At 65.7% G+C, this 57671-nt stretch carries 38 protein-coding genes (2 of these 38 cut by a window edge); 21 read left to right on the top strand and 17 right to left on the bottom strand.

Translation table 11 applies throughout. From position 1 onward, the window contains the following. The 3 genes from LK459_RS07875 to LK459_RS07865 all read left to right on the top strand — a co-directional run. Positions 1-759 carry the 3' portion of a lysophospholipid acyltransferase family protein gene (locus LK459_RS07875; protein ID WP_007238284.1) on the top strand. 72 nt of this gene lie to the left of the window's left edge, so 759 of the gene's 831 nt are visible here — the last part of the coding sequence; the start codon falls outside the window, past its left edge; it ends in the stop codon at positions 757-759. Continuing rightward, positions 752-1627 carry a Cof-type HAD-IIB family hydrolase gene (locus LK459_RS07870; RefSeq protein WP_007238283.1) on the top strand — a complete coding sequence of 292 codons (876 nt, stop codon included), beginning with the start codon at positions 752-754 and terminating at the stop codon, positions 1625-1627. Before LK459_RS07875 ends, LK459_RS07870 begins: the two co-directional genes overlap by 8 nt. Before the next feature lie 204 nt (positions 1628-1831). Further along, positions 1832-3139, top strand: coding sequence for a cytochrome P450 (locus tag LK459_RS07865; protein WP_227922595.1), 1308 nt, complete (start codon positions 1832-1834; stop codon positions 3137-3139). 32 nt (positions 3140-3171) lie between these two features. Here the strand turns inward: LK459_RS07865 and LK459_RS07860 are convergent, their stop codons facing one another. Both LK459_RS07860 and LK459_RS07855 read right to left on the bottom strand, forming a co-directional pair. Next, positions 3172-4335, bottom strand: a complete 1164-nt coding sequence (locus LK459_RS07860; protein ID WP_227922593.1) for an acyl-CoA dehydrogenase family protein — start codon at positions 4333-4335, stop codon at positions 3172-3174. A 164-nt stretch (positions 4336-4499) separates the two neighbouring features. Continuing rightward, positions 4500-5237, bottom strand: coding sequence for a peroxidase-related enzyme (locus LK459_RS07855; protein WP_227922591.1), 738 nt, complete (start codon positions 5235-5237; stop codon positions 4500-4502). A 304-nt stretch (positions 5238-5541) separates the two neighbouring features. Here LK459_RS07855 and LK459_RS07850 point away from each other — a divergent pair, with 304 nt between their 5' ends. Further along, complete coding sequence (locus LK459_RS07850) at positions 5542-7116, top strand: SpoIID/LytB domain-containing protein (protein WP_227922590.1); 1575 nt, start codon at positions 5542-5544, stop codon at positions 7114-7116. Between the two features lie 22 nt (positions 7117-7138). Here LK459_RS07850 and LK459_RS07845 read toward each other — a convergent pair whose 3' ends face one another. After that, positions 7139-7861, bottom strand: coding sequence for a GAF and ANTAR domain-containing protein (locus LK459_RS07845; protein ID WP_227922586.1), 723 nt, complete (start codon positions 7859-7861; stop codon positions 7139-7141). Positions 7862-7904: 43 nt separating this feature from the next. Beyond that, positions 7905-8732 carry a PIG-L deacetylase family protein gene (locus tag LK459_RS07840; RefSeq protein WP_227922583.1) on the bottom strand — a complete coding sequence of 276 codons (828 nt, stop codon included), beginning with the start codon at positions 8730-8732 and terminating at the stop codon, positions 7905-7907. A 262-nt stretch (positions 8733-8994) separates the two neighbouring features. On the opposite strand from LK459_RS07840, the gene glf reads away from it, so the two are divergent. The 13 genes from glf to LK459_RS07775 all read left to right on the top strand — a co-directional run bounded on the left by glf (position 8995) and on the right by LK459_RS07775 (position 31787). Continuing rightward, the gene (gene glf / locus LK459_RS07835) at positions 8995-10209 is read left to right on the top strand and encodes a UDP-galactopyranose mutase (protein ID WP_227922581.1); all 1215 of its coding nucleotides are present in this window, start codon (positions 8995-8997) and stop codon (positions 10207-10209) included. Then, the gene (locus tag LK459_RS07830) at positions 10210-12180 is read left to right on the top strand and encodes a glycosyltransferase (protein ID WP_227922580.1); all 1971 of its coding nucleotides are present in this window, start codon (positions 10210-10212) and stop codon (positions 12178-12180) included. After that, complete coding sequence (locus LK459_RS07825; RefSeq protein ID WP_227922576.1) at positions 12161-12943, top strand: phosphatase PAP2 family protein; 783 nt, start codon at positions 12161-12163, stop codon at positions 12941-12943. The genes LK459_RS07830 and LK459_RS07825 overlap by 20 nt, the downstream gene beginning before the upstream one ends. After that, positions 12940-13857 carry a decaprenyl-phosphate phosphoribosyltransferase gene (locus tag LK459_RS07820; protein ID WP_007238271.1) on the top strand — a complete coding sequence of 306 codons (918 nt, stop codon included), beginning with the start codon at positions 12940-12942 and terminating at the stop codon, positions 13855-13857. Before LK459_RS07825 ends, LK459_RS07820 begins: the two co-directional genes overlap by 4 nt. Next, the gene (zomB, locus tag LK459_RS07815; protein ID WP_227922575.1) at positions 13847-16189 is read left to right on the top strand and encodes a flagellar motor control protein ZomB; all 2343 of its coding nucleotides are present in this window, start codon (positions 13847-13849) and stop codon (positions 16187-16189) included. The genes LK459_RS07820 and zomB overlap by 11 nt, the downstream gene beginning before the upstream one ends. A gap of 424 nt (positions 16190-16613) precedes the next feature. After that, positions 16614-17657 carry an alpha/beta hydrolase gene (locus LK459_RS07810; protein ID WP_407648748.1) on the top strand — a complete coding sequence of 348 codons (1044 nt, stop codon included), beginning with the start codon at positions 16614-16616 and terminating at the stop codon, positions 17655-17657. 322 nt (positions 17658-17979) lie between these two features. After that, positions 17980-19428 (top strand): alpha/beta hydrolase-fold protein, encoded by a 1449-nt coding sequence (locus LK459_RS07805; RefSeq protein WP_227922571.1) that lies wholly within the window; start codon positions 17980-17982, stop codon positions 19426-19428. Between the two features lie 202 nt (positions 19429-19630). Next, positions 19631-20182, top strand: a complete 552-nt coding sequence (locus tag LK459_RS07800; protein ID WP_227922570.1) for a DUF732 domain-containing protein — start codon at positions 19631-19633, stop codon at positions 20180-20182. 2 nt (positions 20183-20184) lie between these two features. Next, complete coding sequence (locus LK459_RS07795) at positions 20185-21192, top strand: cutinase family protein (protein ID WP_007238266.1); 1008 nt, start codon at positions 20185-20187, stop codon at positions 21190-21192. A 227-nt stretch (positions 21193-21419) separates the two neighbouring features. Next, on the top strand, positions 21420-22406 hold the full coding sequence (locus tag LK459_RS07790; protein WP_007238265.1) for an LLM class F420-dependent oxidoreductase: 987 nt from the start codon (positions 21420-21422) through the stop codon (positions 22404-22406). 273 nt (positions 22407-22679) lie between these two features. Further along, positions 22680-24602, top strand: a complete 1923-nt coding sequence (gene fadD32, locus LK459_RS07785; RefSeq protein WP_007238264.1) for a long-chain-fatty-acid--AMP ligase FadD32 — start codon at positions 22680-22682, stop codon at positions 24600-24602. Positions 24603-24716: 114 nt separating this feature from the next. Then, positions 24717-30182 (top strand): polyketide synthase Pks13, encoded by a 5466-nt coding sequence (gene pks13, locus LK459_RS07780; protein ID WP_227922568.1) that lies wholly within the window; start codon positions 24717-24719, stop codon positions 30180-30182. A 54-nt stretch (positions 30183-30236) separates the two neighbouring features. Then, positions 30237-31787, top strand: a complete 1551-nt coding sequence (locus tag LK459_RS07775; RefSeq protein WP_007238262.1) for an acyl-CoA carboxylase subunit beta — start codon at positions 30237-30239, stop codon at positions 31785-31787. 48 nt (positions 31788-31835) lie between these two features. Here LK459_RS07775 and LK459_RS07770 read toward each other — a convergent pair whose 3' ends face one another. From LK459_RS07770 to LK459_RS07745, 6 genes are all read right to left on the bottom strand, one after another. Then, a complete protein-coding gene (locus tag LK459_RS07770; protein WP_227922566.1) occupies positions 31836-33059 on the bottom strand; it encodes a DICT sensory domain-containing protein in 1224 nt (407 codons plus the stop codon). Between the two features lie 63 nt (positions 33060-33122). Continuing rightward, entirely contained in the window at positions 33123-33464 is a 342-nt protein-coding gene (locus LK459_RS07765) for a hypothetical protein (protein WP_227922564.1), read from the bottom strand. 318 nt (positions 33465-33782) lie between these two features. Continuing rightward, a complete protein-coding gene (locus tag LK459_RS07760) occupies positions 33783-34679 on the bottom strand; it encodes a VIT1/CCC1 transporter family protein (RefSeq protein WP_227923622.1) in 897 nt (298 codons plus the stop codon). 70 nt (positions 34680-34749) lie between these two features. Beyond that, positions 34750-38058 carry an arabinosyltransferase domain-containing protein gene (locus LK459_RS07755; protein ID WP_227923621.1) on the bottom strand — a complete coding sequence of 1103 codons (3309 nt, stop codon included), beginning with the start codon at positions 38056-38058 and terminating at the stop codon, positions 34750-34752. A gap of 40 nt (positions 38059-38098) precedes the next feature. After that, positions 38099-41461, bottom strand: coding sequence for an arabinosyltransferase domain-containing protein (locus tag LK459_RS07750; protein ID WP_407648746.1), 3363 nt, complete (start codon positions 41459-41461; stop codon positions 38099-38101). Positions 41462-41522: 61 nt separating this feature from the next. Further along, entirely contained in the window at positions 41523-44921 is a 3399-nt protein-coding gene (locus tag LK459_RS07745) for an arabinosyltransferase domain-containing protein (protein ID WP_227922562.1), read from the bottom strand. Positions 44922-45040: 119 nt separating this feature from the next. Between LK459_RS07745 and aroQ the strand changes: the two genes are divergently transcribed. Continuing rightward, positions 45041-45502 (top strand): type II 3-dehydroquinate dehydratase, encoded by a 462-nt coding sequence (gene aroQ, locus LK459_RS07740; protein ID WP_007238254.1) that lies wholly within the window; start codon positions 45041-45043, stop codon positions 45500-45502. Next, positions 45502-46380: an SAM-dependent methyltransferase gene (locus LK459_RS07735; protein WP_227922561.1), complete on the top strand. Its 879-nt coding sequence runs from the start codon at positions 45502-45504 to the stop codon at positions 46378-46380. Before aroQ ends, LK459_RS07735 begins: the two co-directional genes overlap by 1 nt. Before the next feature lie 182 nt (positions 46381-46562). Here the strand turns inward: LK459_RS07735 and LK459_RS07730 are convergent, their stop codons facing one another. The 4 genes from LK459_RS07730 to LK459_RS07715 form a co-directional block, all read right to left on the bottom strand. Next, positions 46563-47315: an MBL fold metallo-hydrolase gene (locus LK459_RS07730; RefSeq protein ID WP_227922559.1), complete on the bottom strand. Its 753-nt coding sequence runs from the start codon at positions 47313-47315 to the stop codon at positions 46563-46565. Continuing rightward, a complete protein-coding gene (locus tag LK459_RS07725; RefSeq protein ID WP_227922558.1) occupies positions 47312-49309 on the bottom strand; it encodes a galactan 5-O-arabinofuranosyltransferase in 1998 nt (665 codons plus the stop codon). The genes LK459_RS07730 and LK459_RS07725 overlap by 4 nt, the downstream gene beginning before the upstream one ends. A gap of 93 nt (positions 49310-49402) precedes the next feature. Beyond that, positions 49403-51094: an HNH endonuclease signature motif containing protein gene (locus LK459_RS07720; protein WP_227922556.1), complete on the bottom strand. Its 1692-nt coding sequence runs from the start codon at positions 51092-51094 to the stop codon at positions 49403-49405. A 277-nt stretch (positions 51095-51371) separates the two neighbouring features. Then, positions 51372-51926, bottom strand: a complete 555-nt coding sequence (locus LK459_RS07715; RefSeq protein WP_227922555.1) for a TetR/AcrR family transcriptional regulator — start codon at positions 51924-51926, stop codon at positions 51372-51374. A 36-nt stretch (positions 51927-51962) separates the two neighbouring features. On the opposite strand from LK459_RS07715, the gene LK459_RS07710 reads away from it, so the two are divergent. Then, positions 51963-52655 (top strand): lysophospholipid acyltransferase family protein, encoded by a 693-nt coding sequence (locus LK459_RS07710; RefSeq protein WP_227922553.1) that lies wholly within the window; start codon positions 51963-51965, stop codon positions 52653-52655. A gap of 79 nt (positions 52656-52734) precedes the next feature. Here LK459_RS07710 and LK459_RS07705 read toward each other — a convergent pair whose 3' ends face one another. The 3 genes from LK459_RS07705 to LK459_RS07695 all read right to left on the bottom strand — a co-directional run bounded on the left by LK459_RS07705 (position 52735) and on the right by LK459_RS07695 (position 56732). After that, on the bottom strand, positions 52735-53496 hold the full coding sequence (locus tag LK459_RS07705; RefSeq protein ID WP_227922552.1) for a decaprenylphospho-beta-D-erythro-pentofuranosid-2-ulose 2-reductase: 762 nt from the start codon (positions 53494-53496) through the stop codon (positions 52735-52737). 112 nt (positions 53497-53608) lie between these two features. Beyond that, on the bottom strand, positions 53609-55054 hold the full coding sequence (locus LK459_RS07700) for an FAD-binding oxidoreductase (protein WP_007241043.1): 1446 nt from the start codon (positions 55052-55054) through the stop codon (positions 53609-53611). Positions 55055-55163: 109 nt separating this feature from the next. Beyond that, positions 55164-56732 carry a phytoene desaturase family protein gene (locus LK459_RS07695; protein ID WP_227922546.1) on the bottom strand — a complete coding sequence of 523 codons (1569 nt, stop codon included), beginning with the start codon at positions 56730-56732 and terminating at the stop codon, positions 55164-55166. Positions 56733-56985: 253 nt separating this feature from the next. On the opposite strand from LK459_RS07695, the gene LK459_RS07690 reads away from it, so the two are divergent. After that, positions 56986-57671 carry the 5' portion of an aldo/keto reductase gene (locus LK459_RS07690; protein WP_227922545.1) on the top strand. It continues 145 nt past the right edge of the window, so 686 of the gene's 831 nt are visible here — the first part of the coding sequence; the start codon lies at positions 56986-56988; its stop codon lies off the right edge, out of view.

The following is a 57671-nucleotide window of genomic DNA, read 5'->3' as shown; positions in this document are numbered from 1 at the left end:
CCGGTCTTCCGCATCCTCGAGTTGATTGCAGCGGGCATCATCCGCGGCCAGAAGATGGACCTTCGACTCGATGGCCTCGACAACATCCCTGCCGACGGAGGTGCCGTGCTCGTGATCAACCACACGAGCTACGTCGACTTCCTACCGGCGGCCTATGGCGTGTACCGTGCGGGCCGTCGCACGCGTTTCATGATCAAGTCCGAGATGATGGACATCAGGATCATGCGCTTCCTCATCACCCACACGGGGACCGTGCCCGTCGACCGGTCGCAGGGTTCGGCTGCCTATCGGGCTGCGGTGTCGTCGCTACGCAACGGAGAGATCGTCGCGGTGTATCCGGAGGCGACGATCAGCAGGAGCTTCGAACTGAAGGAGTTCAAAACCGGTGCGGTCCGTATGGCAGCGGAAGCGGGGGTGCCATTGATCCCCAGCATCGTGTGGGGAGCGCAGCGGCAGTGGACCAAAGGCGGCAAACGTGACATCGGACGCAGTGGCATACCGGTCGCTGTCAGATTCGGTACGCCGATGCCTGTCGCGGCAGACGCCGATCCGGAGCAGGCCACGACCCGGTTGAGAGACGCGATGCGCGAGCTACTGACACGCGTGCAAGACGAGTACGGTCCTCATCCGCGGGGTGAGTTCTGGGTGCCGCACCGACTGGGCGGTTCGGCGCCGACTCCCGAGGAGGCGGCCGTCATCGAGAAAGAAGAAGCAGAGCGCAAGGCTGCGGCCCGCGCACGAAAGGCCAACGGTGAGTGACGCATCCGCAGTGACGAACGGCGAAACGCCCATCGGATTCGACGGGCAGCCGACCCTGATCGCCAGCGATGTCGACGGGACCCTGATCGACGATCAGAACACGGTGTCGCCCTTCACAATCGATGTTCTCGGGGCTGCATGTTCTGCCGGTGCCGAGTTCGTCCTGGCGACCGGGCGTCCACCACGCTGGATCGCGGAGATCACCGACCAGTTCCCGGGATCCGCGGTGAACGTGCGGTACGCCGTGTGCGCCAACGGCGCGATCATCTACGACGTCGCGCACGATCGGATCGTGCACTCGTCGCTGCTCCAGACCGATCAACTCGCCGTGCTGCGTGAAGTCATCGCCCGTCGGCTACCGGACGCCGGTGTGGCGGGCGAGCGCGTCGGATCGTCGGAGTTCGACGCTGCGACACCGCCGTTCGTCGCGACCGCAGGGTATCGACATGCGTGGCTCAACCCGGATCACGTCGAGGTCGGTGACGATGAGGTCTACTCCGAGCCGGTGGTAAAACTCCTTGTCAGGCAGCCTGATCTGACGAGTGGTGACATGGCGCAGCGTCTGCGTGCGGAGGTCCGAGGGTTGGCGCAGGTCACCTTCTCCACCGACAACGGACTCATCGAACTGTCCGTACCCGACACGCACAAGGCATCGGGCTTGCAGAAACTCATCGACCTCGCAGGGCTTTCCGGCGAGCGCACAGTGACTTTCGGCGACATGCCGAATGACGTCGAGATGCTCACCTGGGCCGGGCACGGAGTCGCGATGGGCCATGCACATCCCGCAGCCATTGCTGCTGCCGACGAGGTCACAGTCGGAAACAACGAGGACGGCGTCGCGCGGGTGCTGGCGCGGTGGTTCGCCTGAGGAGAGTTTGTCGCACACGTTCGCTGTATCGCGGAGTGTCCGTCGAACGGCGTACGCCAGCAATTTAGGTGTCCGCATTACCCTTTTAGCGCGAATGATCTGGACGTTAGAGTGGCAGTGCCCGGTACCTCTCGCTATTGGAAGTCCGCCATGGATCATGTTGGCGCCCCGCTTTCGACCCTGCCACCTCCGGCTGCGCTCAATATGCCCCGTCTGAATCAGTTCCGACTGCTCAGTGATCTCAACGCCGCGTCGGAGGTGTGTCGCGAACGCGCGCCGGTGGTCGAGATGAAGTTCGTGCCCGCCAGGATCTATCCGCCCGCAGTGTTCGTCACGTCCCCGCAGGGGGCGCGTGATGTGCTCGGGGCAGGTCCCGGCGTCATGGACAAGCGCGCGCCGATCTTTGTCGAGGGGCGAAAGTGGATGGGCGAAAACATGTTCAACCTTCCCGATGATGAGTGGCTACCCCGGCGAAGAACGGTACAACCGCTGTTCACCAAGCAGAGCGTGCGAGAGTTTGCATGCCACATGACTTCTGCCGTGTCGGCGGTTGAACACCAGTGGGTCGACGCCGACGTGATCGACCTCGACCGCGAATGTCGGCAGATCACGATCAATGCTCTCAGTCGCGCAGTGCTCGGCACTCATTTCGAGGCCACCCCCGAGATCGAACGCGATATACGGACGATATTGAGCCGGGCCACCGCTCGTGCGGTGCGACCCGTCAACGCGCCGATGTGGTCGCCTTCGTCCGCACAGCGCCGTGCAAAGAAAGCGCGTGATCGGCTGCGAGCCTTGGCCTCAGGCATCGTGTCGCAGTGTGTGGCCGATGGCGGGGTCGACGCACCCCTTGTTCGCCGATTGCTCAGTGAAACTGACGCTCAGACCGGCCAACCGCTCGACGCCGCTGCCGTTGCCGACGAACTACTCGTCTACCTCGTAGCCGGTCATGACACCACCGCGACCAACCTGACGTACGCACTGTGGCAGCTCGGAAGGAATCCTCTACTACAGGAAGCTGTACGTTCCGAGGTCTCTCTCGCCTGTGCTGACGAGGTGAGTGTCGAGGATATTCCGGCATTGCAGTTGACCGCCCGGGTGCTGCACGAGGCATTGCGTTTGTGCCCACCCGCCTCTCTCGTGTCCAGACTGGCAATGGAGGATGTGGAGGTCGATGGCCATCGTGTGGCCGCCGGATCGAACTGTGTGGTCGGGGTCTTCGCGATTCAGCGAGATCCGAAGTTGTGGGATCAGCCAACCACATTCGACCCTGATCGCTTCACTGGAGACTGGCACAGATCGATCGACCGATGGCAGTACCTCCCTTTCGGAGCGGGACGCCGCTCGTGCATCGGTGGCCATTTCGCCATGCTGGAGGCGACGATTGTCTTGGCGTCGATCGTGCGATCGTTTGACATCAGCTCCGTCGGAGACGACTTCCCGATGGCTGTGCCGTTCACCAACGTTGCGGCCGCGCCGATTCCGGCCCGGTTGAGACGGTTGCCGGACTAGCGACACCGTGCGTGCTCACCCGACCCGCGGTGTCAGCTCAGTCCGAGTGCGTACGCTCCGATGAAGGCGCGGACGGCGTCGGAGTTCGGCGGGTGAAAACTGCCCGCGCGGACGTCACGGTAGAGCCGTTCCAACTCGTTACGACGATGCAGCGCACCGGCTCCCGCGATCTCGAGCGCAAGGTCGGTGACCTGGCGTGCGACGCGGGTGCTGTTCTCCTTCGCTGCGAACAGGCGGAGGAGGGCACGGTCACCGAGATCCTCTCCCGCGGTGAGTGATTTGGTGAGGTCGTCGAGTGCTCCGGTCACGGCTTCGAGCGCCAGCTCTGCCTCCGCAACGTGATATTGCGTGAACGGCTTGTGTGCCACCGTCTCACCGTCGAGGCTGAGTGCACTCCTGGACGTCGCCGACGCTATGGCGAGATCCAGTGCACGACGCGCTATTCCGGCGTAGATGTTGCCGAGCGCGGGTAGTACCCAGGGGAAGATACCCGCGATGTATCCCGTTGGCTGCTGACCGAGGTCGACGATGCCGACCGTGCGTTCGTGTGGCACGAACACATCGTCGAGCAGGGTGTCGTGACTGGCCGTGGCTCGAACGCCGAGGGTGTCCCAGGTTTCGACCGTCGTGACGCCGGATTCGCCGCGCGGGACAAAGGTGTGCACGATCTTCGGGTGTTGCGGGTCGGAGTCGTCGCGGGCGTGCACTCCGAGCCAATCCCAGGCAGGGGACAGTGAGGTGAAGATCTTCCGGCCGCTGATGCGGTAGCCGCCTTCGACCGGTGTCGCGATCGTCGTCGAATCGTCGATGACGAGGTCGTTGCCGGGTTCGCCGTGTCCTGCCGCGATGACCTTGCCCGCCGCGACTTCGTCGGCAAGCCAGGAGACCTTCGAATTGCCCTGTGCGAGCTGATCTGTGATCGGGCCGACCCAGTACAGGTGCATGTTGATCCCGAGTGCTGTGGACGGCGCGAATGTCGCGAGTCGACGTTGCTCGGCGTTGAGTTGGTGCAGTGACAAGCCGAGCCCGCCGCGTTCGACGGGCAGTGCCGCGCGCAGGTAACCGAGTTCGGAGAGGTCGGCGAGGTCGTCGGCGAAGAAGGTGTTGTCGCGATCGTGGGCGACGGCGCGCTCACGGAAACGCTCGAGGGTGTCCTCCGGGATCACCCAGGTGTCGACGGGCTGGATGGTTGTCATGGCTGCTCCTTCGGTGTGCGTTGGTGCTGTCGGCGAGAGATCCGGTGCCCTCGGCGTCGGGTGAGGTGCTGTCGGCGTGAAATGCGGTGCCCTCGGCGTCGGGGGTGGTGCTGTCGGCGCGAAATGCGGTGCCCTTGGCGTCGGGTGCGGTGCTGTCGGCGCGGTCAGTCGAAGAACTGGTCGTCGGGACGCACTTGCAGCGCGATGCTGAAGCGATTGGCAGCCGCGAACGCTGCGACGACCTCGATGGCCTCGTAGATGGCGGCGTCGTCGAGTCCCAGGTTGCGCAGCCTGTCCAGGTCGTCGTCGGAGAATTCATTCGGGCGAGCCGAGAGGGTGGCGGCGAAGTCGGCGAGAACCCGCTGGCGTGGGGTGAGTTCGCGGACCTCGCGGTAGTCGACGGCGATCCTCGTACCGAGTTTCTTGTCTCCGAGAGCCTCGCCGAGGCTGACCGCGTGGTTGAGGCGGCAGTAGGAGCAGCCGTTCTCGGCGGAGCTCACCGTGGCGATCAACTCACGGTCGGGATAGGGGAGCAGCCCCGAACTGGGATCGAGCAGTCCGAGGATGTAGGCGTTGAAACGCGCCGCGTGGGCTCCGCCCAGGGCGAATGCGCGCACCCAATTGGGTATGTAGCCCACTTGCCGCTCGATGGAACGGATCTGCCGTTGGAGATCGTCGGGCAGTGCATCGATCTCCGGCACCGTGAGGCGCGAGATCTGGGTGCGGGGAGAAGCGTCGAGCGTGTCGGTCATCAGCTGTTCCTTGTCGTGTGGGCGGATCGCGAAACGTGCGGTGCTGTGGGTGTGAACCGTGGTGCCGTCGGCGTGAAACCGGGTGCCGTCGGCGTCGAATCCGTCGGTGTCGGTGTCGGTGTCGGTGTCGGTGTCGGGCGGGTGTTCCACTGCGGTGCGTCGAACGCTAGGGAACGGCGTCCGCTGCCGACAGGTTAAGAACACCTGCGATCACAACCAGGGCACGCACAGTCGACCGCTTGGAGCGCCCAGTCGGCAGCAGGGAGCGCCCAGTCGGCGGCAGGGAGCGCACAGTCGGCGGCGCGGGGCGCGGGATTCGTGACGGGGTTGTTATGCCCTGAGGTTGGTATTCGGGAGAAGAATCACTATGGTCACATAAGTCCCATCAGTAACATCTGTAACAGGCCTCATCGAGGAGTGTCTGCCCAACTGCGCGCTGGAGGTGCGGACAGCCGTGAACATCCGACTGTCGAATCCGTTCGTCTCCCGGGCGCGGCCAGGGAGTCGACGTCGTCGAACATCGTCCCTGGTCGTGTGTGCGGTGGCGCCTGCGCTGCTGGTCGGAGGGGCGTTCGCCGGCGACGGTCTCTCGCACCGCTCCGAGATCGGCCTCGTTGCCGAGTCATCGGTGACCCTGATCGGTCACGGACACGGGCATGGCCGCGGCATGGGGCAGTGGGGCGCGTACGGATACGCGAAGAAGGGCTGGTCGGCCGCGAAGATCCTGCAGCACTTCTACGGTGGGACGACGCTCGGCAAGACCGACAAGCCCGATATCACCGTCGGATTGAGCCAGCAGTCGGCGGTGAACGTCCGGGCTGACGCAGGTGCCCGGGTGGGCACTGTGCAGGTGAGCCCTGGCCAAGCGGTCAGCATCTCCGGTGGCACCGCGACCATCACCAACGGCTGCGGCGGCGGTGTCGTGCGGACGGTGCCTGCGACATTCGTCGATCCCGCGAACCCGGCTCCCGGGCGCACGGGCAACGAGCTCCTCAAGTTCTGCGGCTCCAATGCCGCGTATCGCGGTTCGCTGGGCTTCGACGGCGGGCGCGTCGTGAACAAGCTCAACATCGACGACTACGTCAAGGGCGTGATCGCCAAGGAGAGCATCCCGGGCTGGGGCGACGCGGGCGGCATGGAAGCACTCAAGGCGCAGGCTGTCGTCGCGCGTAGCTACGCGTTGGCGGCCATCGCCGGAGGCAAGAAGATCGACGACACGCAGAACTCGCAGATGTATGGCGGGGTCGCGGGTGAGGACCCACGAACCAATCGTGCCGCCGACGAGACGGCTGGGCAGATACTGCGTCAGAACGGACAACCCGCCTTCACGGAGTTCTCCGCGTCGACCGGTGGGTACACCGCGGGCGGACGTTTTCCCGCCGTCATCGACGAGGGTGATTCGATTGCGCCCGAACACAACTGGACCGCAGACGTGAGTGCGTCGAGTATCGCATCGGCCTTCGGTGTCGGTGCGCTCCGCAGCTTCGAGGTGATCGAGGCCAACGGACTCGGCCCGGAAAACGGACGTGCGCTGCGCGTGCGGGTATCGGGGTCGGGTGGCACGGTTGAGGCGACAGGTGAAGACGTCCGGACCAAACTGCAACTCAAGTCGTCGTGGTTCTCGGTGAAGGGGCAGACGAGTAAGCCGAAGATCGTGACACCGCCGACGTCGCCCGGTGGTGGTGCCGGACTCGGCTCGGCCGACCTCGGTTCGCTGATCCCGGACTCGCTGACCGGCCTTGCCGACAACCTGGTGCCCGGATCGTCGAAGTTGCTGGGAATCGCGACCGACGCCATGAACGGGAAATTCGGCGACCTCGGCGGCGTGACCGGTCCGCTCGGTCAGGCCATCGGCGTTCCCACGCTCACGCCCGATGGCGCCGGAGTCACACAGCTGTTCCAGAAGGGCATGATGTTCTTCAGTCAGCAGACCGGTGCGCACGTGCTTGCAGGAAAGGGCCTGTCCGATTTTCAGGAGCGCGGCGGAGTACCCGTGCTCGGATTCCCGCGCGCCGATCGGCTGAGGTGACCTCAGCAGGTATGCGCGAGTGTCACTCGGGTCCGGCGTCGACGACCTGGCGAGCGATGTCGACGAGCTTGGTGTTGGAGTCCTGGGACAGGCGTGCGAGCAGGCTGAACGCCTGATCGGCGCCGAGCCCGTAGCGCTCCATCAGCATTCCCTTGGCCTGGCCGATCAGGTCACGCGAGCTCAGTGCCGTCCGGAGTTGCTCCTTCTCGCGGACCGCGGAGAACACCGTCGCGGTATGGGCGGCGAACAGCTGGCCGAGCGCGCGCGTTTCGTCGTCGAAGGCGTTAGGTGTGGTGCTGTGCAAGTTGAGGGCACCGCGCTCCTCACCAGCGATGTACAGGCAGAAGCAGGCCATCGATCCGATCCCGAGGTCGGCTGCCGCGGTGCAGAACTTCGGCCACCTCTCCTCGTGACGCATGTCGTCGATCCAGATCGTCGTGTCGTCTGTCGCCGACCGGATGCAGGGACCCTCGCCGAGTTCCTGCTGCAACGCGTCCGACGCCGCGGCGATCTCACCGATCATCACCGGCGTCTCCACCTGGCCGTGGGACACGAGTGTGACGCTGGCGTAGTCGGAGCCGATCGTCTCGGCGGCAGCCTTCGTGAACAGGCGCAGCAGCATGTCGCTGTCGCTGCTCTCCGTCTGCAATTGCGCGACGAGGCGAGCGACCTCGGAACTCTTACGGGCGATGTCGGAGCCCGTCCACGTGGTCTGCGAACTCGCCTCGGAGGTGACGTCAGTCAATGCCGCATTCCTTCCAGCCGCACTTCACTTCGAGAAGTGGTCCTCAGCCGAAAACATACTCCGTGCCCCGCAGCAGGTGAGAGGTGATGGAGGTGCCGAGGACCGGTTGTGGACTGTCGCTCGGGCCGCGTGGGCGTTTCTGGTCGGCGAACGAGCGCGCTGCAGCATTCTTCACGGCCATCACGGTCGACGAGACCGGGACCGTCTGCACTCGGTGCCAGGGAATGGTCTCGTCGCCCGGGTGAGCCCAGTACCACAGCCAGATCGGATACATCCACAGTTGGAGTCCACGGGGCTTGGCCACTCGCATCGCGGACCGACCGACAGCCTCGTGATCGGCCTCCCCGTCGTGGTCCCACACCGCCAGCACGCCGTTGCGGACGTCGGGACTCTCATCGAGGGTGTCGCGGATCATCGCGTCGAGGCAATCGGGGTGCTGTGCCAGCGTTCCCGAATGCAGACCGCCCCACCGAGGGAGATCGAGGCCCAACAGCACCGACGCGGTGTCGAGTTCGAGGTGGCGGCGGTTGGCCAACTGCTCGGGGGACCCCGGATGCGCGGCGTGACCGTCGGAGACACAGATCGTCACCACGTCGATGCCCTGCGACGCTGCAGCGTGTACGAGGCCGCCGGCGCCGAGGATCTCATCGTCAGGATGAGCGGCCACGACGACCAGACGATCGATGTCGAACATCACCTCCGGCCAGGCCTGACCGGACAACCAGGCCAGCCACTCCGGCTCGGCGGTGCCGAACGACGTCGGAACCGTACGCGAACTCGGTGCGGGGAAGAAGCGCGTCATCGGCGTCCTGGGGGGAATCGGGACGTCGGAGTTCTGGATGGGGACGGGGGTGGCGCTGGGTGGGGTCATTGGCGGACTCCTGCCGGGAGTTGCGCAATCTTCGCTGTACAGGGGCGTGCACGGTGGCGTTGCAAATGTCGTCGTACAGGTGGCGTTGCACAAGATTCAGCGAGCCGATCTCTACAGCCCAATACTCGGAGTATACGGCCCTTGGCCAGCCTTGATCGGGCGGTCGCTGCAGATCACAGTCCCGCATGCCCATCGAGGGTCGTGGCGCGACGACCCGCGTGTGTCGAAGAGCTCGTCGCTGTGTCCGTTACCCTGAACACCCGTGGCCACCAATAGCAACGTCGCGTCGAACCCTGCCGTCGATCTGATCGTCGTCGGGTCCGGGTTCTTCGGCCTGACCATCGCCGAGCGTGCAGCGACACAACTCGGCAAGCGCGTCCTGGTGGTCGAGCGCAGGTCACACATCGGCGGCAACGCCTACTCCGAACCCGAACCCGAGACCGGCATCGAGGTGCACAAGTACGGAGCACACTTGTTCCACACGTCGAACAAGAAGGTGTGGGACTACGTCAACCGGTTCACCGACTTCACGGGCTACCAGCATCGGGTCTTCGCGATGCACGGCGGCCAGGCGTACCAGTTCCCCATGGGACTAGGACTGGTCTCGCAGTTCTTCGGTAGGTACTACAGCCCCGACGAGGCGCGCGAACTCATAGCCGAGCAGTCCAGCGAGATCGACACCAAGGACGCCAAGAACCTCGAGGAGAAGGCGATCAGCCTGATCGGTCGACCGCTCTACGAGGCGTTCATCAAGGCCTACACGGCCAAACAGTGGCAGACCGACCCGAAGAACCTGCCCGCGTCGAACATCACGCGGCTGCCGGTCCGCTACACCTTCGACAACCGCTACTTCAACGACACCTACGAGGGACTGCCGGTCGAGGGCTACACCGCGTGGCTGGAGAACATGGCTGCCGACGAGCGCATCGAGGTGCGCCTCGACACCGACTGGTTCGCTGTGCGTGACGAGATTCGCGCCGCCAACCCCGATGCCCCTGTCGTCTACACCGGTCCGCTCGACCGGTACTTCGACTACTCGGCGGGGCGCCTCGGCTGGCGCACCCTGGACTTCGAGACCGAGGTCCTGCCCACGGGAGACTTCCAGGGAACCCCGGTGATGAACTACAACGACGCCGACGTCCCCTTCACGCGTATCCACGAGTTCCGGCACTTCCATCCCGAGCGGAAGAACTACCCGACGGACAAGACCGTCATCATGCGCGAGTTCAGCCGATTCGCGAACGACGACGACGAGCCGTACTACCCCATCAACACCCCGGAGGACCGCGACAAGCTCGCTGCCTACCGAGAACTGGCCAAGACCGAGACCGCGTCTGCCAAGGTGCTGTTCGGCGGTCGGCTCGGCACCTATCAATACCTGGACATGCACATGGCGATCGCAAGTGCGCTCACCATGTACGAGAACACGCTGGCGCCGCACCTGACCGACGGTGCGCCGCTGGCGGAGGCGGAGTAGATGAGCGTGACTGTTTCGAACGAGACGACCGAGCTCGGCGCGACCCCGGTGACCGATACGGCGCAGGCGCCGACCGAACCCGACTCGAAGGCCGTCGAACTGCTGCAGCGGGTGATCTTCCCGCGTCCGGGTGAGCCCATCGACGTGCGCTCGCTCTATCAGGTGGAATCGGACAACAACACACGTCGCGCCCACGCCCCGACGCGGACGTCGGTGCTGCTCGCCGCCGAGTCCGAGGTGAGCTTCGAGACGTACTTCAACGCGTTCGCGGCGTCGTATTGGCGACGCTGGTCGGTCCTGAAGTCGGTGGTGCTGCGCGTCGAGGTCCGTGGTACGTGCCGCGTCGACCTGTACCGCTCGAAGGTCGACGGCTCGCGCATCGGCATCGGTGGTGATCTGGTGCCCACCGACGAAAACGGTTATGGCGTCCTCGAATTCGAACTCGACCTGGGGCCATTCGAGGACGGCGGCTGGATCTGGTTCGACGTCACCACCGATACCGACACCGAGATCGTCTCGGCGGGGTGGTATTCGGCAGTAGCGGCCGCGACCGGCCCGGAGACCAAGCGCGTCACCGTCGGCATCCCGACCTTCAACCGGCCGACCGACGCGGTCAATGCACTCTCGGCGCTCACGTCGGATCCGTTGGTGGACGGGGTGATCGACGCGGTGCTGATGCCCGACCAGGGTACGCGCAACGTCGTCGACGAGCCGGGCTACGACGAGGCCGCCGCCGCGCTGGGCGACCGGCTGCACATCTTCGACCAGGGAAACCTCGGCGGTTCCGGTGGCTACGCACGCATCATGTACGAGGCGCTGCGGCTCACCGACAGCCCGTACATCCTGTACATGGACGACGACATCGCGATCGAGCCCGATTCCATCCTGCGCGCTCTGGCGATGTCACGATTTGCCAAGACCCCCATGCTCGTCGGCGGGCAGATGCTCAATCTGCAGGACCGCAGTCACCTGCATTCGATGGGTGAGGTGATCAACCACCACACGTTCATGTGGACGGCCGCCCCGTTCGTCGACTACGACCACGATTTCGCGAGATACCCTCTCCGCGACCGGGAGAACTCCAAGAACCTGCACCGACGCATCGACGTCGAGGGCAACGGTTGGTGGATGTGCATGATCCCGCGCGAGTGCGCGGAGCAGATCGGTCTGCCGATGCCGTTGTTTATCAAGTGGGACGACTGGGAGTACGCGCTGCGCGCCGCCAAGGCCGGATATCCGACCGCCACCATCCCGGGTATCGCGATCTGGCACATGGCCTGGAGTGACAAGGACGACGCCATCGACTGGCAGGCCTACTTCCATCTGCGCAATCGACTGGTGGTCGCGGCTGTCCACCACGACGGACCGATCAAGGGCATTCTGCAGTCGATGGTCAAGGCGACTGCAAAACATCTTCTGAGCCTTGAATATTCGACGGTGGCGATTCAGAACGAAGCGATCCGCGATTTCCTCGCCGGACCCGACCACATCCGCGACCTACTGCCGACCGCGCTCCCCAAGATCGCGGAGATGCGCAAGCAGTACCCCGACGCGGTCGTGTTGCCCTCGGCGACCGAACTGCCCCGAACCAGCGGCGAGGCAACGCATCTCGGTGTCAACGTGCCGACCAACCCGGTGAGCAAGCTCAAGGCGCTCGCGGCGTCGGTGGTCAACAACCTGCGCCCGGCCGACCCTCGTCATCACGAGGTGCCGCAAGCCAATTACCCGCCCATCGAGGCCCGCTGGTTCTCGCTGGGCCGAGTCGACGGCGTCACGGTGACCACCGCGGACGGCCGGGGAGTGGTCTATCGGCAACGCGATCGCGACAAGATGATCGCGCTCGCACGCGAATCGGCCGCGCTGGTGCGCGAACTCAACGAGAGGTTCCCCGAGATGGCACAGCGCTACCGTGCCGCTCATCAGGAACTGACCAGTAAGGAGAGCTGGGCGGGTGTCTTCGGAATTGAGTGACCCAGGCGAAGCCAGTAGCGCGGAGTCGGGCAGCACGGGGGAACCGACCGGCGCTGCACCAGGTGATCGTGAGGTCGCCGAGCGTGACGCGTTGGACAGTCGCGAGGTCGACGCGTTGATCGCGATCCAGGACGCGCTCTACGACCGACCGGGAGTACTTCCCGCGGCACGCGCTCTCTCGCATTTCGGCGAGCACTCCCTCGGCTGGCTGGCGATCTCGGGAATCGGCTACGTTGTGGCCCGCCGTCGTGGTGACTCGGTCGCGACGCGACGTTGGGTCGAGGCAGGTGTCGGCGCATTCGGAACGCACGCCGCGTCGGTGATCATCAAACGCATCGTCCGCAGGCCCCGCCCGCACGATCCGAGGATTCGTATCGGTGTCTCGACGCCGAGCAAGCTGAGCTTCCCGTCGTCGCATGCGACGTCGACCACTGCCGCCGCGATCCTGATCGGTCGGGCCGCCGGATTGCCGCCCTACCTGCTACCCGCGGTTCTGGTGCCACCTATGCTCACGTCGCGACTTGTGCTCGGAGTGCATTACCCGAGCGATGTCGCCGCGGGAGCTGCGCTCGGGGCACTGGGTGCGGGGGCCGTCGTCGGCGGTGACACACTTCTCGAGCGTGCATCGCGAACGGTTGCCGGGCATCCGCGCGCCACTCGCACCGCGCGTGTGGCGGCCCGAGCCGGCGCGCTTGCGCTCCTGCCCGGGCAGACCGCACGCACAGCGGCCGCGTGGGTGATCAGGAACCGAGGAGAGGCATGAGCGAGGAGCCCATCGAGCACGACAAGAAGGTCGGCCCACCCAAGAACAGGGTCGACGGGCTGATCAAGGCGTTGCGCCCACGACAGTGGGTCAAGAACGTCCTGGTCCTCGCGGCGCCTCTGGCCGCGGGCAGCATCACCGACGTCCACGTGCTCGGCCGCGCGGCCATCGCCTTCGTGGCCTTCTGCCTCGCAGCGTCGTGCATCTATCTGATCAACGACGCCATCGACGTCGATTCCGATCGCAATCACCCGACCAAGCGGTACCGCCCGATCGCGGCAGGCGTCGTGCCGGTCAAGCTGGCGTACGTGCTGGCCGTGGTGCTCGGCATCGCGTCGCTGTTGATCGCGTACTCGGCGAACTGGCAGACCGCGGTGGTCATCGCCGTCTATCTGGTGATTCAGCTCGGCTACTGCTTCGGGCTCAAGAATCAGCCCGTCATCGACATCTGCATAGTCTCGTCGGGCTTCCTGTTGCGCGCGATCGCCGGTGGTACCGCGACCGACATCAAGCTCTCGCAGTGGTTCTTGCTGGTCATGGCGTTCGGATCGCTGTTCATGGCTGCGGGCAAGCGCTACGCCGAACTGGTGCTCGCCGAGCGCACCGGCGCCAAGATCCGGAAGTCGCTGCAGTACTACACCACCAGCTATCTGCGCTTCGTGTGGACGCTCTCGGCAACGCTCGTCGTCGCGTTCTACGGGTTGTGGGCATTCGACAAGAATTCCGGACACGACACCAACGTCTGGTATGCCATCTCGATGGTTCCGTTCACCATCGCGATTCTGCGGTACGCAGTGGTCGTGGACGGCGGTACCGCCGGCGAGCCGGAAGAGATCGCCTTCGGCGACCGCATTCTGCAGATCCTGGCTCTGGCCTGGATCGTCTGCGTGGGTGTCGCGGTCTATGCCGTCTGACGTTCGCGACGAGCCCGCTCGCGCGGGTAGGCACAGACTTCGCGAGATCCCCACCGCACACATCACCGACCACGACGTCGCCGGCATCCGCCCAGCCGACAGAACTGCGCGGGATCTCGGCACGGACGACACCACGGTCATCGGTGCTGTCGACATGGACGACACCATGGTCATCGATGCCCTGGACGGGGAATCCGATGCCGTCGGCGCCGAATCGGGTGCCCTCGACGCGGAATCGGGTGCCGTGGCCGGGGGACCGGGTGCTGTCGGCGACGGGCCGCCCCCGGGCGGTGGCCGTCGGCGATTTCTGTCGTCGTGGGGCCCCCGCGAGTGGACCGCGTCGATCAGCTTCCTGATCGGTGCCGTCGCGGTCACGACCTTCTTCGCCATCGGTGCCTGGCAACGCAGGTGGATCGCCGACGACGGTCTGATCGTGCTGCGCACCCTGCGCAATCTGTTCGCAGGCAACGGCCCGGTGTTCAACGCGGGCGAGCGTGTCGAGGCCAACACCTCGACGGCGTGGACGTATCTGCTGTGGTTCTGGGCGTGGGTCACCGACGGTCAGCTGGAGTACGTCGCGCTCTGGGTGGCGTTGGTGTTGTCGGTGTCGGCGATCCCGATCGCGATGTACGGCACGGCTCGTCTACTCGGTCCGCGCATCAGTGGTCCGGCCGCGAGCGGGATCACGCTGCTGTTGCCGCTCGGCGCGATCGTGTACATCGCGATCCCGCCCGCTCGCGATTTCGCGACGAGTGGTCTGGAGAACGGACTGTGCATCTTCTGGGTCGCGGTGCTGTGGTGCCTGCTGATCGCGTGGAGTCGACGACGGCCGGACAGTGCTACTCGTGCCGAGACCGTAGAGCGTCCCGGCACGAGGTATCGAGGGACGGCGGCAACGCTGTTCCTCGCCTTCTGGGCGGGGCTCGCCCCGCTGATCCGTCCCGAACTGACCGTGATCGGTGGCATCGCGCTCGTGCTCGTGTTCCTGGCGCCGCTGTCGTGGCGGATGCGCGTCGGCGTCGTACTCTGCGCCGCGGTGCTGCCGGTCGGCTACCAGATATTCCGGATGGGGTACTACGCGCTGCTCGTGCCGAACCCGGCCGTCGCAAAAGATGCGAGCGGCTCCAAATGGCATCAGGGCTTCATCTATCTCGGTAACCTCTTCGGGCCGTACACGCTCGTGCTTCCCGTCATCATGGCGATCCTCGCGGGAGTGCTGGTGACCGTCGGCGTGCGGGCGACCAGGCGTCGACAGGCCGACGTCGCCACGAAAACCGGTTCGGCTGATGCGACCGGCCGCCCGACCGTCCGCGAGCGCTTGGCCGGATGGTCCCGTGGACTCCAGACCCCGACGACCGTCACGGTCGCGGTCGTTCTCGGAGGGCTCGTGGTCGGCGTCTACTGGCTGCGCCAGGGCGGCGATTTCATGCACGGCCGAGTACTCCTCACGCCGCTGTTCACGCTTCTGCTGCCGGTCATGGTCGTACCGCTGTCGGTGCCCGCTCTCGCCGACATGCGCGCAGCAGTCGGCCGCGGCGTCGACGCCGCCCGAGATCGCGACCGACGTCGTCGGGCGTGGGTCCAACTCGGTGGCGCGGTCGTGATGGCCGCACTGTGGGTCACCACACTCGTCTGGGCGATCGTCTGCCACGAGAAGGTCCTGCCCAACGCTGGCATCGACATCGGTCGCAGCGGGATCGTCGACGAACGTCGGTTCTATGTGACCAACATGGGCAACGAGAACCCTGTCACCGCTGCCGATTACCTCGACTATCCGCGCATGCGGGCGATGGTCGAGCGGATCGACGAGTACAGGACCCAGGGCGGCGTGATCCTCCCGTCGAACAACTACGACGAGTGGTACGTGGCCAAGCTGCCCGACAACACTCCGCAGGACAAGCGCAAGGCGACCGTGTACTTCCTCAACCTGGGGATGACGAGCATGAACGCGCCGCTCGATGTCCGAGTGATCGATCAGATGGGCCTCGCGTACCCGATCGCCGCGCACACCGAGCGTCTCGAGGACGGCCGGATCGGACACGACAAGAATCTCCCCGCGGAGTGGGTCGTCGCGGAGGCCGGCGCCTATCCCAGGTGGCCGGTGCTGCCGGGCTTCCTCGACGAGGACGTCGTCGCCCAGGCGCGCGAGGCGCTCACCTGTCAGCAGACCGTGGACAGGATCGAGTCGTACAAGGACACCTGGTCGATGGAGAGATTCAAGAAGAATCTCTCCGAGTCGTTCGGCTTCACCGACTATCGGATTCAACGCAATCCGGAGTACGAGCTGCAGCGCTGCGGTCTACCGATTCCGCCCCGACTCCACCCGAGATGAGCGTCACAGTTGCGCGCATCGTCGAGCGACTTCTGTGCAGCTCACGCGTCTGATCCCGTGTGCGGGATACAGGCGATTTGTCCTGTTATGTATCGGATAGGTAACGTCCAACCCTGATAAAGCGATGAGAGATGAGACCGGCGGTAGAGGTCGATCGGCTCCGCGTCGACGTCGAGAGACGTGAGATGTGGTGGCGGTCACACTGATTGTCAGTGTGTTCGCCTATGCAATAGGCTCCCGAATCGTTGTGCATTGCATACGAGCGGTGTGCTCCACGCACCGTGTGCGATGTGTCGCGCATGAGGTGGATGGTTGTTGCTTCGGGGAACCCGCGCCGATTGGTTGATATCGCGCACGTAACGATCTGGTGCCTGGTGTGTCCTGTGGGACGCATGGGGACTGGTAACAGAGGAGAGTTTGGTCGATGGGAGTAGCGGTGAGGTCGGGATCATCCGTATCCGGAACGCGCGGCAGATTCCGGCTTCGTAGCCGGTTGGTGGCGGTGACCGTCGCGTTGATGACTGTGGCGGGCCTGGCGTCGGTCATCAGCGGTGCAGGTACTGCGGATGCACGCGTCAACGGCACGCCTGCGGGCAAGAGCGAGTGGTGGATCGATGCCTGTGGCATGCCCACCAATGGCGCCTTCGGCAACAAGTCGATGGCCCCGGGCAAGGTCAAGGTGCGTTCGTGGTTCAAGCCGGGCAACACCCGCACCGTCGTCCTGCTCGACGGCATGCGTGCCCAGTACGACTTCTCGGGCTGGGAGATCAACACCAACGTCCAGGAGCTCGTCAATCAAGGCGTGAACGTGGTCGAGCCGATCGGCGGACCCGCCAGCTTCTACACCGACTGGAACGCGCCCAGTAACTTCAACGGCCAGCAGCGCCGGTACATGTGGGAGTGCGTGATCCAGAACCGTCTGGTTCCGGCTCTGCGCAGCAAGGGCTTCAAGGGCAAGGGCGGCAAGTTCGCCATCATGGGCATCTCGTCCGGCGGTAACGCCGCCCTCGTGCTGGCTGCCAAGCGTCCCGACCTGTACTACGCGGCCGGCTCGCTGTCGGGTTACGACTTCCTGAGCGCTCCCGGCATGCACACGATGCTCCGTCTGGCCATGCTCGACGTCGATCCCAAGCCGTGGAACGTCGACGCGATGTGGGGACCGCCGTGGGATCAGCGTTGGTACGACAACGATCCGTTCATGCTGATCAACCGGATGCATCACCTCAAGGTGTTCACCGGGTCGGGCAACGGACTCTTCGGCCGCTACAACGCGCTTCCGAACGTCTTCGACGACCTGTTCAAGGGGTCGACGCTCGAGGTGCTGGCACTGGCGCAGCGCAAGGCCTTCGAGGTCGCGGCGTTCACCCAGGGCATCAACCTCATGACCTACGACGCCAACGGCACCCACGCGTGGGGCTACTGGCAGGACATGGTGTGGAACGCCTACCAGCGAGGCTTCTTCCGCTGATCTGATCAGCGCAGGCACGTGCACGCGACCCCGACCGGTATTCCGGTCGGGGTCGCGTCGTCTGCACTGTGATCCGTATCAGATCCCATACGCATCACAAGTCACAGAAATCTCACCCGCCTCAGCGCGTCGCGCGTGGAATCGGCGTCGGAGAGGGTAAGAAACACCTGAGGCTAAACGTGGCTAGTGGGACTTGTGTGATCTCTGGTGTGAATGTGAACAAGCCGGAGACCCTTGCCCACGGTGTGAAGGAAGTGGGAGACGGATGCGTCCAGCGGTAAGTGATGACCGGCCGGCACGGGGCGGGCATCGTGGACATCGGATGGTTCGGGTTGCTGCGACGGTGGTGGCGACCGTTGCGGTGACCGCCGGCCTGACAGTCGCAGGGCAGGCGGTTGCGCCCGCCGATCCGCCCGCAGCACCCCCGGCGCAGCCGTCAGCGCCTGCCCAACCCGGCCCGCCTGCCCAACCCGCGCCGCCCGCACCCGAGGCGCCTGCGCAGCAGCCGCCTGCGGCCGCGCCCTCCCCAGCCGCAGCACCAGCACAGCCTGCGCGGGTGACCAAGGTCTTCTGGTACACCGACCGTCGGGTCGCACTATGGGTGCACTCTCCCGCGATGAACACCGACATCCAGGTGCAGATCCTGCTCGCGCGTGACTGGTGGGCACACCCGGACGCCAAGTTCCCGCAACTCACGATGCTCGACGGCTTGCGGGCCCAGGACGACCAGAGCGGTTGGGTGATCAACACCAACATCGTCGACTTCTACAAGGACAAGAACGTCAACGTCATCCTGCCGATCGGTGGGGAGTCGAGTTTCTACACCGACTGGAAGCAACCCGATCGCGGCAAGACCTACAAGTGGGAGACGTTCCTCATCCACGAGCTGCCCCCGATCATCGAGGGCGACTGGCGTTCGACGGACGTGCGTGGCATCGAGGGGCTGTCGATGGGCGGTACCGGAGCGATGATGCTCGCCGCCCGCAACCCGGGCTTCTACAAGTTCGCGGCGTCGTTCTCGGGCATCCTGCAGTTGACGTCGACCGGTATGCCGCAGGCGATCCAGTTCGCACAGCGCGACGGCGGCGGCTACAACTCGATGAACATGTTCGGGCCGCCGAGCGATCCCGCGTGGAAGGAACACGATCCGTTCCTCATCGCCGACAAGCTGCGGGGCACCAGACTCTACGTCTCGTCGGGCAACGGACTCGTCGGGCCGCACGACAAGCCGTCGGACATCCCACTGCTCGCCACGAACTACTCCGGCGTCGGCCTGGAGCTGCTCAGCCGCGTGACCTCGCAGCAGTTCGCGATCAAACTGAACGAACTCGGTATACCGGGGCAGGCGGTGTACCGGCCGTCGGGAACGCACACGTGGGCCTACTGGGAATTCGAGATGGCACAGGCGTGGCCCCAGGCCGCTGCGGCGCTCGGACTCGGCGGCGACAAGGTCGCGTGCCGTCCGTCCGCCCCGTTCAAGAAGGTCGCCGACGCGAACAAGCTGGGGGGCTGCCTGACTCCCGAGTACGCGGTGCCCGGCGGGCGTGCACAGGACTTCGCGCAGGGCCGTGTGATCACCGGACCGAAGGGGCCCAAGGCGGTCACCGGCGCGATCGGCGGCGCGTACGCGTCGATCGGTGGGCCGGGCGGCAAACTCGGACTGCCGACCAGTGACGAACTGCCCACCCGCGACGGCAAGGGACGGTTCAACACGTTCGAGCGCGGCAAGATCTCGTGGACGGCCAAGGGCGGGACGGTCATCGGTAAGTGATCACCGCACGCAGCACCCGGCGCCCAGTCTGGTCGATTGTTCGACACATACTCGGTGCCGGGTGTGCCCGCGCTGAGATCTCGCTGAGGAATCAACGCATTCCCGCAGGTGGCGCCCACGCGGTGGTCGGCGCGGGTCGGACGGCGGAGTAGCCTTGCGTCGGTGCTGAAATGGCCGGGTCGGGTGTGATGAGGAAGTGATGATGAGGAAGTTCTTCGGGTTGGGTGTGATCATGGCGGGAGTTGCTCTCGCGGGTGGGCTGTCTGCCTGCTCGGACGACTCGACGGCCAGCGCGCCGATCACGAGCGATCCCGTCACCACCACGTCGATGTACTCCTCGCCCGCGTCGTCCTCTGCGAAGGCGTCGGAGACCGAGAAGACGGAGTCGTCGGCCGCTGCCGCACCAGGCGGTACGAAGGTCTCCGGTTCGACGACGTTGCCTGCGACAGCACCGAACACGACCACCAAGGTGCCGGAGAACTTCCCCGGCCCGGGCGGCGAGCAGGTGAGCGACAAGGGCAAGAAGTATCTGCAGGCGCTCAAGGACCAGAACATCAGCTTCGCCGGTGACTCCGACAACTCCGTCGCGCTCAACAGCGCCGAATACGTCTGCGCTCAGCAGGCCAAGGGAGCCGATCCGACGACGGTGAAGGCCTTTGTGACCGCGATGATCGGTCCGAGTTCGAAGAACGCCGCCGAGGCGAATTCCAGGGCCGACAAGGTCATCAAAGCCGCACGTGACAACTACTGCTAGGCGTGAGCGCCAAGCGTAGTGGCGCCGGTCGTCGTAAGGGTCGTCGACTTGGCCGGATCGCACTGTTCCTAGCCCTTCTCGCCCTCGTCGCGATCGTGCTGATCGTGATCCTGGTGATCACTCTGCTCAAGCCCGGACCGCCGAACATTCCCGGCGGTCAGGGGCCGTCGACGAGCGCCCCGTCGGGAGAACGACCGCAAGCGCAGTCCGCGGACTGCCCCGACGTGCTCACACTCGTCATCCCCGGTACCTGGGAATCGTCCGCCGACGACGACCCCATGAATCCGACGGCCAACAAGGCGTCGCTGATGCGGCGTGTGTCGACGGCGCTGCAGGATCAGTACCCGACGTCGCGCACCGAGGTCTACACGGTGCCCTACATCGCGCAGTTCCGTAACCCGACGAACCTCAGCGATCGCCAGGCCGACTACAACGTCTCACGTCAACAGGGTTACGACCGTGCCGCGGCCAAGCTGCGCGACACCAACAAGAAGTGTCCACTGACGAGGTACGTGATCATGGGCTTCTCGCAGGGTGCCGTCATCGGCGGCGACCTCGCGAGCAACATCGGCAATGGTCGTGGGCCGATCGACGCCTCCGATCAGGACCTCGTGCTCGGTGTCGGACTGATCGCCGACGGCCGCCGTGAGAAGGGGCAGCAGAACGACATCGGTCCCGATCCCGATGGCGTCGGCGCCGAGGTCGCACTCGGCGGAATGGGCAAGCTCGTGCCGGGCATCACGATGACCGGGTCACGCAGCGGTGGATTCGGAGAACTGCGCGATCGGGTTCAATCCATTTGTGCTCCAGGCGATCTCATCTGTGATTCGCCCACAGTCGCCAACCCGGTCGGCGCCGTCGGGCAGCTCGCCGGTGCCATCAACAACCCCGTGCACGCGATGTATGCCACCAAGCGGTACTGGCAGCTCGACGGGAGCAGTGCGACGCAGTGGATGTACGGGTGGTCGAACAAGGTCATCGCCGACGCCCCCCATCCGGCGCACAACTGATCAGCCCCCGCTCGTCGCCGGTGTGCCCCGCGCACCGGGTGACCGCCCGCGCGCGGCATCGGGCTCGTCTCTCCGCTAGGTCATTTGTCCCGCTCGGAGCGGTCGCGGCCGTGTTTGGGTAGCACCGTCGACCTGCATTACCGTGGTGCGGTCGGGCACACCGCCCATCAGACCAACCGGCATCACCACCGGTGACCGCAGCGATGCGTGAGGAGAAGCAGGCGACGATGAGTGACCCCGGGGGACTGCGCAAGTTCCGATTCGGAGCCGGTGGCGAGGGCAACAAGGACGAGGGCGGAGCCCGCAAGTTCGTGAAGTTGGCCCAGACTGCCGAGGAGTACGGCTACGACACGTTCGCCGTGCCCGATCACCTCGGCAACCAGGTCGGTCCCCTCGCCGCACTCGGTGCGTTGAGTCAGGCGACGAGCACCATCCGCCTGGGCACCTCGGTGCTCGCCAACGGGTTCCGTCATCCGGCGATCCTGGCCAAGGAGGCCAACACGATCGACGTGCTGAGCAAGGGGCGACTCGAGCTCGGAATCGGTGCTGGCTGGATGAAAGAGGAGTTCGACAAGGCGGGTATCGAGTTCGAGACGCCCGGCGTGCGCATTCGCAAACTCGACGAGTCGCTGACCATCCTGGACAAGTTGATGCGCGGCGAAACCGTCGACTTCGACGGCGAGTTCTATCAGATCCACGGCCTCGAGGGCAGCCCGCGACCGCGCCAGGGGCCGCGGCCGCCGATCGCCGTCGGTGGTGGTGGACCGAAGATGCTCGCCCTGGCCGCCAAACACGCCGACATCATCTCGGTCGCCCCGGGAACGACCCCCGACGGCAAGATGAAGCTGTCGGACATGACGATCGAGAAGACCGCTGCGCGCGTCGACCGGATCCGTCAGGCGGCGGGCGACCGTTTCGCCGACATCGAGCTGAACTGGACCATCGCGGTCATCGTCATCACCGACGACCGCGAGGCCACTGCGGAGATGGCGCTCAAGGCGCTCGCGCAGGGGTACCCGCCGAACATCGCGCACGACACCGAGTTCACCGTCGAGGACGTGCTGACGTCGCCCTACATCGCCATCGGGTCGTTCGAGGAGATCGCCGATCAGATCCGCGAGGTGCGTCGCCGCACGACGATGTCGTACGTGGGAGTCTTCCCGACGCAGATGGACGCTTTTGCGCCTGTTCTGGCCCAATTGAAGGGGGAGTAGGATTGTCGACGGCCCATTTCGCCTCAGTCGAAATGGGCTGACGTGAATTCGCCCGTGTATGACCCCGGCATATGTCGGAATTCCGGCGTCATGAAGGCGCAATTCACCATACGCCAAGATTCGGACGGGTAGTCGCGTGTGCGCTACCGTGTCACGCGTCGACGACGCGGACATGACGCCCGAGAAGACGTGGTACCTGCGGGGAGTGCCACGACACCGCGCCGCCACGGCGCACGGACGTGGTCGCCCGCGAGGGGGCCACAGGAGTGATGGATGCTGAACACAGAATTTGAGCAGTTCCTCGATGAGAACGGCAACCTGCATTTCACCGAGGACGCGACGCTGGTCGACTATGTCGAGCAGAACGTGCGCGATCAGGCGGACACGCTGGCGTACCGTTTCATCGACTACAGCCGCGAGCGCGACGGAGAGGCACAGGACCTCACGTGGGCGCAGTTCGGCAAGCGTCTGCGCGCTGTCGCCGCCCGGCTGCAACAGGTCACCAAGCCCGGCGACCGGGTCGCGATTCTCGCCCCGCAGTCGCTCGAATACGTGATCGGCTTCTTCTCCGCGCTGTATGCGAGCAACGTCGCGGTGCCGCTCTTCAGCCCCGACGAACCCGGCCACACCGACCGCCTGACCGCGGTGCTCGCCGACTGCAAGCCGACGGCGATTTTGACATCGACCAAATCGGCGGAGGCCGTGCGCGACTTCTTCGCAGGCGTTCCCGCCAAGGAACGTCCCCGCGTGATCGCCGTCGACGCCGTCCCCGACTCGGTCGGGTCGAGCTGGGTCGCACCGGTTGCCGGTAAGGACCACAACCGCGACACCGTCGCCTACCTGCAGTACACCTCCGGTTCGACCCGTGTGCCCGCGGGTGTCGAGATCACCTACGAGGCGGTCGCCGCGAACTGCCTGCAGATCTACGACTGCATCGAGATCGACCGCAATGCGCGCGGTGTCACCTGGCTCCCGATGTTCCACGACATGGGACTGCTCACCGTGATCCTGCCTGCGCTCGGCGGCCGCTACATCACGATCATGAGCCCGCAGGCATTCGTGCGCAGGCCCGGCCGCTGGATCAAGGAACTCGCTGCCGCCAGCGACGGTGCGGAAACCTACGCCGCGGCCCCGAACTTCGCCTACGAGCATGCGGCAGTCCGCGGTCTGCCCAAGGACGGCGAGCACCTCGACCTCTCGAACGTCATCGGACTGATCAACGGCTCCGAACCGGTCACGGTCAGCTCGATGAAGAAGTTCAACGAGGCGTTCGGTCCGTACGGGTTGCCCAAGACCGCGATCAAGCCCTGCTACGGCATGGCCGAGGCGACGCTGTTCGTCTCCGCCACTCAGCGCAACAACGAGGCCAAGGTCATCTACGTCGATCGCGACGAGCTCAACGCCGGCCACATGAAGATCGTCGACCAGCATGCACCGAACGCTGTCGCGCAGGTTTCCTGCGGGCAGGTTGCACTGAGTCAGTGGGCCGCGATCGTCGACGCCGCGGAGTACGACGAGACCGGGACCGGCGTCGAAAAGGCCGACGGCGAGGTCGGCGAGATCTGGTTGCACGGACTCAACATCGGTGCCGGCTACTGGAACAAGCCGGAGGAGAGCGCCGCGACGTTCCACAACACGATCTCCACGCCGCTCGCCGAGGGCAGCCACACCGACGGCGCGCCGTCCGATGCGCAGTGGATGCGCACGGGCGACTACGGCGTGTGGCTCGACGGCGAGCTGTACATCACCGGCCGTGTCAAGGATCTCGTGATCGTCGACGGCCGCAACCATTACCCGCAGGATCTCGAGTTCAGTGCACAGGAAGCCAGCGCCGCGCTGCGGCCGGGCTTCGTCGCTGCCTTCGCCGTACCCGCGAACCAGCTGCCTGCCGAAGTGTTCGAGAACGCGGCGAGCGGCTTGAAGTTCGACGCGGACGACGCGTCGGAGCAATTGGTGATCGTCGCCGAGCGCGGTCCGGGAAAGAAGACCGATCCGCAGGAGATCGCCGACACCGTGCGCGCCGCGATCGCCCAGCGGCACGGCGTGATGGCGCGCGACGTGCTCCTCGTTCCCGCGGGCTCGATCCCGCGCACGAGTAGCGGCAAGATCGCGCGACGCGCCACCAAGGCTGCCTACATCGACGGCCGACTGCGGGGCGGATACAAGCAGGACGCCTTCCCCGATGCGGGCCACTGAGAGGCAACCCGATTCATCAGGAGTCGACGCAGGCATCGGCCATCGCCGACGCCGCGTCGGGCCACCCCCGCGGGGTCGTCGGAATGACGGACCGCACTCGTTAGTCTGGAAGCGATGTCTGAACTGAATAACGCAGCGAATGCACACGGCACCGGGGCTCATCCGCACGGAACGGAGCCAGCCGAGCCGGATTCATCTCTGATCGCCGACGGTGAGTCCACCGGCGGCGAGTCCACCGATGGCGAAACCGCAGGCGGGTTGACCGTCGAGGAGCTGCGTGACTGGCTGCGTGAGTGGGTCGCGACGTCGACCGGAATCTCTGTCGAACAGATCTCCGACGACCGTCCGATGGAGGAGTTCGGTCTGTCCTCGCGCGATGCCGTGGCGCTCGCCGCCGACATCGAGGACAAGACCGGCGTGGTGCTGACCGCAACGGTCGCCTACAACCACCCCACCATCGCGATGTTGGCCAAGCGCATCATCGAGGGCGACCCCGACGAAGGGCTCGACCTCGATGCCGAGACCTTCTGGATTCGTGAACGCGACGCGGCAGACGACATCGCGATCGTCGGCCTCTCGACACGCTTCCCCAAGGCAGGGCACACCCCCGACTCCACCTGGGAGGCACTGATCTCCGGGCGCGACGGCATCTCCGATCTGCCCGAGGACCGCTGGGCCGAGTTCAAGTCCGACCCGCGCCTGGCCAAGGTCATCGACGAATCCAACGTCAAGGGCGGTTACCTCGACGACGTCAAGAGCTTCGACGCCGACTTCTTCCAGATGAGCCCCCGCGAGGTCGAGATGGTCGACCCGCAGCAGCGCCTCGCGCTCGAACTGGCGTGGGAGGCACTCGAAGACGCGCACATCCCGGCCAGTGACCTCAAGGGCGCACCGGTCGGTGTCTTCATCGGCACGTCGACCAACGACTACCAGCTGCTCGCGGCCATGGGCCTCGACGACGGCGCACACGACACCGCCGCCTACGCGCTGACCGGAACGTCGACGTCGATCGTCGCCAACCGCGTCTCGTACTTCTTCGACTTCCACGGCCCGTCGGTGGCCATGGACACCGCGTGCTCGTCGTCGCTGGTCGCGGTTCACCAGGCCGTGCGTAGCCTGCGGTCGGGCGAATCCGATGTCGCGCTCGCCGGTGGCGTCAACATGATCATCACTCCCGCCGCGACGCTCGGCTTCGACAGCATCGGCGCGCAGGCCAAGGACGGTCACATCAAGGCGTTCTCTGCCGACGCCGATGGCATGATCCGCGCCGAGGGCGGCGGGCTGTTCGTGCTCAAGCGCATGGCCGACGCCCGACGCGATGGCGACACCGTGCTCGCCGTGGTCGCAGGCTCGGCGGTCAACTCCGACGGTCGCTCCAACGGCCTGCCCGCGCCCAATCCCGAGGCACAGGTGGAGGTGTTGCGCTCGGCGTACACCGACGCAGCCCTCGACCCGCGCAGCGTCGACTACATCGAGGCGCACGGCACCGGCACCGTACTCGGCGATCCGATCGAGGCCGACGCACTCGGCCGCGTGGTCGGCCGCGGTCGCCAGGCCGACGCCCCCGCCCTGCTCGGCTCGGCGAAGACGAACTTCGGGCACATGGAATCCGCTGCGGGTGCCGGTGCACTCGCCAAGGTGGTGCTCGCGATGCAGCACGACAAGCTGCCCGCATCGCTGAACTACTCCGGCCCCAACCCCTACATCCAGTTCGACGCCGGGCACCTGAAGGTAGTCCAGGAGCCGTCCGACTGGCCGCGCTACTCCGGTCACGCGGTCGCGGGTGTCTCCGGCTTCGGCTTCGGCGGCACCAATGCCCACGTCGTCGTCCGTGAGGTGCTGCCGAGTGATCTGTCGGGAGTGGTCTCGACAAGCTCGACCAGCGGAGGTAGCTCGACCAGCGGAGGTAGCTCGACCAGCGGAGGTAGCTCGACCAGCGGAGGTAGCTCGACCAGCGAGGCGGTTGAGCCGTCCCCGCTGGTTGAGCCGTCCCCGCTGGTTGAGCCTGTCGAAACCGATGACGAGGACTTCCTCACCGACGCCGAACGCGCAGTCCTCGCCGCTCAGGCCGCGAAGGACGAAGCTCCGGCCGAGGCCGTCGACGCCGATCCCGCCGACGGCTTCGCGCCGTGCGCGGTCGAGGGTTCGGTTGTGCCGCTGGTGCTTTCGGGGTTCCTGCCGTCGCGACGTCGCAAAGCCGCCGCCGACCTGCTCGAATGGCTCGAATCCGATGAGGGACGCTCGACGCCGCTCGCCGACATCGGGCGCGCGTTGGCTCACCGCAACCACGGCCGGTCACGGTCGGTGGTGATGGCCCGAACGCACGAGGATGCGGTCAAGGGTGTGCGTGCCATCGCCGAGGGCAAGGCCACTCCGCTTGTCTACTCGGCTGATTCGCCGGATGCGGCGTCGGCGGTGTGGCTGCTCTCGGGCTTCGGTTCGCAGCATCGGAAGATGGCCAAGCAGCTCTACCTCGAGAATCCGATCTTCAAGAAGTACGTCGACCGCGTCGACGAGTACGTCCAAAACGAGCTCGGCTACTCGATAGCCGAGATCTTCGTCGACGACGAGCAGACCTACGGCATCGAGACCGCGCAGGTCGGCATCTACACCATCCAGGTCGCGCTGGCCGACCTGCTGCGTCATCACGGCGCGGAACCCGGTGTGCTGGTGCCGCATTCGATGGGCGAGGCGTCGGCGGCCTACATCAGCGGAGGACTTTCACTCGAGGACGCCACCCGGGTCATCTGTCAGCGCTCGCGGCTGATGGGCGAGGGCGAGGCCACGCTCACCGGCGACGACATCCGGTTGATGGCTCTCGTCGAGTACAGCGCCGACGACATCAACGACGTCCTCGTCGACTACCCCGATCTCGAGATCTGCGTGTACGCCGCGCCGACGCACACGGTCATCGGTGGTCCCGAACCGCAGGTCGACGCGATCGTCGCCCGTGCGGAGGCCGAGGGCAAGCTGGGCCGCAAACTGCAGACCAAGGGTGCAAGTCACACGTCGCAGATGGACCCGCTGCTCGGCGAATTGTCCTACGAGCTCACCGGAATCGAGCCGAAGCGACTCGAGACCGGCTTCTACAGTTCGGTCGATCGTGAGGCCTTCTACCGTGCGGGACACGAGCCCGTGCACACCATCGACTACTTCCTCAAGGGGCTGCGCCACAGTGTGTGGTTCAGCCAGGCGATCGCGAAGTCGGTGGAGAACGGCCACCGCACCTTCCTGGAGCTCTCCCCCAACCCTGCCGTACTGATCTCCGTTGCAGCGGTGACGTTCTCGGCCGGTCTGCACGACGCCGAGCTGATCGAGACGCTGCGACGCAAGGAGGACGAGAGCTTCGGCGTGATCAACGCGCTCATGAAGCTGTACGTCCACGGGCATTCCGTCGACGTCGGATCACTGTTCGGCGTAGGCGATTACGCGGACATCCCGCGCACCCGCTTCGATCGCAAGCCGTTCTGGCTCTCCGCGCAGATCTCCGGGGGCGGCTCGGCCGGCAGGATCCCCGGCTCGCATGTCGCCCTGCCCGACGGCCGACACGCCTGGGAGGTGACTGCTGCGGCGGTGACCGACCCGCGTGAACTGGTCCGCGCCGCTGCGGTGGAGGTCTTCGACGACGCGCGTGTCGGTGCTGCGGCGTCGCACGGAGAGTTCCCGACGACGGGCACGGTGACCACCACGCTCAGTCCGCACCCCGGTGGTGCGTCGGTGACCATCCACGGCAAGCGCGACAAGAACTTCCACCTCCTGTTCGAGGCAGTCGTCACGGGCACCGCACACTCAGCCGATGGCGCCGCGATTGCCGCCGACGGCACCGAGGATCTCTCCGATGGCACCATCGACCAGGCGAAGGTCGGCTACACCGATACCTCGTTGACGGTCGAGGACGAGGTCGTCGACGACATCGGCAACAAATGGGATCCGGAATCCGGCGAATCCGTGGGTGATCGGCTCGCGATCATCGTCGGTGAGTCGATGGGGTACGACCCCGAGGATCTCCCACGCGAGATCCCGCTCATCGAACTCGGACTCGACTCGCTCATGGCGGTGCGCATCAAGAACCGCGTCGAGTACGAGTTCGACATCCCGCAGCTGCAGCTGCAGGCGATGCGCCAGGCGAATCTCGCCGACGTCGAGAAGTTCGTCGCCTTCGCCGTCACGCACCGCGACCAGCTCGACGACCTCGCCGGTAAGGCAGCGGGCGAGGGTGAACTCGACACCGCTGCGCTGAACTCCTACATCGACGAGCAGCTCGCCAAGGACGCCGAAGCGCCCGCCGGTGGCGCAGCGGCGTCGGCGGCGGCGCCGGTCGCTGCCACGGTCGGCGACGCAGATCAGCGGAAGAACAACGACGCCGACCAACCGAACAACGACCAGCCGACGAGCACCCCGCCCGCGGCGAACCAGAACACACCGCCGGCCGCTGACCTCATGAGTCAGCAGTCGGTGGCAGAGGCCGCGGGCTCCGACGTTCCACCGCGAGATGCCGCCGAGCGCCTGACGTTCGGTGTCTATGCGGTCATCACCGGCAAGTCGGCGGGCGGCATCTTCAACAAGCTGCCCGTACTCGAAGAGGATGTCGCGCAGCGACTCACAGACAAGCTCAACGAGCGCACCGGCGGCGACATCGACGTCGAGGACATCCTCGATTCCGAGACGATCGAGGAGATGTCGGACTACGTCCGCAACTTCCTCGACGCCTCAGCCGACACCGACGGCTTCGTCCGATACCTGCGTCTGGTGCCGGAGGGAAAGAAGACGTACGACCCGAGCGCCGGGGATCCGGTGCCTGCGTTGCTGTTCCATCCCGCGGGTGGCAACACGTCTGCGTACGAGGCATTGCTCAAGCGGCTGCCCGCCGACCAGCCGGTGATCGGATTCGATCGTGTCGAGGGCACCATCGAGGAGCGCGTCGCGCAGTATCTGCCGCGGTTGCGCGAGATCCAACCGCACGGCCCCTACGTTCTGATCGGGTGGTCACTCGGTGGAGCACTCGCGTACGGGTGCGCCAAGGCGCTACGCGACGAGGGTGAGGACATCGCCTTCGTCGGACTGATCGACGTCGTCCGGCCGCGGCACGACGTGCCCGACACCCCGGAGAACAAGCGGGCCCGGCTCGAGCGGTGGAAGGACTTCGCGATCCGCAACTACGACCTCGATCCCGACGTCCCGATCCCGATGGATCGCCTTGTGGATGCCGACGACGAGGGTCAGTTCGCGATCATCATGGAGATGGTCTCGATGTCGGGTACCAAGATCCCGGGCGGAATCATCGAACACCAGCGCACGTCGTTCGTCGACAACCGGGCACTCACCAACATCAAACCGTTGCCCTACGACGGCAAGGTGGTGCTGTATCGCGCCGACAAGATGCACGACGGCGCGATCGAACTCGAACCGCAGTGGGCCGAGATCGACGAGGACGGCAGGTGGGGTGAGGTCGTGGACGACCTCGAGATCATCCACATCGGCGGCGATCATCTCTCGATCGTCGACGAGCCCTACATCGCGAAGATCGGCGCCGATCTGAGCGCACGACTGGCGACCATCGAGGCGAAAGCGACCAACTAGCCGCGGGCCAGGAGCCCAACGCGTGCCGCACCGATATCGAGGAAGAAGAACCACGTGACCGACACCACCGCAGCCAAACTCGCCGATCTCCGCGTCCGGCTGGAGCAGGCCCGCGAACCCGGTGGCGAGAAGGCGATCGAGAAGCGCGAGCGCAAGGGGATCTGCTCTCCGCGTGAGCGTCTCGACATGCTGTTCGACCCCGGAACGTTCGTGGAGATCGGTGCGCTCGCCAAAATGCCCGGTGCTGCCCACACCGGATACGGCGATGGCGTGGTGACGGGTCATGGCTTGGTGCACGGGCGTCCGGTGGCAGCGTTCAGCCACGACCAGACCGTGTTCGGCGGCACGGTGGGAGAGATGTTCGGCCGCAAGGTGTCTGCACTCATGGAGTGGGCGGGCAAGATCGGCTGTCCGATGGTGGGTATCAACGACTCGGCGGGTGCGCGTATCCAGGATGCCGTCACATCGCTCGCCTGGTATGCGGAGATGGGGCGACGGAACGATCTCCTCTCCGGTTTGTCGCCGCAGGTGTCGGTCATCCTCGGCAAGTGTGCGGGCGGCGCGGTCTACACGCCTGCGAACACCGACATCCTCGTCGCCGTCGAGGACAAGTCGTACATGTTCGTGACCGGACCGGATGTCATCAAACAGACGACAGGCGAGGAGATCTCGGCAGAAGATCTCGGCAGCGCGCACAATCAGGCGCGCTGGGGCAACATCCACCATGTCGCGCCGGACGAGAAGCAGGCGTTCGAATGGGTGCGTGAGTATCTGCAGTACATGCCGTCGACCTGCTTCGAACAGCCGCCGGTGATCAACCCCGGTCTCGAGCCGGAGATCACCGACTCCGACCTCGCGCTCAACGATTTCATGCCCGACAGCGACAACGCCGGGTACGACATGCGCGACATCATCGTGAAGCTGTTCGACGACGGCGCTTTTCACGAGGTCGGTGAATTGTTCGCACCCAACATCCTCACCGGTTACGCGCGCGTGGACGGACACAGTGTCGGCGTCGTCGCCAATCAGCCGAGCGTGATGGCCGGGACCCTCGACACCGATTCCTCCGAGAAGGCAACGCGTTTCGTGCGTATCTGCAACGCGTTCCGTATTCCGCTCGTGTTCCTGGTCGACACCCCCGGAATCCTGCCCGGGCTGGTGGAGGAGCAGAAGGGCACGATCCGCCGGTCGGGCAAGTTCTTGTTCGCCTACGTCGAGGCCGACGTCCCGAAGGTGACCGTGGTGCTCCGCAAGGCGTACGGCGGCGCGTACGCGGTGATGGGTTCCAAGCAGCTCGGTGCCGACCTCAACTTCGCCTGGCCCACAGCGAAAATCGCTGTGATGGGCGCCGAGTCGGCCGCTGCGGTGCTGACCCGCAAGCAGACCGAGGGTATGTCGGCCCATGACGCGGACAAGGTGCGGCGCGACTTCATCGACTTCTACAACACGATGATGGCCACGCCGTATCTGGCTGCAGAACGTGGCTACATCGACGCGGTCATCGAGCCCGCCGAGACGCGCCTGCAGCTCCGAAAGGCGTTGGCGCAGTTGCGCGACAAGGAGACGATGCGCACACCGCGCAAGCACCTCCTGATGCCGATCTGACGGAGGTGTCTCTCGGCTCCCGCGGAGCGGACCGCGGATGCGGTGTGCTCAGGCGAAGCGGGACAGGATCGAGCGGACGGCCTGGGTCACGATAGTGCGGTCGTAGCTCTGCACGAACATGTACTCGGTGTGGCCGTTGGTTCGGGCATCACGGATCTGGCGTGCGGAAATCAGTGCGGCGAAGTGCATTCCGAGTACGGCGACATTCCATTCGTCGACGAGCGCGTCGTCTGCGCTCAGCGGTGCGTAGTGGATGTTGCCGTCACTCATCGGACGGATCCCCGCGCCGTATACGCCGACGAGCCCCACTTTCTCCGAAAGCGCGCGCCAGCGTTGTGAGGTCGGTGTCGAGAAGTTGCGCTGATCCTGGAAGGTGCCCAGCACTACTGCGACGCCTGATTCGGTCGCCGTGCGTTCGAGGTCCTTGCTCATCTCGAGCAGCAGCCGTTTGTCCGCCGGCCTCGGGATGCCCGACTTCGACGCGATGGCGAATGGCGTCTTCTCGTCGGACTCGGGTGTTGTCCGCGCAGGCAGCGTCGGGAGCGCGGCGATCGTACCGAGCAGGCGATCGTCGGCGTCGGCGACGGGCGGATGCAGTGCGCCGAGACCATGTCGCGCACCGAGGGTCAGCGCGGTCCGTCGGTCGTCTTCGGTGTCGACTCCCGCAGCGACGACGATCGCCGCGGTGCGCTCGGTGTGTGCGGCCAGTATGTGTGCGAGGTGCGCGATCTCCGACGACGGAACGGACTTCAGGGTGTCCGGGTGCAGCAGGACGATGTCGGGTTCGATGAGGGTGAGGAGCGTCGCGGTTCGGCGATCGGCGGTCACTCCCTCGAGCGCGATCGGCGTCCCGTTCCGACGCGCCTGGGCCACCTGGGCGATCCGTGACTGCGGGCGTCGCAGGATGCTTCGCGGTTCGATCATCAACGTCAGGATCTCGCCGTACGGGACGGTGCGAGCCGAGTCGTAGACGTCGATGTCGACGGCAACGAACAGCGGTATGGCGTCAGCGACGTGTCGTGCCGCGGCGGTGTCGGCGAACTCGAACTTTCGTGAATCGAGAACCGCGCGCTGTTCCATGAGCGTCGCGGTGCGCCGAAGTGCGCGTGGTGTGTCGAAGTTGGTCCCCTGCGGGCCACAGAGTTCGAGACTGGCACCCACGACAGCGCCGTCGGACAGCTGAAAGAGTGGACTGAACTGAGTCCTCAACTCCATACCCTCGAAGACCGATGCCGCATCCCCGCCGGTGGTACTCGTCAGACCCTGGCTCATCCCTCACGCTCTCTGTCGAAGCGTTCACCACGCCCCGACACTCACGGCGCGGCAGCACCCGCGCTATTCACCGTCGTGAAGTGCCGATGCGACGAGCACTCCGAGCGTGAGAGTAGCAAACACTGCGACGCTGGTAGCGGTGAGCGCGAGAGAAGCGAAGAGACTGTCGACGGTGATGCCGACCCACAGGCAGCCGAGCGGTAGTAGGCCCGCGATGAGCAGGGTGCTGTGTTCTTCGTGGTTGTCCGCACTGGGCACGGTCTCGCCGACGGGTGCGTCGAGCACTGGGAAATCGCCGGTGTCGGTTCGCTCCGGCGTCTCGAGCTGCGAGGTCTCGATCTCAGGTCCGTGGTCGCCGGCCGGATTCGGGCTCGCTGATCGCGGGGCGTTGTCCAGGATGCTCATCGACGCTCCAATCGGATGGGTGGACTCGGATCCGAGGAGTCCACGGCGGAAGCGGTTCGACAGAAATCGGTTCGCTGGACGTACAAGCCTTTTCTGTTGCGGATTCTTGCGGTTTTCTTTTTACGCACTCAACGGTAGGCCCACGGGCATGTTACGTGCGGCGAAGGAAAGCTTTGTTAATGCAAATGTGACCCTTTCGGGACCGGAGCGCCCGCATGTCGTCAGTCAGCGAGACGTCAAGACTTTTGGGTAAATATGCAGGTTACTGCAGTTGTACGAGGCATTCACAAGCAGCGCGGGGGTACTCGTCGACAACTGTCACGTAACGGTATGGCCGACAAGGTGTCCGATGCCGAACGTCACCGCCATGGCGATCGCTCCACCGATCACGACACGGATCATCGGTCGCCACGGTGTGGATCCGCCGAGAATTGCACCAATTGCTCCGGTCATCGCCAATGCGAGGAGGACGACCACGAAGGTGACGGGAATTCGGATCGACGCGGACGGGGTGAGAATTGCTATGAGCGGTAGCGCGGCGCCCGTCGTGAACGACACCGCAGACGACGCCGCAGCCTGCCACGGATTGGTGAGCTCGTGCGGATCGATACCGAGTTCGACGTCGACGTGTGCATCGAATGCGTTGTGCGCGGTCAACTCGCGGGCAACCAGGCATGCGGTCGAATGGCTGAGACCCTTTTGTTCGTACAGGCCCACCAGTTCCTCGAACTCGGCCTCGGGCGCTTCGGCGAGTTCTCGCGCCTCCTTGGCGAGTAGTGAGCGCTCGGTGTCGCGTTGGGTGCTGACCGACACATACTCGCCGAGCGCCATCGAGACCGCTCCTGCCGCCAGTCCGGCAATGCCCGCAGTGAAGATGGGTGCACGATCGGTGGTCGCGGCAGCCACGCCGACGACGATGCCCGCGGTTGACACGATACCGTCGTTGGCGCCGAGAACCCCTGCGCGCAACCAGTTCAGGCGATTCGCCAGCGAGCCGGAGTGGGGCTCGTCGCGGTGTGCGTGCACGTGCTCGCTCTGCCCGGACGCGTCCGGGACGGTCTCGTCGTGCCCGGGATCAGTGGGCCCTGATTCCCCGCGCCCAGAACCGTAATGCCCAGCACTGTCAGGCCCAGCACTGTCATACCCAGGACCGTCGTGGCCAGGACCGTCATGTCCGTAGCGCTCGGGTGCGGGATCGTCGACGCTCATGAGCACCAATGATGCGCATCCACGGCGTCTGCGCAAGCAAGGTGATGGTGCCCTCAGCCGCCGACGGTCCGTGTGATCAGTACCCGCTCGAGCGGATCGGCCCCGGGTCCCACAGTCCCGACCGGCGGGCAGTACCGAGGTCGAGGTGTGCGGGAGGCGCTGGGTCGACCTCGGTGAATCGTTGCAGTCCGCCCCAGTCACGACCCCAGTTGTTGCGCAGGTAGGTGGGTAGCAGGGTGGGGACGAGCATCGCCTCGGTGATGCCCAGTGGCCCGCCGGCCGTTCCGGACATCCACGTCTGACTGTTCTTCTGAGTGGCCTCTGCGTCGGGCATGATGCGCCAGCGCGGCACCTGCATCACGCCGTTGCGAACCTTCATCGGCTGCTGGCATGGGAACACCAGGCCAGACACCCAGTCGATGAAGACCGGATCGGTCGTCCCGACGACGTCGTTGAGCGTGCGAAGTGTCGGCACCCGCGGCGGCGTGAAGGCCACCCACTCCGATGGCGCTCCCGAGGTGTCCCGTACGACGATCCGCGCGAGCGTCGCCTGTGCGGGAGCGTCGGCCAAGGGGAAACGTAGGTTGCGCCAGGTCGGGGCGGTCCCGACGTCGAGTGGCGACATCGACCCGATCGGCTGCACGGCACCCCCGGCTCCGGTGCGCGCGAACTCGACCGTCACGTCCTGTCCGTCGGTCCGCAGCCCGTCACCGTCGACGGCGTCCACCGAGCCCGCAACGGCGATCGTGAGAAGCGGCTTCTCGGCGCTACGCGCAGGCATCTGATACCAATCGGTGGTCACCGAGCCCGTGCCCGACGGCGCGCCGTACGAACCGAGAACCGGGGTCGTTGCCGGATCGAGGCCGAACGGTAGACGCACCGTCGAGCCGTTGACGCCGCGTGTGCCCTGACCGCCCTCGGTACCGCCCTGGGAGGCATCGGTTGCCTGGTTGCGGTCGTCGGCGCCCGCATCGGTCGGTGCGGAAGTCGTCGGGGCAGAGCTCACCGCGCCCGACGAGCCCGACGTGGAGTCCGTGTCCTCGGTGGCGTCGACGGACAGCTTGTTCGCCACGCCATTCGGCGTGAAACCCGCGCTCCCGGCGCCTGTAAGAGCGTCGGAGACGTTCGGTGCCGGTCGTCCCTCGACGGCTGCGGGTGCGAGCATCCCCGCGTTGGCGTCGGCCTCGACGAGAACGTCGTTGGCCAGTCCGCATTCGTTGCCCGTCAGTGCCCTGGCGTTGGAGTTCAACCACGACCACGAATCACGTTGCACATACGCGGCTTTCGCGAAGGACGCCACCATGAACAGCACCATCAGCATCGAGATGACCGGCAGCGGTGAGAACTTCAGCTTGCTGTACCAGCGATCGGAGTGACCGGTGCGTGTCTGCTCGTCGGTGTAGTCGTCGCGCAGGTGGAACCACAGGCCGGCCGCGGCGGTGAGCACAGCGGCGACGAGGAAGAACCACCACAGGTCGACCCCACCGATCGACGGTGGTCGATCCCACCACGGGATGCCGTAGCTGCCGACGAACCACCAGCCGTTGGTCCCCGCGAACGAGATTCCGGTGACCGCGAGCACGGCGGCAGCGAAGAATGCGCGGTTGCGCCGTGAGCGCAGGATGGCCGGAGCCATCATCGCCCCTGCTGCCGCGGCGAGGCCGCCGGCGATTCCGGCGTACACACCGAAGTGGTGTGTCCACTTGGTCGGGGTGAACGCGATGAAGAACATCGTGCCGAGCGTGACGGCGATCAGGCGCCAGATCGGTGCGCGCGCAATGCCGTTGGGGTGCTGCTTGCGCAACAATCGGAGCAGGACGACCACGAGGCACAAGATCATGATCAGCACCCCGTAGCGGCGTGCGAGCGTTCCGTCCGCGGTGGGCAGGATCAGGTAGTAGTACCGGATCGGTTCCTGCCACCACTCGAGTGTCGGGCCGACGTCGGTGGCCACCTTGTTGCCGGCGATGAGCGGGGCGAGCGGCTGGTCGGCGAAGATCTCGAACAGCACGAGGGTGCCCGCGGCCACGATGGGCGCGAGCATCGGGAGCAACCCGTCGCGTCTGCGCCGCGTCACGACCGTGCGCACGATGGGTCGGATGCCTGCGAGCAGCGCGGCAACGGCCATGAGGCCGCCGGGCGCCAGTGCGAGGGTGAATGCGGCGACGGCGACGGCCACCGCGTACGGCAGCAGTCTGCGTGTCGCGATGGCGCGTTCGACGCAGCACCACGTCAGCAGTGCGCCGACCGCTTCGGCCGGCTCAGGACGCAGACCGTTGTTGTACGGCAACCACAGTGCGAGGTAGACGAATGCTGCCGACCACACGGCGGGGGTGCTGGTGCGCACAGCGCGACCGAGCCGCGGAATCACCTCACGCGAGATCAACCACCAGCCGAGCAGGCCGAGGAGGAATGCGGGTAGACGCATCCACGGTGTGGCGAGGCTGACGTGCGTCATCGCCGCGATCACCTGGAAATGCCAGCCGAACGGGTCCTGCGGCACACCGAAATAGCGGAAATAGTTGTCGGCATATCCCGCATCGCCGGTGATACGACCGACGATGAAGTTGTAGCCGTCGTCGGACGTGTTGGCGCCCGCCAGCCACCAGAACGCGAGGATCACGAACACCGCGATGTCGGGGCCCCGGATGGTGAACCAGCCCGAGGGCAAAAACCTGCGGTGGCCCCGGCCATCCCGCGAATCGAGAACGCCGAGCGCGATCAGCGACAGCAAGGTCGCGATGATGCCGACGACGATCGCAGCACGCTTGAGTAGCGTCGGGGAACTCACGTACCTGGTGTCGATCGTCGCGTGCATCGAAAGTCCGTCGCGGGACGCCGACGAGGGCAGATCGGTGTAGACGCCGACGATCTGCGGGCGCATCTCGTGGTCGGGAGTCGAGTACGTGAGCAGGCCACCCGGCGTGCTCGGCACGCCCTCGATCCTGGCGTCGACGCCGCTCTCGCTCGCGCGGAAGACGACCCTGCAGGACGGATTGTCCTGGGCGGCTGCGCGTTCGGTCGAGAGGATCACGACGTCGCGGTCGGTGACGGTGAGCGTCGACGCATCGGCACGGACGAACAACCCGCGTGCGCTGGCGTCCTGCCCGCCCGCCGGTGTCGTGGCCATCAGGATGCCGCCGGATGCGGGCAGGTCGCGCGCGAGCGAGCACGGAACGGTGAGGTCCATGTCGACGGGGACGAACGCGACGAGCGGGGCCGCGACGTTTCCGACACCCTCGCCCTGTGGCCAGGTCAGTGCCGCGGTCGATTGGTTCACCGGCAGCAGCGGAGTGGCGACGGCGAGCAGGAAGCCGAGGATGCCCGCCACAGCGGCGACGATCTGGGCCGGACGGTGGTTGCGTGTCCGACGAGGAGTCGACATGTCGTCGGCGCGAGGCACATCGGTGCTCGGGGCGGTGGGATCAGTTGTCATCGGATTGTGGCTCCACCCTGATCGAACCTTCGTGTGACCAACCCCAACGGGTCGCTTGCGAGGTCTGTACGCGCGCGGACGGTGCGTCGGGAACCAGCGGCGAGAGTCGTTCCAGCGCACCCCATTCCCGGGCCCAGTCGTCCTTGAGGTAGGTCGGAACCGCTTGCGCCGACGTCGTCGTCTCCGAGATGCCCAGCAGGCCGCCGTCGACGCCTGCCTGCCACGTCTTGGACTGCGAATTGGCGAAGGGGTAGTCGGGCAGGATGCGCCAGCGGGGGATCTCCGCGACACCGTTGGTGACCATCATCGGCCGCTGGCAGGGGAAGTGCGCCGCGACCATGAAATCGATCAGGGTGGGGCTCTGCGTTCCGACCACCTGCTGCAGCGTCTGCAGGCGCGGTGCGCGCGGAGGAGTGATGCCGATGAACTGATACTGACCGAGGTTGTTGTCCAGCAACGACATTCGCATCGCAGTGGCACGCGGGGGTGCTGCGCCGATCGGTACCCGCAGGTTGCGCCAGGGGCGATTGGAGATCACCGGTCCCGGGTCGATGGGCAAGACGTCGGGGCCGATCTGGCTGAACGAGCCGTCGGGACCCCTGGTGCCGAACTGGACGACGAGTTTCTGTCCGAAGTTGGTGACGCCGAACGTGTCGACGGTCGAGATCGCGCCCGCTGCGGAGACGACGAGTAGCGGTGTCGCAGCGCGATCGGTCGGCAGGTCGTACCAGTCGGTGGTCAGTCGTGCTTCGCCCGGGTAGCCATAACTGCCGAGGACGGGCGTGGTTGCCGGATCGAGTCCGTAGGGCAGTGCGACAGTCGAACCGTTGACGGTCTCGGGGCCCCGGCCGCCGGTTGTGCCGGCGCCGAGCCCGCCGGTGATCGCGAATGGTCGTGCGGGACTTGCTGCCACGTTCATCTGTCCGGGTCGCTGGCTGCCCGGTTCGGGAGAAAGATCGTCGGGAATCCCGTCGGGGGAGAAGCCGACAGCAGCATCCGGGCCGGTCGGTGCGCCCGACAGCGCCTGCGTCGCCGACTTCCCGTCTGCGGGCCGCAACATCCCGGTGTTGGGATCTGACTCGACGAGCACGTCGTCGGCCATGCCACAGGCGTTGCCGCGCACCGTGTTCACGTTCTCGGCGAACACGGTGGTCGCCGGGTAGCGGGATACGGCGGCCTTGGCGAACACCAGTAGCTCGGCGATCACCATGAGGCCGGCGACGAGCGCGATGGGTGACGACGCGAGGAACAGACGTCGGCGATCCGCTCGTGTCTCGCCCGGCCCGTCTGTGGTGTGTGAGAGTCCCTTGTTCGCAACGTAGTCGAGGCGAAGGTGCTGCCATACGGCGAGTGCGGCGGCGATGACGGCGAGGATGAGGAACAGCGTGGAGACCGGTCGCCCCGCGATGATCGGTGCGCGGTCGAACCACGAGATGCCGTATTCGTACGCGAACGGCCAGGCGTTGTAACCCGCCATCGCAGCGGCGAGCGCGAAGAACAGTCCGGAGACGAAGACCGTCAGGTTACGGGCCGACCGCGCAGCCGATTGCGCCACTGCCAGAGTCGCGATGGCCGCGATCGCCGCGGCGAGGCCGGCGAACACGCCGAACTGGATCGTCCACTTCGTCGGAATGAACGCGAACAGCACGAGCGTCACACCGATGGCACCGATCAGGCGCCACGTCGGCCCGGCATGCACGCCCGCGATCCGCCCGCGCCGCAACATGACCGCGACGGCGACGACCATTCCCGCCAGCAGCAGCAGAACGGGCACGCGACGTGTCAGCGCGCCGTCGTCGGTGACGACGGAGATGAAGTAGTAGCGCAGATACTCCTGATACCACCCGATCACCGGTCCGACGACGTAGCGGATGCGGATCGCTTCGACGACGGTCGCGACGGTCTGGTCGCGGAACACCACGACCAGTACCAGCAGTCCGGCGGCAGCGATCGGCGCGGCGAGCGGCAGCAGACCCGTCGAGCGTCTGCGCACGAGTACGACGTGCAGCAGGGCGCGTGACGACGCGATGAGGATCGCCACCGCGATGATGCCCTGTGGCGCAAGGGCAAGGGTGAGCGTCGCGAACCCCGCTGCGAGGGCGGCGGGGAACAGGCGTCGAGTAGCCAATGCATCTTCGGCCGCCCACCAGGTCAGCAGCGACCCGAGGACGATGATCCCTTCGGGTCGCAGCCCCGAGCAGAACGGGAGCCAGAACGCGGTGAAGACGAGCGCCGCAGACCACTGCGCCCACCCGCTGCCGCGCACAGCGGAACCCAGGCGTGGCAGCAGGACCCGGCTGAGTACGAACCACGACGCGAGTCCGGCGACCAGCGCCGGTATGTGCATCCAGAGGATCGACGGGGAGATCGACGACCAGTGGGCCAGGAACGAGTAGTACCAGTCGAACGGCGCCTCGGGGATGTCGTACCAGCGGTAGTAGTTCGCGAGGTAGCCGAAGGACGACGCGGTGCGGCCCATGTTCAGGATGTATCCGTCGTCGGGGCTGCCCGCGCCGAGGAACAACCAGATCACCAGCACCGCGGTCACCGTGAGGTCGGTGGCGCGCGGACGCAGGAGCCTGAGCCAACTCGTCCGCCGGCGGGGTCGGCGCCGCACGTCGCCCACGCGGTCGAGGAGGAACAGGGCCGTGAGGGCGACGACCACGGCGAGCACCGCGACGACCATCACGATCGTTTTGAGTGCCGACGGGGAACTCTCGTATCGATTGTCGATGCGGATGTCCACCCGCATACCCGACTCACCGGCGGCACGCGCCTGCTCCGGAGTGAGGTCGCTGAATACGCCGTCGATCTGGGGGCGCTTGTCGGGGTCGAGGCTGCGCGCCTCCCCGAGACCGACGAACTGGGCGCCGGGCCCGCTCGGTGATGACCAGACGTGCAGCGTCGAACAGCGTCCCAGGTCGCTTCGAGGTGCGGACGCCGCGACACTGTTGCGGAAAGTCGCGGTCACGGCGTCGCCCGCGGTGACGTAGAGCGCCGAGGCCTTGGAGTCCTGCGCGGAGACAGCCATCGTCGAAAGGATCAGCGTCGAACGTCCCGGCGGTGCGTCGGCGAGAACCGAGCAGGGTATCCGGACGTCGAGTGACTGTGAGGTCTGCGCGATCAGTGGGGCGGTCACCGACGAGGTCGTCGACGCGAGTTGCTGGCCCTGCGGCCAGGAGAACGACGCGTCGGTGCTGTGGACGGGCAGGAACCCGACCAGCACACACAGCACCGCGCCGAGCAGTCCCGAGACGGTGGCGACGAGTCGAAGTGTGCGGTGCGGGGCCGTCGTCGACTCGTCGGCCGGTGGCTGAGCATCGGACTCGACTGGCGGGGCTGTCGCAGGCACGATCACTGATGTTAGGCGATCAGAGCGGGCGGTCGGCCGTGGTGTCGCAGGCGCGCGACGCTCAGTGGCGGATCGGTGCGGGACTCCACAATCCGCTGCGTGTCGCGGTGCCGGTGGTGATCGGCGCGGGGGTGGTCACGTCGCCGTACGGGTGATAGCGCTCGAGCGCTCCCCAGTCACGACCGATGTCGTCCTTCAGGTAGGTCGCCACGGTTTCCGGTTCCTGCGACACCTCGAGCCAGCCGAGCGGCCCGCCGCCGTAGGAGTCCTGCCACGCCGAGACCGCGGCGGCGAGGTCGGCGCCGGGCCTGATCCGCCACTTCGGGATCTCGGCGACCCCGTAGTGATGGGTGAACGGCCGCTGGCACGGGAACACCAGTCCCGACGTCCAGTCGACATGGACCGGGTCCTCGCTGCCGACGACCTCCTGCAGGGTCTGCATGTGAGGCAGTCGGGGTGGGGTCACCACGATGAAACGGTCAGCAGAGAGATTGTCGTCGTTGGCGACGATCCGCACGGCGGTGATGTCGTCGGGGAGCGACGACGTCGTGATACGGACGTTGCGCCACGACGGCTGCGGGCCCGGGTCGATCATCTCGGTCTCGCCGGTCACCTTCAGATCGCCGTCGCGCGTCGTCGACGTGATCGGATCGGTTGTGTACTCCAGCAGCAGGTTTGGATTGTCGTAACGTCCGGCTACCGAGAAGCTCAGCAACGGCTGGTTCTTGTAGTCCGCCGGCATCGAATACCACGCAGAGGTCAGCTTGGCCGGTACCTGATCGGTGGTCGAATAGCTGCCCTCGACCGGTGTGCGGGCCGGGTCGAGCATGAACGGCAGGCGCGCGCGGCTTCCGTTCACGCCGGCGGTCGCGAGTTCCCCGCCGCCGGTGCCGCCGCTGTTGGCGGTCAGCACGTCGTTGGTCGACGTCGCGTTGCCGGCGAGTACGCCCAACGATCCGGCGCTGGCCTGCGTGGTGAGGTCGTCGGGAACGCTGGTCGACGTGAATCCCGTTGTCGCGGGTCGAGATGCGTCGGACGGCGCCGTGGAGGGTCCTGCCAGCGGGTTCGGCAGGGTGGGATCGACGGGCGAGAGCATGTGGTCGTTGGGATTGCGCTCCACCCAGACCTTGTCGGCCATGCCGCACTGCTTGCCGGCGAGTGCCTCGATGTTGGATCTCGGGACCGAGAACGACGACGACTGGTTGACCGCTGCGAACGCCGCCGTGACGAGTTCGAAGATCACCACGGCCGCAGCGACATAGGCCAGTGGTGCGCCTGCGACCGATCCGGCAGCTCTGCGGTACCAACGGCGATCGGCCTGCGAGGCTTCACCGTTGACGTTCCCGGTGCCATCGGTTCTCGTGTTGCTGTCTGCGATGTCGTCGGGATCGTGTGGGTCGGTCCCCGTGAACGGTTCGCGGAAGTGGAACCAGAGCGCGAGTAGCAGCAGTAGGAGCGAGACGTAGAGCAGTGCGTTGCTCAGTGAGAATCCGACGTTGACCTGGCCGACGCCCCACGGCATGCCCCACGCGGAGGCGTAGTAGTAGGAGTTGGGTGCCGTGAATGCCAGACCCGCGATGAACAGGACCAGAGCTGCGAACAACGTGCGGTTGCGTCGGGAGTGCATCGCCTGATTGCTGGCTGCGATGGCCGCGATTGCCGCAAGGGCTGCTGCGAGGCCTGCGAAGACACCGAAATGGTGCGTCCACTTGGTCGGTGTGAACATCAGGAACACCAGCGAGGCGAAGGTGATCCCGACGATGCGTCGTGCGGGCCCGACAGCCGTACCGGGGATGCGTGACTTGCGGATGAGGACCGCCGCAGACACCACCATGCCGAGGATCATGGCCAGCACGGCGAAGCGTCGGGCGATCGAACCGTCCGCGGAGAACGCGAAGAGGGACGAGTACCGGTCGATCTCGTTGTACCAGTGCGCCGACGGTCCGAGCGCGGTCTTCATCTTCGACGAATCGGAGAAGGCGCGCAGCGTCAGGTTCGAGAAGACGACGAAGATCACGAACGTGCCTGCGGCCAGCACCGGCGCGAGCAGCGCTGCGTATGACCAGAACCCACCGCCTATCGCCCGTGCGCGTTTGATCAGCGCGAGAATGATGGGCCTGGCACCGGCGATGAGCGCGGCGACGGCGAGTAGACCCGTGGGGCCTGCAGCGAGGCTGAACGCGCCGATGAGGCATGCGATGGCTGCGGGGAGTATTCGGCCGGTCGCGATGGCGCGTTCGACCGAACACCAGGTCAGGAGGGCGCCGAGTGCGATGATCGGCTCCGGCCGCAAACCGTTGTCGAACGGGAACCACGAGGCGAGGAAGACAAAGGCCGCGGTCCAGCCGACGACCGGCCGACTTATCGCGGCTCGTCCGAGTCGTGGCAGCACCTCGTGGCTGACGATCAACCAGGATGCGATGCCACAGAGTAGTGCGGGAATCCGCACCCACGGGCTGGCCAACGAGATGTGGCTCATCAGGCCGAACACCTCGTAGTACCACCCGAACGGCGCTTCGGGTGCACCGAACCAGCGGAAGTAGTTGGCGGTGTACTCGCTGTTCTGCGCGACTCGCGACATCGTGAGCAGATAGCCGTCGTCGGAGGTGTTGGGGCCGATGAAATGCCAGATGATCAGTGCGCCGATCACCACGTAGTCGCGGGCGTTGAGTCGCCACCAGCGTGCGGGGAAGATTCGACGATGCTTGCGGCCGTCCGTCGAATCGAGGACCGCCAATGCCGACAGCGACAGCAGGGTGCACACGATGCCGACGATGAGAACGAGCCATTTGAGGATCGTCGGGGCCGTCGAGTAGCGCGAGTCGATGGTCACGTGTGCGCGTAGGCCGGGCACTTGCGAGGCCGACCCCGACAGGTCGGTGAACAGTCCGGTGACCTGTGGACGCTGGTCAGCGCTGTAGGTCTGCGATTCCCGGCCCTTGGTGGTGCCCATCAGTGCGGTACTGCCGGAGTCGGATTGGCTCGCGGACGCGGTCATGCCGACGAATTCGGCGGTCACAGCGTCGGAGTCGGCGTGGACGACGATGTCGCGGCAGTCCTGCGAACGCATGTCGGCCAGGGTTGCCGAGACGAGCGGGACATTACGGACGACGACTTCGATGCTCTGCTTGTCCGGGGGATCCGCGGGGTTGCCGGTACGTCGGATGAACAGGCCGCGCTCGGGTGACTTGCTGGCCTGCCTGGGCGTCGTCGACAGCAACACCGAGTCGTCGGCGCCCAGACGGTCGACAGCCGAGCACGGAACCGACACGTCGAGATCGATCGGAACGTAGGAGATGAGCGGCGCCGAGACGGATTCGACGCTGGAGTTCGACGGCCAGTTGATCTCGGCAGTGGTCTGCTTGACCGGCATCAACGGTGTGGCCAGAGCCAGGATGAATCCGAGCAGCCCGGTGACGATGGCGATGAGTTTCGCTCGTCTCACGGTCTGCGATGGCACAAGCAGTGATCCTAACCGCAGTCCCGGCGTTCGAGACCAACGGCATCGCGCGCGTGCCTGCGGCATTGTGTCGGCGCGGGAGCGGTGGGCTCGCTGCGTGACGTGACTACCCTTGCCCTATGTCGACCGATGCCGCGGGCTCTGAACCTGCACCGATTCTGTTGCTGAACGGCCCTAACCTGAACACGCTCGGCATCCGACAGCCAGAGGTGTACGGGTCGGCGACGCTGGCCGACGTCGTCGAGCTCGCAGAACGAACCGCAGGCGAACTCGGGTACGGCCTGCGCGCGGCGCAGACCAACCACGAGGGCCAGATGATCGACTGGCTACACGAGGCGCGCGGCAACATCAGTGGGATCGTCATCAACCCTGCGGCGTGGACCCACACGTCGGTCGCGCTGGCGGATGCGCTGGTGATCCCGGAGGTGCCGATCATCGAGGTCCACATCAGCAACGTGCACCAGCGTGAGGCATTCCGGCACCACTCCTACGTGTCGCCGCTGGCGTCCGGGATCGTGGTCGGATGCGGCATCCGTGGCTATGAGTTTGCGATTCGACGCCTGGTGGAGGTTCTCGGCTGATGGCTGATCTCGACGACGTCGGACAGACCGCGCTGGGCGTCGCGTGGGCTCGGGCGGTCGAGTCGTCGAGAGACGATTCGCTCTTCCGTGATCCCCTGGCCGAGGCGATCGCACGGATCCGACCGCGGTCCGAGGAGTTCGGCGGACGCGATGTCGTACACGGCGCTGGTTCGGCCGAGATGCGGTCGATGTACCACTGGATCGTGGCGCGCACGCTGTTTCTCGACGATGTGTTCACGAGTGCGGTGGCCGACGGCATCACGCAGTTCGTGATACTCGGCTCAGGGCTGGACGGTCGGGGTTTCCGGCTCGATCTCGGCTCGCGGGCGAAGCTGTTCGAGGTCGACAGGCCGTCGGTGACCGAGGTGAAGGCAGATCTGGTCGCGCAGTCGGGGCTCGAGCCGACGGTCGAGCGTCGGGTCGTCGCCTGCGATCTCGCCGACGACTGGCTTCGCGCTCTGCAGGACAAGGGTTTCCGAGCTGACCTGCCGTCGGCGTGGCTCGCCGAGGGACTGTTCGTCTACCTCTCGGATGACATGGTGAAGCGCGTGATCGAGGGGACTACGGCTGCTGCGGAGTCCGGCTCGCGGATCGGCGTGACGGTTCGTTCACGACGGACAGCACCGCCTGCCGCGAACGACCCGTTCGCCGACGTGCGCGCGCTCTGGCGTAGCGATGCCGACATCGCGTCGATGCTCGACGCCGCTGGGTGGAACTGCGAGGTCACGACGGCAGGGGAGGTTCTTGCCGCGCGTGGGAGGTCGTCGAGCCGGTCGAGTTCCGGGGAGTCCGCGGAGCCGACCGGTTCCGAACAGTCCGGGACGCTCCTGTCGGGCGTGCGACGCCAACGCGGCCACGGGACGATCGACCGCTCCTGAGGTGCCGGAGCCCGAGGGCACCGGGTTTTGCGGCGACGGCACCGGGTTTTGCGGCGACGGCACCGGGTTTTGCGGCGACGGCACCGTATTTCGCGGCGAGGGCACCGGGTTTCGCGGCGACGGCACCGGGTTTTGCGGCGAGGGCACCGGTTTTTTCGGCGAGGGCACCGCCGACGGACCGCTCAGCGCGCCAGAGCGGCGTGGGCCAGATCTGCGATCGGACCGTCGAGGCGCGGGCCGTGGCCGGGGAACAGAACCGTCGCCGTCAGCTCTGCATATGTCTCGACGCTCCGCCTGGTTGCTGCGTCGTCGTGGTTGAAGAATCTCGGGAGTAGTTGCGGTCCGCGGTGTCCGGAGAGCGGGTGACCGCTGATCAGTGCGTCGCCGGAGACCAGTACTTCGCCGTCGGCGACGAGAAACGCGCTGTGTCCATCGGTATGCCCGTGTGCGCTCACCGGGCGCGGCAGGCCCGGAAGGTCGAGTGCGCCGGCCGTCGGGAATGACTGTGCGGTATCGATCCCGGTTCGGCTCAGCACGCCAAGCGGTGCGACCATCGCCAGCCAGCGCCACGTGCGCGGACTCCAGGCGACGGCAGCGATGTCGAGGGGTCCTGCCTGCTGCAGGCGGTCACGGTGGGCGTGGGCGACCTCGTCGGGATCGGCGTACACGGGAAAGTCGAAGCGCTGCAGCAACTTCTGTAGTCCGCCGAGGTGGTCGACGTGGGCATGGGTGAGCAGGGAAGCACGGAGGTCGGACGGACGTGCTCCGATCTGCTCGATCGATCCGATCACGTCGTCGACATTGCCCGGGTACCCGCCGTCGATCAGGGTGATACCCGAATCATCTTGCAGGATGACCCAATTCACCCCAGTTGTGTGCACCAGGTAGGCGGTCGACGATGCGGCGTCGACCTTGCTGATCTCGAAGGTGCTCACCTGCGGACCACGAGAACGAAGGGTCCGACGTCTGTGATCTGGAATCGGGGGTCGTTAAACAGATTGGGGTCGAAGGTCACGGTGTAGCGCTTCACGTTCGGGTCGTTGGGGTAGACGTCCTGGGCCAGTCGCAGTGCGTAGCCGTCTGCCGAATACCGGAACAGGAAGACGTTCGGCGGTGTCCATGGAGCGGTGTCGAGCTGATGGACCAGATCGTCAGCTGATGTCGCCTTGGACCACGTCTCGATCGTGGCTGCTCGTTTGTCGAACTCCGCCAACGGGTTTGCGTAGTGCGAGGTCAATCCCTGGAAGCCCCAGTACGGGTAGACGGAGAGGAAGCCGTAATCGGCGGTGAGAACGACGTTGTCTGTGGCCGGGCGGCCGGTCTGCTCGCTGATGAGTTTGTCGAGCTGTGGGTAGTAGGACTCAGCACCTGCTGGTCGCTTGTCTGCACGGTCGCCGTAGCCGTCCGTGTCGGTGTAGGCGGTGGCGATCTCGTTGGAAAGATATGCGGGGATGCTTTGTGCCACCGCGATCGCTGCGAGTGCGGCGAGAATGCCGATCACGGTACGGACATCACCGAACCTGCTGACGGCCCAGTGTGCGAGTTCGACGACCCCGAATACTCCCGCTGCGGCGAGTACCGCGACGAGGATGGGCTCGAGTCGGAAACCGAGAAGCGTCGTACCCGCTGCCGTCGCAAGCATTGACAGCAAACTCATCAGGTAGATGCCGATGACGGTGATCCCGAGTGCCGCCGCGATCGTTCGTTGGCGGAAGCGCAGCAGGATCCAGACGAGGCCGACGAAGGTGATCGCCCCCACGAGGCTGAGGTGGAACATCGGCCACGGTAGGAACGAACCGCGTTCCGGTAGATAGTGTTCGGCTGTTCCGCCGCTGGCGGGTTGGCTACGTGCACGCGCGAGAAGGTAGGGCGCCCACACCGTCAGGGCGACGAGACCCGCGATCACTCCCATCACGACGAGGCGCCCGAGGATTGCCAGCGTCGTGCGGCGTCGGGTGTTCGACACGACGTCGCGAGGCAGTGCCTTGTTCGACGCTCCAACCCAACCCTGCACGATCAACGCCACTGCCATGAGGATCGCAACACCCGCGAACAAGCCGGTGTACAGCGTGTAGAACGTGGCACTCAGCCCGAGGAAGAGGCCGGTGGCGATGACGGCTGCCCAGCTGGTGCCTCCTCGCAGATCCGACGTCGGGCCGTCGGCGTGGCGCGAACGTCCGCGCAGGCCATAGAGCATCGGGATCAGCATCGGGACGCCGATCAGGATGAGAACGGCTGCGTAGGGTTCGGGTCCGGCATACATCAGGGTCACGATGGTGACGGCGAGTGCCGCCGCAATGCCCCTGTCGGTGCGCACCATCCGAGCCCACAGGACCACTCCGACCGCGGCAGCCACGGCCATGGACAGGATCGCCCATGGCTTGAACGCCTCCCAGCCAGGCATCCCCATCAGTGACGCATAGCGACCGCCACCCCAGAACCATCCGGCCGGGTAGTAGGGCGCGAGGTGCAGATAGGTCATGTCCGCCAGACGCGGACTGCTGGTCAGTCGGGTGAGGTACTCGGTGCGAAACTGCTGGTCGGCGGACAATCCGAAGAGATAGAGGCGGGTGGCGCCCAGCGGCATGCCGAGGGTGACGGTCACGAGGCCGGAGATCCCGACGGTCGACAGCAGCGTCACCACCCACCGTGGCCTGCCGTAGCGATACAACAGTGCCGCAACCACCAGAATGACGACAGCCACCACCTGGCCCGTCGTCGTCAGCGCGCGGGTGACATTCGAGGAGTTGAACGCAGGCCACTGCACCGAATCGATGGCCTTGAGGCCGACGAAGGCGACGATCGCGGCGACGATCACCGCGAACACGAGGTCGATCAGGGTGCGGACGTGCCGGCTCACCCGACGCTGCGGAGTCCCGGAGACCTGTGGACCGGAGTCGTCGATGGCCGGGCTCTGCGTTGACGTCACGCGTCTATTTCTAGCAGGGGTCCCGATATGCGTCGGGCACGACGGCCAGCCCCCGAGACCAAGTCTGGGGGCAGGCGTCCTGGTGTGGCAGGTTCAGTAAGGCGGGTCGCCGGTGAAGTGGTCGTTGGCGAGGAGCCTGGCGTGGGTGTCGGCGCGTGCTTGGTCGATGCGTGCGGTGTGGGCGGTCGCGAGTCGTCGCGGTACGCGTGTGTCTGGTGGACGGTCGGGTTCGCCGATGGCGGGGAAGAGGTCGCGGCCACTGTAGGCGTTGCCGAGGAAGTGATAGCCGTCGGGGGAGACGAACACGGCGCGTCCCATGGGTGTCTGATGATCGCGCCACCCGACGGCGAAAGTCTTGTGGCGGTGATGGAAGCGGCACAGCGGCCGCAGGTTCCGACGTACCGTCAGGCCACCGGACGCTGGCCGGGCGTGGTTGAACGGTTTCCGGTGGTCGATGTCGGCCGAGAAGACCTTGTTGGTGCAGCCCGGGAACGCGCAGCACAACTCACTGGCCTTGACCAGCGCGGCGAGCTTCTTGGGGATGGGGTAGCGCAGGGCTGCGCGGGCGGAGTTCTCGTGGTCGGGGTGGATGTAGTTACGCCGGGCTTCGGCGAGGAGCGTGCGGGCGGTGTCGGCGTCGATGAGTCCGTGGCCGTCGAGGAAGGCGGGGTCGTTGTCGTGGCCGAGCACCGTCGACAGGTTGATCACGATGTGGAACAACGGTCTCGGCGCGAGTGCAGAACGGTCCGACGGCGCTGGGACAGCGCTGTCGCGCTCATCGGGGATGGTCACGCCGGTGACGTCGTGCGCCGCGTCGTCGGCCGAACCGGTGTCGGTCTCCGCGTGGGGGCGAATGAGCGCGCTGCGGCAGTCGGGGCAGTCGCAGGGCAGGGTGGGTAGTGCCTGGGCGAGTGCGGTCAGCGCGTCGGCGCGTTGTTGGGCGCGGGTGCGGGGGTCGTCGAGATGTATGTCGGCGATCATCGCTTCTAGGCGAGCGTCGAGGATGGCTGCCGCGGTGGCCGGTAGTTGACCGTCGATTCGTGATTGACCGGGTTCGTCGCGGTGGGGTCGGATTCTGAGGTAGCGGCGGCTGGTGGCAGTGGCACGACGCCGCGCTGCGCCGTCGGGATCGACGCGCTCGACGATGGCGTCGACCATGGCGCGAAACCTGGTCATCGACATGGGTTCTCGCGCTGCGATCGCTGTGGCGAGGGCGGTGTCGACGGGATCGAGGTGGGAGTCGTCGACGTTGTCGGTGCGGGCGACGATCTCCTGGAAGCGGGGGAGGTCGATGCGCCCGGTGGCGAGCAGTTGTGCGGTCTTGGGTACCCGGTAGCGCAGGGCGGCGCCGGTTTCGATCATCTTCTTGGCCTGGGCGGGAGTCAGGCACAGGGTGGCGCCGAGTTCGGCGATCGATGTGGTCAGACCGTCGGGTCCGAATCGCGCCAGCGGGTTCTGGCCTTTGCGGGTCAGGAGAGCGGCGAGTTGTTCGGGGTCGGTGCAGCCTTCGGGGATGGTGACCTCACCGGAACCGATTTCGGTGTCGATGCGATGGAGGTAGTCGGCTTCGCGCTCCTCGTACAGGAGAATCGCCGCCTGCAGCATGCGGTAGTCGGCGCAGGCCTTGAGGGCGTTGGTCTGGAACAGCACCTCGACGAGTTCGCGGGAGTAGAGACGCTCGTCGTCTGTTAACTGCGCCAACAGAGTCTCGACGCCGGTGTGCTCTAGCGACCGCGCTAATGCGGCGTCGTGAGGCCCGGAATCGGCGGGCTCGTCTGGTGCCATAACCAGAACATACATTCGAGGTCTGACAATTCTGCCCCGTCACGAATCCGGCGTGGTCGTCGGGAGTGGACTCCTCCCGCAGCCCAGATGCCCAAGAGACCAGTCATAACCTCGGCAACGACCTGAGAATCGTCCGATCCGCAGTCGACGGCGACTTCACCATCCTCGTCATGCCCTGTCGGGCCTACGCGTCTCATCAGGCCGCGTAGCCATCCCTTTACCGGGCTGGGTGCCTGCGACTCATTGACGTGTGTGCACGATGTGACGAAGTCTGGTGTCAGAGCCAGCCGCCGCTGCTGTGCACGGCGCGTCGGATCATGTCGACGACGTCGACTCCCGGAATCGTCAATTCAAGTGCGCCGGTCGAAAACAGGACTGCGAGGCCGTGTATCGCGACCCAGATAGAGGCGGCAGCCGCTTCCGGTTCGGTTGTGCCACCCGACTTCTCGACGATCGACACGAGCCAGGCGAAGATCGGGCGCGACGAACTCCGTAGGTCTGCCCCCGAGTCCTCGAGTAGGTCATGGCGGAAGATCAGTGTGAACATCGCGGGTCGACGTCGCGCAAAATCGACGTAGGCGCGTCCGATCTCCACCAGATCGTGGTCGGAAGCTCGGGCTGCCGACTCCAGCGCGTCGGCCAAGTCCTGTAGGCCCACTTCGGCTATCGCGGCCAGGAGCAGGCGATGCGTCGGAAACCACCGTCGCGGCGCGCCATGCGAGACGCCGGCGCGTCTGGCGATTGAGCGCAATCCGACGTCGGGCGAACCGGTTTCCTCGAGTAGCTCGACTCCCGCGCGCACGAGCGCGGCTCTGGTGTTTTCGACCGTCACGTAGACAGTGTCTCCCAACTGGTGTAGACACTGTCTATGCGCTTGTCGACTCCCGTCGTGTACCGCGTGTGCCGACATCTTGTGATCGGGCCCGTGTTGTACGTTCTCGGCCGGCCTGAAGTGACAGGACGCCAGTACATACCCCGGCGCGGTCCGGTGATCCTTGCTGCCAACCACCTGGCAGTCCTGGATTCGTTCTATCTGACGCTCGCCGCACGGCGACATGTTGCGTTTCTCGCTAAGCGCGAATACTTCGACAGGTCAGGTGTTTTCGGATGGATGCAACGCGTGTTCTTCAGTGCCGTCGGGCAGATAAGCGTTGACCGTCGAGGCGGAAACGCGTCGTCGTTGGCATTGGAGGCTGCCAGATCGATTCTGGCTTACGGTGGCGCGTGGGGAATCCACCCCGAAGGCACACGATCCCCTGACGGTCGGCTCTACCGTGGCCGGACGGGGGCTGTTCGAGTCGCTATGGACACGGGCGCACCATTGATACCCGTCGCGATCACGGGTACCAGACCCGGGAGTCGGCCATGGTGGAGGAGAAGGGTACGCATCGAGATCCTCGAACCGATGGAACTAGACGACTACCGTGCCGACGGGGCACTCGGCGTCAGAGCGGCGACCGACGACTTGATGCGGACAATTGCGACCAGAACCGGGCAGCCGCTTGTCAATTCCTATGCGCGCCAATGGGGCTTGCACGGCGAGCGCTCCGACGCCGCGTGATTGCCACCCCCAAACAACTCCGTCCCGCTCGCCGAGTCGGCTGAGCGGGACGGAATGGTGAGGATGACGCGGCGTCGAATTACACCGGCAGCTTGCGGAACACCTTGCGTGGGATGTGGCGGAGCACGGTCATGATGAAGCGGAAAGTGCCCGGCACCCAGATGATTTCCTTGTTCTCGTCGACGGCCTTGATGACGGCCTTGGCGACGACGTCCTTGTTGACGGTCAGGGGCGCTTCCTTGACGTTCGCCGACAGTCGGGTGCGCACCTGGCCGGGACGGACGACCAGGACGTGCACGCCGTCATCGGCCAGTGCTTCGCCGAGACCGAGGTAGAAGCCGTCGAGTCCTGCTTTCGACGATCCGTACACGAAATTGCTGCGTCGAACGCGCTCGCCCGCAACCGAACTCATCGCAACGATCTGTGCCCGGCCCTGATGCTTGAGCTTCTGGCCCAGCAGTACACCGACGCTGACCGCTGCGGTGTAGTTGATGGTGACCTCGGTGACTGCTTTCTGCTGGTCCTGCCAGACCTGCTCGTCGTCGAACTGCACGCCCGCGGCGACGATCGACAGGTCCACATCGCCTCCGGCGAAAGCCTTTTCGATGGTCTCGGGATGCGTCTCGGGCTTCGTGGCGTCGTAGTCGATGAGTTCGACGGAGGTCGCACCCGCCTTGCGCATGGTGTCGGCTGCGGCGTCGGCGGTCGGATCACCCGGTACGACGGCGAGGATCACCCGCGCCGGGCCGCGCTGCAAGAACTCGGACGCGATGGCGAGCCCGATCTCGGAGCTGCCACCGAGGATCAGGATCGATTGCGGCGCATCGACGGCGTTGAACATGGGTGGTGTCTCCTCGGATGGGTCAGAAGTTGGTGGTGGTCTGGACGTAGGACCGGCACCGTGCTCTGCGCTGCACTACGATTCGGCTGCAACGGAGCTCGGCCCGAGCTGGTCAGTTCAGTTCGAGTCTGCGGCCCATGTCGGACAAGAACACGCCCGTCGGATCGATTTCACGACGCTTGGCGATCCACCTGTCGATCTGCGGGTACATCTTGTGGAAATGCTCGGCCGATGTCCGCGAATCCTTCGCGGTGTAGAGCCGTCCACCGATCTCCATGACCCGGCGATCCATGTCGTTGAGGAACTCCGCGAGCCCCGCGCGCAGCGGGAAGTCGAGGCAGACGTTCCAGCCCTCGAACGGAAACGACAGCGGCGCTTTGGGGTTGCCCTTGCCGAACAGCTTGATCACGTTGAGGAAGCTGATGTGACCCGACGCTTGGATGTCGGTGATGATCTTCTTGAACTCGTCCTCGTTGCCCTTCGGCACGATGAACTGATACTGGGTGAAACCGCCGCCCTTGCCGTATGCGGTGGGGCGTCCGTACGCGTTGTTCCAGTTCCCGATCAGGTCCAACGGGTGGTAGAACTGCGGCAGGCTCTCGATGATGCCGCGCTTGTTCGATCCGGCCCGGTAGTAGAGCTCGCCGATGAGCCCGAAGTCGAATTTGTTGTCGAGTCCACGCGGGAAGATATTCGGCAGCGTGATCAGCGGCTTCGGGTTGAACTTGAGTGGATCCTTCTTGAGCTTGTCCGGCAGTTCGTCGAACGTTGCCAGATTGCCGCGGCTGAACGAACCGCGACCGAGCTTCGGGGCGGCGCTCATCGTGTCGAACCAGCCGGACGCGTACTCGTAGCCGTCCTCGTAGTTGTCCTCAAGGTGCAGCGCGATGGTCTCGTCGAGGTTGTTGGTGGTGAAGGTGTCGGCCTTGAAGTAGGCCGTCTCGGTGCGCTTGAGCTTGATCTTCACCCGCAGCACGATGCCCGTCAGACCGATGCCCGCCACCGTGCACCAAAACAGCGAGCCGTCGGGGTCGTCGGGCGAGCCGTCGGGAGTCAGGGTGAGAATGCGGCCGTCGGCAACAAGGAGTTGCATCTCGGTGACGTGATCGCCGAACGCGCCAGTCGCGTGGTGGTTCTTGCCGTGGATGTCGTGCGCGATGGCGCCACCGATGGTCACCTGCCTAGTGCCGGGCATCACCGGCACCCAGAAGCCGCGCGGCACGACCACCTTCATCAGATGATCGATCGAGAGGCCTGCGTCGACGTCGACGATGCCGGTCTCTTCGTCGAGCGAATAAATCCTGGTCAGTGGTGTCATGTCGACGGTCAGGCCACCGGAATTCTGCGCCGACTCGTTGTACGAGCGGCCGAGGCCGCGGGCGATGACCCCACGCTTGAGGTAGTCCGGTTTGTCGGCGTTGTCGTCGGCAACCCGAGCTACCGCATCGGCGATGACCTCGGGGTACGGCGTCGACAGGACATGCCCGGTGATCGGGGTGGTACGTGACCATCCGGCCAGCGTGCGCGTGGTGATCGGCAACAGCTCTTCAGTAGACATCGCCGACGATCCTACCGCGCGCGTACATGTGCCCGACGCGGCTCGGCCCCCTCGTCGTGACTTCGTGAGACTCGGCCGACGACGCCGCACCGTCGTCGGCCGGCGGTGGTCAGGAGCGCAATGTGAAGGCCGCCGCGTTGTGTCCGGGAATGCCGCTAACGCCTCCGCCGCGACGCGCTGCCGCACCCGCCAACAGGACGCGCGGATGCCGTGTCTCCACGCCCCACTGCCCGACGGCATCGGGATCCGGAGCCCAGGGCCATTGCAGACTCCGATGAAAGATGTTGCCGCCGGGGAGACCAAGTGCGGTTTCCAGGTCACGTGGCGTCTTGACCTCGATACACGGATTGCCATGCGCATCGATCGCGATGACAGATTGAATGGGTTCTGCGAGAACGGAATTCAACGACGCCAGGGTGGCCTCGACCGCTACGCCCGTAGCCGAAGGGGCGTCGAACACGGTTGGTGGCATGTGCAACCCGAAGAGCGTGAGCGTGTGTGCCCCCTCGAGTTCCGGACCGAGGATCGACCGGTCGGACAGGGTATGACAGTAGATCTCACACGGAGGTACGTCGGGCACCCTCTCGACACGGGCCTGTTGCCATGCCGCGTGGAGTTGGCCGTACGTCTCGTTGACGTGGAACGTCCCCGCGAACGCGGCATCGGGGGCAGTCGAGCCGTCGCGCAAAGCGGGGAGCCGATTCAGCAGCAGATTGATCTTCAATTGCGACCCGGCCGTGTCTGATTCGACGTCGAGCGAATCGTCGAGACAGGAGTTGACCGATTGCGGCGCACACGCGACGTAGAGCATCGATCCGCGGGCGAGGATCCCGGACGGCGAAGAGGAACCCTCGACCGTGCCGTCGCTCGGATCGATTCCGGTGATCTGTACTCCGGTGCGGATCTGTGCGCCCGCCGCGACAGCGGATTCGTACAGAGCGCCGGACACCGCACCCATTCCTCCCACCGGAACATCCCAGTCCCCGGTGCCACCACCGATCAGGTGGTAGAGAAAGCAGATGTTCTGGCGCAGCCGAGCGTCGTGGAGATCGGCAAACGTGCCGATCAGCCCGTCGGTGGCGACGACACCGCGCACCACGTCGTCGACGAAATAACGTTCGATGAGCTCACCGAGGGGCCGTTCGGTGAGCAGTTCCCAGAGTTCGGCGAGCGACGAGTCGAGCCCGGACGCACCCGCCACACCGGTCACCAGATCACGTAGGTCCTCGGCGCTGCGCAGGGGTTCGATGAGCGTAGGGAAGACGCGGCGCGCGATCTCGCCCATACGCCCGTAGAACCACTGCCACGACGCGAACTCGGTGTCATCGCCGGTGATTCGTCGAAACGACTCCGCGGTGGCCTGCTCGTCTGCGTTGTCGACGAGCAGGCCGCGCGAGGGGTCCGACGGGACCGGCGTGTACGACGAGTAGCGGCGTCGGATCAGGGTGATGTCGAGATCGAGGTCGGTGATGATCTCGCGTGGTAGCAGAGACACGAGGTAGGAGTATCGGGAGAGCTGTGCGGGCACTCCGGGAAACGGCGCCGCGGAGACGCTCGCACCTCCGACGTGATCGGCACGCTCGAGCACCAGCACTCGGCGGCCTGCGCGCGCGAGGTACGCCGCGGCCGTCAGCCCGTTGTGACCTGCGCCGATGATGATGTCGTCGAAGCGCTCCATGTATCGAGCAGACCATCGCCACGGCGGGTTGTCGAGGGCCGGGGTGCCCCACCTGCCGCTGCGGTGATCACCGTCGCCCGTTTTCAGTCGGTTTCGTCGATACTCCGAGGTAAAAGTCCAGGTCGGATCTCGGGGTAGTTTCCGAAATGACTGGAAACGGGCGAGGCATGCCGGGGCCCCATGGTCACGATGCGTCATCGACGCAGGTTGTTCACCGGGCACGATCGTCCGTCGCAAACATATCCTTGAGTACGTGGACATCCCCTCGGTCGAACTCACGTCTGGTTACCGTTTGCCGCTGGTGGGCCTCGGAACCTACGACATGCTCGGTATGCCGTGCGTCGAAGCGGTGTCGAGTGCGCTGCGGTCGGGATATCGCCTGCTCGACACGGCGAGTCGATACTCGAACGAACTCAGCGTCGGCATGGGCTTGCGCGAATCCGGCATCGACCGGGACGAGGTCGCGATCCAGACCAAGCTCGGAGGCGGCGACCAGGGGTTCGACGAGGCGATCAACGCGGCCAAAGAGAGCGCACGCCGACTCGGTATCGCGCACATCGACGTCTACCTCATCCACTGGCCGTGTCCGAGTCTCGGCCGGACCGTCGACTCCTGGCGCGCGTTGCTGACCCTCGCGGAGGAGGGCTTCATCACCGTGCCCGGGGTGTCGAACTTCAAGGCGCATCAACTGCAGATGCTCTACGACGAGACCGGTGTGTGGCCGCAGGTCAACCAGATCCAGTGCTCACCGGCGCTTGCGCGCGACGAGCTGCGTGAGTTCATGTCCGAGCGGGGAATCGCAGCGCAGGCGTGGCATCCCACCGGGCGCAAGGAGGGCATGCTCGGCGATGCCGTGATCATCAGACTCGCACGCAAGTACGGCAAATCGCCGACGCAGATCGCACTGCGGTGGTCGGTGCAGCAGGGTATCTCGGTGGT

It is taken from the genome of Gordonia otitidis (assembly GCF_020735545.1).
In the GTDB taxonomy this organism is placed as follows: domain Bacteria; phylum Actinomycetota; class Actinomycetes; order Mycobacteriales; family Mycobacteriaceae; genus Gordonia; species Gordonia otitidis.
This window is presented reverse-complemented; position numbering and strand designations above follow the sequence as displayed.

Coding starts and splice junctions, on each gene's coding strand:
- LK459_RS07735 (WP_227922561.1), top strand. CDS start 45,502: ATGGCTGATCTCGACGACGTCGGACAGACCGCGCTGGGCGTCGCGTGG.
- LK459_RS07865 (WP_227922595.1), top strand. CDS start 1,832: ATGCCCCGTCTGAATCAGTTCCGACTGCTCAGTGATCTCAACGCCGCG.
- LK459_RS07755 (WP_227923621.1), bottom strand. CDS start 38,058: ATGTCGACTCCTCGTCGGACACGCAACCACCGTCCGGCCCAGATCGTC.
- LK459_RS07810 (WP_407648748.1), top strand. CDS start 16,614: ATGGGAGTAGCGGTGAGGTCGGGATCATCCGTATCCGGAACGCGCGGC.
- zomB (WP_227922575.1), top strand. CDS start 13,847: ATGCCGTCTGACGTTCGCGACGAGCCCGCTCGCGCGGGTAGGCACAGA.
- LK459_RS07830 (WP_227922580.1), top strand. CDS start 10,210: ATGAGCGTGACTGTTTCGAACGAGACGACCGAGCTCGGCGCGACCCCG.
- LK459_RS07770 (WP_227922566.1), bottom strand. CDS start 33,059: ATGAGCCAGGGTCTGACGAGTACCACCGGCGGGGATGCGGCATCGGTC.
- aroQ (WP_007238254.1), top strand. CDS start 45,041: ATGTCGACCGATGCCGCGGGCTCTGAACCTGCACCGATTCTGTTGCTG.
- LK459_RS07800 (WP_227922570.1), top strand. CDS start 19,631: ATGAGGAAGTTCTTCGGGTTGGGTGTGATCATGGCGGGAGTTGCTCTC.
- pks13 (WP_227922568.1), top strand. CDS start 24,717: ATGTCTGAACTGAATAACGCAGCGAATGCACACGGCACCGGGGCTCAT.
- LK459_RS07820 (WP_007238271.1), top strand. CDS start 12,940: ATGAGCGAGGAGCCCATCGAGCACGACAAGAAGGTCGGCCCACCCAAG.
- LK459_RS07705 (WP_227922552.1), bottom strand. CDS start 53,496: ATGTTCAACGCCGTCGATGCGCCGCAATCGATCCTGATCCTCGGTGGC.
- LK459_RS07790 (WP_007238265.1), top strand. CDS start 21,420: ATGAGTGACCCCGGGGGACTGCGCAAGTTCCGATTCGGAGCCGGTGGC.
- LK459_RS07765 (WP_227922564.1), bottom strand. CDS start 33,464: ATGAGCATCCTGGACAACGCCCCGCGATCAGCGAGCCCGAATCCGGCC.
- fadD32 (WP_007238264.1), top strand. CDS start 22,680: ATGCTGAACACAGAATTTGAGCAGTTCCTCGATGAGAACGGCAACCTG.
- LK459_RS07805 (WP_227922571.1), top strand. CDS start 17,980: ATGGTTCGGGTTGCTGCGACGGTGGTGGCGACCGTTGCGGTGACCGCC.
- LK459_RS07860 (WP_227922593.1), bottom strand. CDS start 4,335: ATGACAACCATCCAGCCCGTCGACACCTGGGTGATCCCGGAGGACACC.
- LK459_RS07700 (WP_007241043.1), bottom strand. CDS start 55,054: ATGTCTACTGAAGAGCTGTTGCCGATCACCACGCGCACGCTGGCCGGA.
- LK459_RS07710 (WP_227922553.1), top strand. CDS start 51,963: ATGCGCTTGTCGACTCCCGTCGTGTACCGCGTGTGCCGACATCTTGTG.
- LK459_RS07840 (WP_227922583.1), bottom strand. CDS start 8,732: ATGACCCCACCCAGCGCCACCCCCGTCCCCATCCAGAACTCCGACGTC.
- LK459_RS07720 (WP_227922556.1), bottom strand. CDS start 51,094: ATGGCACCAGACGAGCCCGCCGATTCCGGGCCTCACGACGCCGCATTA.
- LK459_RS07695 (WP_227922546.1), bottom strand. CDS start 56,732: ATGGAGCGCTTCGACGACATCATCATCGGCGCAGGTCACAACGGGCTG.